The 57,671-nt window shown below is 35.6% G+C and carries 47 protein-coding genes (1 of these 47 running past the window's edge); 11 read left to right on the top strand and 36 right to left on the bottom strand.

The annotated features are described in order from the left end of the window. From B154_RS0109945 to B154_RS33330, 3 genes are all read left to right on the top strand, one after another. A protein-coding gene (locus tag B154_RS0109945) for an Ig-like domain-containing protein (RefSeq protein ID WP_157580638.1) crosses the window boundary here: on the top strand, positions 1-2,802 show its 3' portion. The gene continues 390 nt to the left of window position 1, outside the view; 2,802 of the gene's 3,192 nt are visible here — the last part of the coding sequence; its start codon lies beyond the left edge, outside the window; it ends in the stop codon at positions 2,800-2,802. A 134-nt stretch (positions 2,803-2,936) separates the two neighbouring features. Then, positions 2,937-4,031, top strand: coding sequence for a glycosyltransferase family 1 protein (locus B154_RS0109940; protein WP_018613834.1), 1,095 nt, complete (start codon positions 2,937-2,939; stop codon positions 4,029-4,031). 810 nt (positions 4,032-4,841) lie between these two features. Beyond that, complete coding sequence (locus B154_RS33330; protein ID WP_018613833.1) at positions 4,842-8,609, top strand: Ig-like domain-containing protein; 3,768 nt, start codon at positions 4,842-4,844, stop codon at positions 8,607-8,609. Between the two features lie 333 nt (positions 8,610-8,942). On the opposite strand, the gene B154_RS0109930 is transcribed toward B154_RS33330, so the two are convergent. From B154_RS0109930 to rpmB, 25 genes are all read right to left on the bottom strand, one after another. Beyond that, positions 8,943-10,028, bottom strand: a complete 1,086-nt coding sequence (locus B154_RS0109930) for an NAD-dependent epimerase/dehydratase family protein (RefSeq protein ID WP_018613832.1) — start codon at positions 10,026-10,028, stop codon at positions 8,943-8,945. Beyond that, positions 10,025-10,795 (bottom strand): WecB/TagA/CpsF family glycosyltransferase, encoded by a 771-nt coding sequence (locus B154_RS0109925; protein ID WP_018613831.1) that lies wholly within the window; start codon positions 10,793-10,795, stop codon positions 10,025-10,027. Before B154_RS0109925 ends, B154_RS0109930 begins: the two co-directional genes overlap by 4 nt. Positions 10,796-10,939: 144 nt before the next feature. Further along, entirely contained in the window at positions 10,940-12,052 is a 1,113-nt protein-coding gene (locus tag B154_RS0109920) for a glycosyltransferase family 4 protein (protein ID WP_018613830.1), read from the bottom strand. A gap of 136 nt (positions 12,053-12,188) precedes the next feature. Further along, positions 12,189-13,214 (bottom strand): hypothetical protein, encoded by a 1,026-nt coding sequence (locus B154_RS0109915; protein ID WP_018613829.1) that lies wholly within the window; start codon positions 13,212-13,214, stop codon positions 12,189-12,191. A 10-nt stretch (positions 13,215-13,224) separates the two neighbouring features. Continuing rightward, positions 13,225-14,139: a glycosyltransferase gene (locus tag B154_RS0109910; protein WP_018613828.1), complete on the bottom strand. Its 915-nt coding sequence runs from the start codon at positions 14,137-14,139 to the stop codon at positions 13,225-13,227. Next, positions 14,139-15,371: an O-antigen ligase family protein gene (locus tag B154_RS0109905; protein WP_018613827.1), complete on the bottom strand. Its 1,233-nt coding sequence runs from the start codon at positions 15,369-15,371 to the stop codon at positions 14,139-14,141. Before B154_RS0109905 ends, B154_RS0109910 begins: the two co-directional genes overlap by 1 nt. A 3-nt stretch (positions 15,372-15,374) precedes the next feature. After that, positions 15,375-16,556, bottom strand: a complete 1,182-nt coding sequence (locus tag B154_RS0109900; protein WP_169337655.1) for a glycosyltransferase family 4 protein — start codon at positions 16,554-16,556, stop codon at positions 15,375-15,377. Next, on the bottom strand, positions 16,549-17,199 hold the full coding sequence (locus tag B154_RS0109895; protein ID WP_018613825.1) for a CatB-related O-acetyltransferase: 651 nt from the start codon (positions 17,197-17,199) through the stop codon (positions 16,549-16,551). Before B154_RS0109895 ends, B154_RS0109900 begins: the two co-directional genes overlap by 8 nt. Positions 17,200-17,226: 27 nt before the next feature. Next, the gene (locus tag B154_RS0109890) at positions 17,227-18,375 is read right to left on the bottom strand and encodes a glycosyltransferase family protein (protein ID WP_018613824.1); all 1,149 of its coding nucleotides are present in this window, start codon (positions 18,373-18,375) and stop codon (positions 17,227-17,229) included. A 28-nt stretch (positions 18,376-18,403) separates the two neighbouring features. Continuing rightward, positions 18,404-19,342 (bottom strand): glycosyltransferase family 2 protein, encoded by a 939-nt coding sequence (locus B154_RS0109885; protein WP_018613823.1) that lies wholly within the window; start codon positions 19,340-19,342, stop codon positions 18,404-18,406. Positions 19,343-19,465: 123 nt separating this feature from the next. Continuing rightward, positions 19,466-20,236, bottom strand: coding sequence for a DEAD/DEAH box helicase family protein (locus B154_RS0109880; RefSeq protein ID WP_018613822.1), 771 nt, complete (start codon positions 20,234-20,236; stop codon positions 19,466-19,468). A gap of 41 nt (positions 20,237-20,277) precedes the next feature. After that, the gene (locus B154_RS0109875; protein WP_018613821.1) at positions 20,278-22,068 is read right to left on the bottom strand and encodes an ABC transporter ATP-binding protein; all 1,791 of its coding nucleotides are present in this window, start codon (positions 22,066-22,068) and stop codon (positions 20,278-20,280) included. A 388-nt stretch (positions 22,069-22,456) separates the two neighbouring features. Beyond that, positions 22,457-23,041: a transcription termination/antitermination protein NusG gene (gene nusG / locus B154_RS28180; protein WP_169337654.1), complete on the bottom strand. Its 585-nt coding sequence runs from the start codon at positions 23,039-23,041 to the stop codon at positions 22,457-22,459. 1,044 nt (positions 23,042-24,085) lie between these two features. Next, on the bottom strand, positions 24,086-26,410 hold the full coding sequence (locus B154_RS0109860; RefSeq protein WP_018613818.1) for a choice-of-anchor tandem repeat GloVer-containing protein: 2,325 nt from the start codon (positions 26,408-26,410) through the stop codon (positions 24,086-24,088). A 557-nt stretch (positions 26,411-26,967) separates the two neighbouring features. Further along, entirely contained in the window at positions 26,968-28,980 is a 2,013-nt protein-coding gene (locus B154_RS0109855; RefSeq protein WP_018613817.1) for a glycoside hydrolase family 127 protein, read from the bottom strand. Between the two features lie 40 nt (positions 28,981-29,020). Further along, on the bottom strand, positions 29,021-30,286 hold the full coding sequence (locus B154_RS0109850) for a vanadium-dependent haloperoxidase (RefSeq protein ID WP_245542577.1): 1,266 nt from the start codon (positions 30,284-30,286) through the stop codon (positions 29,021-29,023). A gap of 295 nt (positions 30,287-30,581) precedes the next feature. Then, the gene (gene tmk, locus B154_RS0109845) at positions 30,582-31,223 is read right to left on the bottom strand and encodes a dTMP kinase (RefSeq protein ID WP_018613815.1); all 642 of its coding nucleotides are present in this window, start codon (positions 31,221-31,223) and stop codon (positions 30,582-30,584) included. 148 nt (positions 31,224-31,371) lie between these two features. After that, positions 31,372-33,540, bottom strand: a complete 2,169-nt coding sequence (locus tag B154_RS0109840; protein WP_018613814.1) for a S9 family peptidase — start codon at positions 33,538-33,540, stop codon at positions 31,372-31,374. Positions 33,541-33,756: 216 nt separating this feature from the next. Continuing rightward, complete coding sequence (locus B154_RS0109835) at positions 33,757-34,488, bottom strand: MIP/aquaporin family protein (RefSeq protein WP_018613813.1); 732 nt, start codon at positions 34,486-34,488, stop codon at positions 33,757-33,759. A 346-nt stretch (positions 34,489-34,834) separates the two neighbouring features. Next, positions 34,835-35,596, bottom strand: coding sequence for a triose-phosphate isomerase (gene tpiA, locus B154_RS0109825; RefSeq protein ID WP_026260087.1), 762 nt, complete (start codon positions 35,594-35,596; stop codon positions 34,835-34,837). 25 nt (positions 35,597-35,621) lie between these two features. Next, on the bottom strand, positions 35,622-36,788 hold the full coding sequence (locus B154_RS0109820) for a putative sugar nucleotidyl transferase (RefSeq protein ID WP_018613810.1): 1,167 nt from the start codon (positions 36,786-36,788) through the stop codon (positions 35,622-35,624). Between the two features lie 136 nt (positions 36,789-36,924). After that, complete coding sequence (ftsY, locus tag B154_RS0109815) at positions 36,925-37,890, bottom strand: signal recognition particle-docking protein FtsY (protein ID WP_018613809.1); 966 nt, start codon at positions 37,888-37,890, stop codon at positions 36,925-36,927. Positions 37,891-38,112: 222 nt separating this feature from the next. Next, positions 38,113-38,286, bottom strand: coding sequence for a DUF4295 family protein (locus tag B154_RS31345; RefSeq protein ID WP_018613808.1), 174 nt, complete (start codon positions 38,284-38,286; stop codon positions 38,113-38,115). A gap of 61 nt (positions 38,287-38,347) precedes the next feature. Further along, entirely contained in the window at positions 38,348-38,530 is a 183-nt protein-coding gene (gene rpmG / locus B154_RS0109805) for a 50S ribosomal protein L33 (protein WP_018613807.1), read from the bottom strand. 21 nt (positions 38,531-38,551) lie between these two features. Then, positions 38,552-38,788: a 50S ribosomal protein L28 gene (rpmB, locus tag B154_RS0109800; protein ID WP_018613806.1), complete on the bottom strand. Its 237-nt coding sequence runs from the start codon at positions 38,786-38,788 to the stop codon at positions 38,552-38,554. 300 nt (positions 38,789-39,088) lie between these two features. Between rpmB and rocD the strand changes: the two genes are divergently transcribed. Next, the gene (gene rocD / locus B154_RS0109795) at positions 39,089-40,321 is read left to right on the top strand and encodes an ornithine--oxo-acid transaminase (RefSeq protein ID WP_018613805.1); all 1,233 of its coding nucleotides are present in this window, start codon (positions 39,089-39,091) and stop codon (positions 40,319-40,321) included. A 56-nt stretch (positions 40,322-40,377) separates the two neighbouring features. Further along, the gene (locus B154_RS0109790) at positions 40,378-41,088 is read left to right on the top strand and encodes a VIT1/CCC1 transporter family protein (RefSeq protein WP_018613804.1); all 711 of its coding nucleotides are present in this window, start codon (positions 40,378-40,380) and stop codon (positions 41,086-41,088) included. A 39-nt stretch (positions 41,089-41,127) separates the two neighbouring features. Here the strand turns inward: B154_RS0109790 and B154_RS0109785 are convergent, their stop codons facing one another. The 4 genes from B154_RS0109785 to B154_RS0109770 all read right to left on the bottom strand — a co-directional run bounded on the left by B154_RS0109785 (position 41,128) and on the right by B154_RS0109770 (position 45,470). After that, entirely contained in the window at positions 41,128-42,267 is a 1,140-nt protein-coding gene (locus B154_RS0109785; protein ID WP_018613803.1) for an AI-2E family transporter, read from the bottom strand. A gap of 2 nt (positions 42,268-42,269) precedes the next feature. Then, complete coding sequence (locus B154_RS0109780; protein ID WP_018613802.1) at positions 42,270-42,692, bottom strand: hypothetical protein; 423 nt, start codon at positions 42,690-42,692, stop codon at positions 42,270-42,272. Positions 42,693-43,123: 431 nt separating this feature from the next. Then, positions 43,124-44,965, bottom strand: coding sequence for a T9SS-dependent choice-of-anchor J family protein (locus B154_RS0109775; RefSeq protein ID WP_018613801.1), 1,842 nt, complete (start codon positions 44,963-44,965; stop codon positions 43,124-43,126). Positions 44,966-45,071: 106 nt separating this feature from the next. Beyond that, entirely contained in the window at positions 45,072-45,470 is a 399-nt protein-coding gene (locus B154_RS0109770) for a hypothetical protein (RefSeq protein WP_018613800.1), read from the bottom strand. Positions 45,471-45,700: 230 nt separating this feature from the next. On the opposite strand from B154_RS0109770, the gene B154_RS0109765 reads away from it, so the two are divergent. From B154_RS0109765 to B154_RS0109755, 3 genes are all read left to right on the top strand, one after another. After that, on the top strand, positions 45,701-45,907 hold the full coding sequence (locus B154_RS0109765; RefSeq protein ID WP_018613799.1) for a hypothetical protein: 207 nt from the start codon (positions 45,701-45,703) through the stop codon (positions 45,905-45,907). Between the two features lie 253 nt (positions 45,908-46,160). Next, the gene (locus B154_RS28175; protein WP_018613798.1) at positions 46,161-47,420 is read left to right on the top strand and encodes a DUF418 domain-containing protein; all 1,260 of its coding nucleotides are present in this window, start codon (positions 46,161-46,163) and stop codon (positions 47,418-47,420) included. Positions 47,421-47,595: 175 nt separating this feature from the next. Next, positions 47,596-48,153: a type 1 glutamine amidotransferase domain-containing protein gene (locus B154_RS0109755; RefSeq protein WP_026260086.1), complete on the top strand. Its 558-nt coding sequence runs from the start codon at positions 47,596-47,598 to the stop codon at positions 48,151-48,153. Between the two features lie 97 nt (positions 48,154-48,250). Here B154_RS0109755 and B154_RS0109750 read toward each other — a convergent pair whose 3' ends face one another. Continuing rightward, positions 48,251-48,958 carry an alpha/beta fold hydrolase gene (locus B154_RS0109750; RefSeq protein WP_018613796.1) on the bottom strand — a complete coding sequence of 236 codons (708 nt, stop codon included), beginning with the start codon at positions 48,956-48,958 and terminating at the stop codon, positions 48,251-48,253. Positions 48,959-49,416: 458 nt separating this feature from the next. On the opposite strand from B154_RS0109750, the gene B154_RS0109740 reads away from it, so the two are divergent. After that, on the top strand, positions 49,417-49,848 hold the full coding sequence (locus B154_RS0109740) for a hypothetical protein (RefSeq protein ID WP_018613794.1): 432 nt from the start codon (positions 49,417-49,419) through the stop codon (positions 49,846-49,848). 97 nt (positions 49,849-49,945) lie between these two features. On the opposite strand, the gene B154_RS0109735 is transcribed toward B154_RS0109740, so the two are convergent. Together B154_RS0109735 and B154_RS0109730 are read right to left on the bottom strand one after the other, a co-directional pair. Further along, a complete protein-coding gene (locus B154_RS0109735; protein ID WP_018613793.1) occupies positions 49,946-50,443 on the bottom strand; it encodes a hypothetical protein in 498 nt (165 codons plus the stop codon). Between the two features lie 169 nt (positions 50,444-50,612). Next, a complete protein-coding gene (locus B154_RS0109730; RefSeq protein ID WP_018613792.1) occupies positions 50,613-50,924 on the bottom strand; it encodes a hypothetical protein in 312 nt (103 codons plus the stop codon). 323 nt (positions 50,925-51,247) lie between these two features. Between B154_RS0109730 and B154_RS0109725 the strand changes: the two genes are divergently transcribed. Beyond that, positions 51,248-51,496, top strand: coding sequence for a hypothetical protein (locus tag B154_RS0109725; RefSeq protein ID WP_018613791.1), 249 nt, complete (start codon positions 51,248-51,250; stop codon positions 51,494-51,496). 183 nt (positions 51,497-51,679) lie between these two features. Further along, complete coding sequence (locus B154_RS0109720; RefSeq protein ID WP_018613790.1) at positions 51,680-54,175, top strand: TonB-dependent receptor; 2,496 nt, start codon at positions 51,680-51,682, stop codon at positions 54,173-54,175. A 189-nt stretch (positions 54,176-54,364) separates the two neighbouring features. Here the strand turns inward: B154_RS0109720 and B154_RS33325 are convergent, their stop codons facing one another. The 4 genes from B154_RS33325 to B154_RS0109700 form a co-directional block, all read right to left on the bottom strand. Beyond that, positions 54,365-55,066 carry a CHC2 zinc finger domain-containing protein gene (locus tag B154_RS33325; protein ID WP_018613789.1) on the bottom strand — a complete coding sequence of 234 codons (702 nt, stop codon included), beginning with the start codon at positions 55,064-55,066 and terminating at the stop codon, positions 54,365-54,367. A gap of 163 nt (positions 55,067-55,229) precedes the next feature. After that, entirely contained in the window at positions 55,230-56,477 is a 1,248-nt protein-coding gene (locus B154_RS0109710) for a primase-helicase family protein (protein WP_018613788.1), read from the bottom strand. Positions 56,478-56,518: 41 nt separating this feature from the next. Continuing rightward, positions 56,519-56,677, bottom strand: a complete 159-nt coding sequence (locus B154_RS33815) for a helix-turn-helix domain-containing protein (protein ID WP_425423106.1) — start codon at positions 56,675-56,677, stop codon at positions 56,519-56,521. 604 nt (positions 56,678-57,281) lie between these two features. After that, the coding region (locus B154_RS0109700) for a sensor histidine kinase (protein WP_026260085.1) at positions 57,282-57,671 on the bottom strand (390 nt) is incomplete at its 5' end.

Genomic DNA, 57,671 nt, shown 5'->3' with positions numbered 1-57,671 from the left:
GTTAACGTTGTGCTGCTAAATGATGTTGAAAAAGGCATGGGGAGATATCCTAATGCTGACGCGACAAATAAAGGATATTTAACGTTGGAGTCTCATGGAACTAATACGATCACTGATAATGAATTATCGTCATCTCCAAACTGGACAGGAGCTGAATTGGTTATAAGACCTTGTCACTGGAAGCTGGATAGATATAAAATCAACTCTCATTCCGGACACACTATAAATTATGCTGGAAATGATGCTCAAAATAATTATGGCTATTTTATACAAAATAGTATTAAAACTCTTGATCAGTTAGGAGAGTGGTACTACAATCCATCGACAAAAAAACTGAGCATGTATTTTGGCTCTAATTCTCCATCTTCTTATACTGTAAAAGCATCTGCCCTTGATTATTTAATTTATTCAAAAAGCAGAAGTTATGTTATATTTGATAATTTGACATTTAAGGGAGCAAATCAAGACGGTATTGATATTAATAGCGGCAACAACATTCAAATTAAAAACTGCGATGTTCTTTTTTCAGGAAAAGATGGGGTAAGTCTTTCTAATCATTCTTATTTTACGATTGAAAATTGTACCGTATCAAACTCATATAACAATGGCATTTCGGCCGGTAGTTCAAATCCGCATGCAATTGTTAGAAACAATATTGTGAAAAATTCATACTCTGTTGCCGGAATGGGCCAAAGTGGTGATGGACAGGGTGCCGGAATCAGAATAAATGAAAATGGTCTAGCGGAGTATAACCAGATTACTAATTCAGGCTTTTTGGGGATAGCTATGGGGGGTAATTATTGTGTAGTAAAAAATAATTATATTGATACTTTTTGTTTTGTAAAAGACGATGGTGGTGGAATCTATGCATATAATGCTTCTAACTCTGTTAATAATACCGGTAGAAAAGTAACAGGTAATATTATATTAAATGGTATAGGAGCACACGAAGGTACTAGTGTAACTTTCTCCTCTGCTGACGGTCTTTATTTTGATGGTTTCATAAACGGTGTAGAAATTTCTGGTAATACAATCGCCAACTCTAACCGTGGTATCTATCTTCATAATAATAGAGACATTACTGTAACCAATAATACTTCTTATAATAATGGTTGGGGACAGCTGCATATGAAACATGATGCAAGCGGAGGTTTTAGAAACCAAACTATTACCAATAACATTTTCTTTTCTAAAACTTCTGATCAGCCGGTTACGGCTGTACTAAGCAGATTTGATAATGCTGATATCAAGTCAGCCGGAAATATGGATTATAATTTTTATGCAAGACCTATTAATCCATCTGCGCTGATTAATGCAACTATTTATCTTTATCAATCTAACCAGAAAAAAACCATGGCAGACTTGCCTGTCTGGAAATCCACCTATTCAAAAGATGCTAACTCCAAATTAAGTGAAAAAACATTTAAACAATATCCGGACGATAATATCAAATTTGTATATAATGCAACCAAAGCGGATAAAACTGTTTCTTTAAATACCACTTATGTTGATGCCAGAAACCAAAAGTATTCGAATAGTATAACCTTAAAGCCTTTTACATCTGCGGTTTTAATAAAAGACGGAACAGTAACTACAGGAAATACTGCTCCTAATGTAAGTATTACAAGTCCTGCTACTAATTCAAGTTTTACTGCACCGGCTACAGTTAACATAAGTGCCTCTGCATCTGATAATGATGGAACAGTAAGTAAAGTTGATTTTTATAAAGGTAGTACCCTGATAAAAACAGAGACCAGCGCTCCATATAATTGTTCATTAGGCAATTTACCTGCCGGAACTTATACTTTAACTGCTAAAGCTACGGACAATGATGGCGCAGTTACTACCTCGTCAAGTGTTACAGTGTATGTTGGAAGTTCAACCGGAAATAAAGCGCCAAGTGTAAGTCTTACCAATCCAACAAACAATGCAAGTTATAGCAGTGGATCGACTATAAATATGCTTGCTACAGCAACAGATCCTGATGGCTCTATAAGTAAGGTTGAATTTTACAGCGGAACTAAATTACTACATACTGAGTATAATGGCACCTATAGTTACTCATGGAGTAACGTACCTGCCGGTACTTATACAATTACCGCAAAAGCAACAGACAATAAAGGTCTGACCACGACATCCTCAACTGCCAAGATATATGTAGGAACGTCAACAGGAAATAAAGCCCCTACTGTAAGTCTTTCCAGCCCAACCAATAATGCGAGTTATAAAACCGGCTCAACGATTTATATGCTTGCTAAAGCAACCGATGCCGATGGTAGTATAAGCAAAGTGGAATTTTTTAGCGGAAGTAAACTTCTTCATACAGAGTACAATGGTACATACAGTTACTCCTGGAGTAATGTACCCGGAGGTACTTATACAATTACCGCTAAAGCTACAGACAACAAAGGTCTTAGCACCACATCGTCGAGCGTAAAAATATATGTGACCTCAAGCAGGTCAAATAATAATCAATCTTCCACTACTATAAATAATGATAGCACTGACTTAATTCAAAAGATTGCAGGCAATAATGCTTCTAAAACAATTAATTTTAAATTGTTCCCTAACCCTGCAACTGATGTAATTAATTTAAGTTTTGATGAAATTCAAAGTCAGCAGCAAGCTACATTGACAATTCAAAATATAGGCGGAAGTATATTAAAAAGCTACCCTGTAGTTGTTTCAGGTAAAACTTTGCAAGTTGATATTTCTTCACTAAATACTGGTATGTTTATAATAACCCTTAAAGGTGAAGGCTTTAGCACTAATAAAAGTTTTATTAAAGGCAAAACGAACTAGCAACGGTGTTATAAATGTATAAAGCTAACACTAAAAAAGGGGCATCATTAAGATGCTCCTTTTTAGTGTTAACTAAGGATGGTATTTGATTAAAAAATGTAAATAGGTATTATTCTTATATTTGGAGCTTATTTATGACTGTAAAAAGTGTTTATTTTTATTGTGTGCCTTATACTTCTCCAGATAAGGCCGCCTTTCAACATAGTGCTATTACCTTAGCCGAAGGTTTATCTGCTATTGGGATAAAATGTTATTCCAACATTAATTACTGGAAGTATGAAGGAAATTCTTTTTTATTTCAAACTTCCAAAGATGTTATCCCTGATGATTGTTCTGCCGTAGTTTTAAATAATGGCTGGTTTTCTTACGGTCATGAACTTCCACCAAATTTGTTTAAGAAGAACCGAAAATACTTAACTGTTTACTTAGACCATGCTGATGGAATTAGAACAGAAAGTTTTAAAAAAGAATTTAGAAACTTCGACGTTATATTAAAAGCACATTATAATAGTTTTTGTGTCTATCCGGGTAATATATATCCTACTGTTTTTGGACTATCGAACCGAATCATAGGAGCGTGTGAAGGAGTTGATTCTTTCGAAAGTAGAAATAATAGCATACTATTCAACTTTAGAGTTAAACATTCATTACGGGGAGTAATGGTTAAAGAATTCAGACCACTTATTAGTGAAGTTTTGGATATTGATGAATCTACCAATAAATTTGACGAGAAAGATCTTTTAGCAGAATCTTACGACAAGTTGATGTGGGAGCAGACTGGAAGGAGGCATTATCCTACTTATTATCAAAAGTTGAAATCAGTTAAAGCGTGTGCGTGCTTTGGCGGATATTTTTTATCTCCTTTTCCTAAAAATCAAAGTAGTATTCTTGGTTATCTAGTCTCCAAAACTTTTGAAAAGCTTAATATATCTGTTCCAGGACGAATTAATCAGTGGGACAGTTGGCGTTTTTGGGAAACATTAGCTTCGGGAGCAGTGGCTTTTCATATAGATTTTGAAAAGTATGGAATATGCTTGCCGGAGCAGCCAGGCAATTTTAAACATTATGTAGGAGTAGATCTAGACAATTATAAATCAACTATTGATAGGCTTAAAGATGAGCCCAATATTTTAAAGGAGATATCTACTCAAGGACGACAGTGGGCACTTGAATTTTATTCCCCTACTGCTATTGCCGGCCGTTTTGTAAGATTGGCAGAAAGATTTTGAGGATTATTAATTTGAGTAATATTAATCAAACTTTCCTCTTGGTTTAATTGCTAGTTTAAATAATCTATTTCTGTCAGGTAAATCGGAAATCGCTAAAAGCCTTCGTTTCGTTTACCTTAAGAGATCTCGTCATTGTATATTTAGTGTTAAGGCCCGAATACACCTGTTTTTTCAGAAACTCCCCCTCTACTAAAATCCATACCAATTTTTAGATCTAACGTGTGGAAAAATATTATTATTCGGTACTATTTTTTTATTAATTTAATTTGTCATATATATTTTGTTAACTATAAGGTCCAACGTGTTAATTGACTTCTTTTATTCTCTAAAAAAATTACCAAACTTTTCTCTTAAATTTTAAACAGCAATTTTATTCTTTAATTGGTACAGATTTTGTTTTAGTCGGAGAAGAGATTAAATTAAGTCGTAAATTTTTTAGAATTGTTGAAGTTTATACTCAAGAATTCACTTTGAAGTTTTAATCTACCTGTCTTTTGTAAATTGAATGTTTTAAACCGGCATTTTGCTGGTTTTCTAAATTGTCCACTACAAGAAAGAGTAAGAAACGTCTTCTTGTTACATTCTTATGTACTTACATCTCTAATGACCTTATAACTAGAGTGTTATATATTAAAATGTGGATAACTTTTTCTGCGTTCCTTTTAAACTTATGCGTTTTGGCTTATACCTTCGCTCCGATTGAAAAATGATTGCTCCAGTTTTTTTAATATCCTTTATAAAAATCAGTGTTTGCTTGTATAACAAGAGACAGCGTTTTATTAACTTTTTAAGCACACATTGCAATTTATTATGAGAACACTCTTATTTGTACTATCTCTATGTTTTTTGCAGCATGTTTTTGCTACCAAACATGCTAACGGAAATAACAAACATGCTAACGGTAAAAACAAACATTCAGGCGGGAATAACAAAAAGGCCGGCGGAAACAACAAAAACTCTGGTGGAAACAATAATAATAATCAGGGTGGAAACAATAATGGCAAGCCGGTAACTTATTACTTTTCTAATAATTCCGGAAATGATTTAAGGTCTTCAGATCAGGCACAAAACCCTTCTACGCCTTGGAAAACTTTGAATAAACTCAACTCTATTTTCCCCAGTCTTCACCCTGGTGATGCAGTTTTATTAAAAAGAGGAGAAACTTTTTATGGATCAATTACTGTAAGTCAGTCTGGTACCGCAAAGTCTCCTATTACTATCGGTTCTTATGGTACTGGTAGTAAACCTGTTATAACTTCTTTGGTTACCTTGTCAGGTTGGAAACAAAATCCTTCTTACAAAGGAGTTTATGATTGCAGTCCTAATGCTTTATTAGGTTTGGAAGTGAATATAGTTCTTTTGAATGATGCACTAAAAGCGATGGGACGTTTTCCTAATCTTGACGCTCCTAATAAGGGATATTTAATATTAGAATCGCATGCAGGTAATAAAAAGATTATTGATAGGGAATTAAAATCAAGTCCAAACTGGACGGGAGCGGAATTAGTTTTGCGTCAGGCGCATTGGAAAATAGATAGGTGTAAAATTACCTCTCATTCAGGAACGACCATAAACTACATAGGACAGACTGCGCAAAATGATTATGGATATTTTATTCAGAATAGCATTAAAACTTTAGACCAGTTAGGGGAGTGGTATTACAACCCATCGACTAAGAAGTTAAGCATGTATTTCGGATCAAATTCTCCATCTTCCTATACAGTAAAAGCATCTTCGATTAACAATTTAGTATATTCTATTAAAAAGAGCTACGTAGTTATTGATAACTTGACTTTTAAAGGGGCGAATAAATACGGAATTGATATTAATAGGGGGAATAACATTCAGGTAAAAAATTGCGATGTTCTTTCCTCAGGAATAGATGGAGTAAATGTTGCAGGCCACGCATACTTCAATATTGAAAATTGTACTGTTTCAGATTCTTATAACAATGGTATAGCAGCCGGTCTTTCTAACAATTACGCCGTTGTTAGAAATAATATCGTAAAAAATTCTTATACCGTAGCAGGAATGGGCCAAAGCGGTGAGGGGCAGGGTGCAGGTATCAGAATCAATACTAATGGATTGGTGGAGTACAACGAGGTTATCAATTCTGGGTTCATAGGGATAAATATGAACGGAGATCACGTTACAGTAAAAAACAATTATATTAACACTTTTGCTTTTGTAAAAGACGATGGCGGTGGAATTTATACCTATAATAAATCTAATACTCCAAATTCTGCAAGAAAAATAACAGGGAATATTATACTGAATGGAATAGGAGCTGGGGCGGGTACTAATACACCCAATTCTTCTGCTGACGGTATATATTTGGATGGTTATGTAAACGGCTTAGAAATTTCCAGCAATACAATTGCGAATTCGAACAAGGGCCTTTATCTTCACAACACCCGAGATATTGTTGTAAAGAACAATACTTTATATAATAATGAATGGGGACAGCTTCATATGAAGCATGATGCACATGGAGGCTTCCAAAATCAAACAATTACTAATAATATTTTCTTTTCTAAAACTGAAGATCAGCCGGTTTCTGCCATTCTCAGCAATTTTGATGACAACGACATAAGGAGGATAGGAAAATTAGATGGTAATTATTACGCAAGGCCAATAAATGATCGGGCAATAATTTTTAGCACCATTTTCAAAAATAGCCGGAATGAGACAAGAGCTAACCAGGATCTGGAAGACTGGAAAAAAAAGTATGGAAAAGATGGAACGTCAAGAGTAAGTGCTAAAAAATTAGCGCCGTACAAGGTCAAAAATATTATAGGTCAAAATAAATATTCTTTTGGAAGCTTTAATAGTAGTTCAGACATAAAGGTATTTGGAAATAATTGTAAACTTGTCTGGGATAACTCGAAAGTGCTGGATGGAGGCAATTTAAAAGTGGTGCCTACAAACAAAAGTTCAGCACTTATATTAAATGTAGGAGCTGTTTCTCCTTCTAAAAAATATATTTTAAGATATAGTGTAAAAGGTACCGGAACTATGAGTATAGCGTCATATATCAGAGGTTCTAATTACAAGCCTTTAACATTAAATCAGTATCGCATCATAAGCACAGGTCGCAACAACAACGAAATGATGTTTACTCCTACTGCTGCTGATAACTCAGCGTCGCTTGTCTTTCTGGTAGACGCTAAAAAAACTTATAATATAGACAATATACAGTTTTACGAAGCAGAAGCAGCTATAACAGATCCAAATGATTCTATCAAGTTTGTCATTAATCCAAGTAAAATAGATAAAACGGTTGCATTAGACGGTAATTATGTTGATGCGAAAAATGCCAAATATTCTAATAGTATAACATTGCAGCCTTATACTTCTGCAGTTTTAATAAAAGATGGAGGGTCTCCTCGCCAAAAGACCGGCCCAACGGTAAAAATAAGCACTCCTGTAAATGAGGCTTCTTTTTCCGGACCTTTAACAATTAAAGTTGACGCTATTGCAGTTGAAGGCGACGGTAAAATACAGAAAGTCGAGTTTTATAATGGGGCAACATTATTAGAAACTCAAATGGGTGCTCCCTATACTTTCAATTGGAATAATGTGAAGGCGGGTAGTTACACACTTACCGCTAAGGCAACAGATATTAATGGACTTTCATCTACATCTTCAAAAGTTTACATTACTGTAAACGGGAAAACTAATTCCTCTCCTTCAGTTAAGTTAACTGATCCATATAACAATTCAAAGTTCTTTGGCCCTGCTACAGTAAACGTAACTGCTGAGGCAAGTGATAAAGACGGAACAATAAGTAAAGTTGAATTTTATAATGGTTCACGATTACTATACACTGAACATGCCTATCCATACTCATTCAGATGGAAAAATGTGACCGCGGGTAGATATACACTTACGGCAAAGGCGATAGACAATTCTGGGAAAATCGCAACCTCTGCAGGTGTTTCTTTTACGGTTTTAGCAAAAAAAGATAGTAAACCTCCGGAAGTAAATATCACAGACCCTAATAATAATAGGAAATTTAAAGGACCAACAACAGTACGTTTGGTTGCAAGAGCGAAAGCATATGGGGGAAGGATAAGTAAAGTTGAGTTTTATAACGGAAGAACTTTGTTAAGAACCGAGTACTGGTACCCTTATCGCTATTTTTGGGAGAATGTTCCGGTTGGAAATTATACAATTACTGCTAAAGCCATAGATGACAAAGGAGTTTCCACTACATCTGACGTAGTAAGATTTTCAGTGGAATCGCGAGGTAAATCAGCAAGTAGCAGACCATCTTCAGGAGAAAGTCTAATCGACACAACTGAGGGTGAGCCAAATCCTTTTAACGGGCAGGAGTTGTTGAAATTGAGTCCCAATCCTACCCGTAGTACTTTAAATATCTCGACTGATGGTCTGCCTCAAAACAAAGAATTAACGATATCAATTATAACTGTTTCAGGTGGTGTAATAAAAACGGTACAATCTAATAGTTCAAATCATGTTGCTCAGATAGATGTATCATCTTTAAACAATGGAGTATATATTGTCAAAGTTGTTTGTGAAAATAAAGTTCTGAGTCAACAATTTGTAAAATTGTAAGTGACTATAATAATATAGTCGACCTGGTTACCTTGTTTGAAACATGGCAAAAATCTGATGTAACCTTTACTCGTGATGTTGTAATGCGAGTGCGAATTTTTAAAAGCCCAAAGTATAATCATCTTTGGGCTTTTTTTATGGTAGCTTACCTGGTGTCTCCAGCGATAGCTACTTTCCAGCTGTCATTTTCTGTCGAACTACCCTAAACTTTACTTCTTATAGTTCTACAAAAACAAAAAAGTTTACTGAAGATTAAATTCAGTAAACTTTTTTAAAATCTAACCCAGCCTTAATTAAAGACCAAATAGTAAATTCAATATTCTTATTATTTTATTAACCTGCTACTGCATCTTTAACCGCAGAGCGTTTAGTAAAAGAAGTAAACATTTCCTGTAAAGTTTCTTCTATACCGTATGTATAATTCCAGGAAGGGTAGTGACTTTTGAATTTTGATACATCGCTAATATACCAAATATGATCTCCTATGCGATTATCTTCTGAATACGAATAATCTAGTTTGTTACCCGTAATTTCTTCACAATAATTTATTGCTTCTAGCATCGAACAGTTGGCGAAGCGACCTCCTCCTGCATTATACACCTCTCCACTTTTTGGATTATTATAAAAGTGCCAGAACATGTTTACCAGATCATAACTATGAATGTTATCTCTGACCTGTTTACCCTTGTAACCAAAAATTGTATAGTGCTGATGATTGATAGCACATTTCATCAGGTAAGCAAGGAAGCCATGAAGTTGCGCGCCAGAATGATTAGGACCAGTTAAACAACCTCCCCGAAATACTGCTGTTTTCATTCCAAAATACCGTCCGTATTCCTGAACCATGATATCAGCAGCAACTTTTGAAGCACCAAAAACTGAATGTTTACAATTATCTATGCTCATCGATTCGTCAATCCCTTCTTTATAAAACGGATGCGTTTCTTCGATTTCCCAACGCAATTCTTTTTCGACAAGAGGTAGGAAATTGGGATTATCGCCGTACACTTTGTTTGTAGATGTGAAAACAAAAACGGCCTCTGGGCAATGTAAACGGGTGAGTTCAAGCATATTCACTGTCCCGTTTGCATTTACTGTAAAATCTGTAAGTGGCTCTTTTGCAGCCCAATCGTGACTTGGTTGAGCAGCAGTATGTATAATTAAAGAAATGTCCGTGTTATATTCTTTAAAAATATCACCCAATTTTTCATAATCTCTAATATCTACGTTGTAATGTTTGTAATTCGAGAATTGATTCTGAATTCTTGACACATTCCAGTCAGTTGAAGCAGAGCCTCCAAAAAAGTACGCTCTTAAATTATTATCAATTCCTACGATCAGGTCAAATTTATTTGCGAGAAAGGATACTGATTCACTTCCGATTAAACCACCGGAGCCGGTAATAAGTGCTATTTTCATAAATTGTCAAAATTAATTTTACGAATTCCTAGTTTACATGAAATAAATAAAAAAATAAAATGTGTATTTGTTGTGAGATATCTTTTCCATAATTTATTAGGCTCCTGTACCAAACGATAAAGCCATTCAAAACCTGAATCCTGGATCCATTTAGGAGCGAGAACTATATTGCCCGCTATGAAATCAAACGCGGCCCCTATTGCTAACATGGGAGCATTAATCAATCCTAAATGATTGGCTACCCATTTTTCCTGCCTTGGACATCCTCTTCCCACTAATACTATATCTGCGCCACTTGCATTAATTTTTTGTATATCAGCGATATCCTCTTCAGCAGTTGCTTCTCTAAAACGGTCTGCATGAGTGCCACTAATAATTATTCTTGGATATTTTTGCCTGATTACTTCTATCATTTTCTCTAATGTAGCAGAAGTGCTTCCATATAAATATATTCCTAAAGACTTTTCATTAGCTTTTGCCAATACATGATCAGTTAATATAGGACCAGCGACACGATCTTTGAGTTTTACCTTGTGGAAGTCGTTAAGTGCCCATCTAACAGGCTGCCCATCAGGAACTATCATGTCTAACTTGTTTAGAAGTTGTCTGAAAGGCTTACTTTTAACACTTTCTATTAATCCATGTACAGCTAAAGCAGTAACACCAAAACTTGTATGAGACAAAGCTTTTTCGATAATGAGATTAGAAGCTTCGTCGTAATCGGTAATAGTATAGTTAACCGTAAATAATTGTTTTTTAAAATTCATATTATTTAATAAAATTTGGTGCGTTAAACTTCGAAAAGTAATTTTTTTGCATAGCAAGCAAATAGCATACAAACTTTCATTTTTTTGGTAATATTTTAGAAATTAAACATAATATTCCTAAAAATTTATAAAAATTGCTTATATCTAAGATGGTAATGCCTTTTTTAGAGCATCTGATAAGCAATTTTCGAAATGGTTTAATGTATATTTATTTTGGAAACGCAGTCTTCCTGCCTTCCCCATTTGCAATCTTAATTCCTTGTTTTCAATAAGCAATTCAAGTTTTTCAGCAAGCTCACGTGAATTATTTTGCGGCACTATAAACCCTGTTATTCCGTCAGAAATTATTTCAGCAATTCCTCCTTCATTTGTTGATACTATCGGCAGATTGAATTGCATGGCTTCCAACAGCACTAATGGGAAGCATTCGTTATGATAAAAGGTTGGAAATACAAAAATGTCGGCTGAATTATAAAAGTAAAGCTTTTCATCGTTATATTTTTTTCCATGTGCAAAGATATACTTTGACAGATTATTTTCTGATATTAGTTCGTTGAACATTTCTTCTGTAACACTGGCCCAATCTCCAACAAAATGACATTCAAAGTTCAGGTTCTTTTCTTTTAATAACTTACACGCCTCCAACAATACTAAAACACCTTTTTCAACCACCATATTTGACAGAAACAATAGTTTACACCTATCGTTTGAATCAACGGCCTCTTTTTCAGTCAGAACCTTATTTTCTATTTCAGGAATTCCATTTCCACAAACAAAAATATCTTTTCTGTCTACATACTTTGAAATATCAGTATACAATAATGATGATAAAAGAATACTTTTGGTTGCATTGAATGTAAATTTATAAAGCAAGTTATCTAATGTATTCTGTTGCCTGGTCGAAACTCCCTTATTGTGAAAATGGTATATGATCGTTTTTCTAAATATTTTTAGAATAACGACTATAATGAAATCTTTGTAATATCCAAATCCTTTAGCTGTAAGGGTCATGTAACATAAATCATAATTTACTTTCGATAATGCTCTTATAACTTTTGCTGCCAGTTTACATGTTGAGATTATTTTATTTATCCCACCTTTCCCTACTTCATTAACCGTTGTAGAGGTAGAGAGATTTATATAAGCGGTATCAAAATTCTCATTAATAATATTGCTTCTTTTTATAAATTGTCCTACCATAGCAGCGCCGTGAACAGGAGGGGGAAAATGAAGAATGAAAAGTACTTTAGGTTTCAATTGTTCCGGTATATGAGTATTTTGAATGATAGTATAATAATTAGGTTATTGGAGAACCTATAATTTTTTTAAATAAAATTCTAAAAAAGAAGGGTATGTTTATAGCATACTATTTAAGGGTACCTACGCTAAGATTTTATTTTACTAATTTTTTTACTGTTTTCTTAAGCAAAAAATACACGTACTTATCATACGATATTTTAGGCACTTGAAATACCTTTTTCATATACTTTATAAGCTGTTGCTCGGAGTATATGTGTACGTCAAAATCAATCTTCTTTAAGAAGTAGAACATTTTTTCAAAACCAAATCTTTTTTCGGTAGGAAGATGCCAGATCATATAATTTTCATCCCCTGGTTTTACATTTCTATATGCTGAAAAATCGGTCCACATTCTTTTTATATAGTCATTTGCTTGCCCTCCTTTATACCCGCATTTATAGTACAAATAACTTAGTACATGGGCTTCTTCATGCAAGCGCGGCATATTGTTCCTATGAAAATCTAATAATTTTTCCCAGGTAGGATAAAAAACCGACATTAATTTTTTAATAGATGCTATTGTTGCTCCCAGAAACTCACCTGCATGATAAACAGGAATAACGTCCATTTCGAAACCTTGCAACTTTTCAAAAATAGACTTCATATCACTTCTGCTGTTTCCATTTATTTTATACGTCGAACCATACCAGTCTATGGAGTATGTAATACATTCATTTGTGACAACAGAGGAAAAAAGATTATCGAGGTTTTTTGTGATCAGGCAATCTGAATCAAGTAAAACAAAAGCATCTTCATTGCTAAAGGCAGGGTGATCAGAAATAAACTTAAGAATTGAAAATTCGTAAAACTGATTGCTCCAGGTACCATAATAGCCTTTCGGCGTTTGATACTCAAATGGAGTAGTATAAAATTCTACATTTAATTTTTTGAACAGAATTTTGTAATCAACATTGTTTATCGTGGGAAATTCAGTAACATTTGAAAAAAATACTAACCTCAATGTTGGATTGAACTTTCTTGCGGTATACATAAACACGGCAACGCAACGCCAATAAATTGACTGAACAGAAACATCTGCGGAATTACCTTTTGAAGAAGGGAAGTATGTAGCCTTTTCAGGATCATCTATACATATCCAGGTTGCAAGAACATTTGACATTACTTTTACTTTATCTTTTTATTATTAATGGTGCTATGGTATTAAGGACTTTGTACTTTGCCCTTGTGTACAAAGAAAACTGTACTAGGAAAGCATTCACTATTTTTTTATCGATATACGGATCCCCAAAAATAAAATTCAGCTTTCCGGATTCGTCCAAACTCGTTTCATACCGGTTAAAATAGTCAAATGTGTGGGTAGCTCCATCTCCAAAACCTATGTTTTTTACTTTTGAAACACTAGGGTAAACACTATATAGATTATGCTTAAACTGATGATAACACCATCTTATCGCCCATGAATCCATTTTGCCATCCATCTGTTTTTTCAGCATCGACGACAAATCAGATCCCATTTTATTAAAATCTTTTTGTAGCGTTGAACTTTTTTTAAATTCGTCGTAATCTTTAACTTCCCAATCTACTTTTTCCCATTTCTCTTTCCATGTGCCCCATCCCCAGGAAGAGCCACGTTTTGTAAAATAAATATCTTTTTTATTATCCACTTTTAATTGATAGGAATAACCTGAAATTGAAAAAACCTGCTGATTAGTCTTATAATGCTCCAAGCCTTCATTCATATAAGACAAAAAGTTGGTAGATGTAAGCAAGTCATCTTCTAAAACAATAACCTTTCCATATTTATTTATTACTTGAGTAACCCCTGAGATAATAGAATTAGATAAGCCTTTATTTTTATCGGACTCATATATTTCTATATTTTTAAAACCAGTTATTGTCTTTAAAAACTTTCTAACCTCATTTATTTCAGTTACATCGCTAGAGGTTTTAGCGGCATCAGAGAAAACAAATAGTTCACTCTGCTTTGCTAAATAATTTTGTTGTAATGCTGCTACCGTTCTCGTTAACGTATCTAACCGTTTATAAGCAAACAATAAAATGGGTGCGAGGGTTATATTGCTCATTATTCAGTTGTCATCAAAACCGTTGATGGTCTTGACATTTTTTTCTTTTCATAAATTTTAATTGACATTACGTAAAATATCAAAACCCAGAAATCCTGAGAACTTGATAGGGAAGTGGAGAACATACCGAAAACGATCATTTGCAAGTACAAAATAATTAACCATGTAGACGGATGATTATTTTGTATTAGTTTATAAGATTTAGTCACACTTGCAAAGACTAAGACCATAAAAGGCAAACCTCCAACGATACCCGTTCCCATAAAAATTTCAAGAAAAAAGTTGTGCGGGTAAAGCCCCTTTCCCGCTCCATACGGTACTATATAATAGGCACCGAAAACAGGAGACTTAGCAATAATTCCTATTACATTTGTCCATATCTCTTCTCTTCCACTCGATTCCTTGTTTTCAACCATGCTGGTTAGCCTGACCGCGAGATTACTACCCATTGAAGTAAGTAAATCAAGAATGGGATTTAAAAATATAAATACTAATCCTGCGACGACACAAAGTATAATTATTGCATTTAGACTACCTAACCGCGCCATAAAATAAAAACTCATTACCACTACAAGTACCACTACCGGAGACCTTGACCCGGCCTTTGCAATTGAAATCATGCCGATAGCAAACGTCACTAGAAATAAAAGCCGTAACCAGAGCTTTTTATAACTAATTATTCCAAATAGTGAGATGAGTGACAAAGTACATCCCATTTGACCATAGCCTATAGAATTAACGGTTGAATTAGCATCATATCTTACATTGGTAGTATCTAATGTAAGATTTTCAATAGCAAAAAAATAAGATAGTATTAATCCTATTGTTAAGGTGGCAACGAAAAACCAAAACGATTTTTCCGATGCCAAATCGGGGTAATAACGGAATGACAACATGAGGATTATTATTACAGAAAAACCTGCAAAATCCATTAATCCGGTATTTCCTTTACTAACGGCAAGAGGATCTAAAAAGACGTCGATAAATATATTAACCCCATATATCAGATAAACAATGATGATTAAAGTTTCCCATCGGGAAAAACTGAACAAAATTCTTTTAGTCTTTAAAATAACCCATATTGCCAGTAAAACTTTTACCCCCCAATATCCCAATCTTGCTATCATAGGATCAAAATGCAAGATATCAGGAATAAAAGTAATCAGCAGAAATATTGAAAAGAAGTTAACTGAAAAGTGGAATATTTCCTTATATGTTTTTAATGTGAACATCTTCTAATTTAATAAAATCAATTTGCTAAAATTTGCTGCGCTATACTCCTCCATCAGCATTTTACTGTCGTAGGCATATTTTGATGGATTTGACAACACTTGATTTATTGCTTCTTTTATCGCTGCAGGGTTCAATGGGTCTACGACAATTCCTATCTTGTTCTCTTTAACAATTTTTCCTAACAATCCCTTGTTAGGTGCAATTACATTTTTGTTGTAGCTAATAGCGTGCCCTAACACACTGCTTGCGCTATAAAAATTTCTATAGGGCATCAAAACAAGATCACAGCTTTTAAATAATGGTTCTCTTTCTTCTGCATTTACAAACGTGTCATTGTAACTAATGCTTATTTCGTCTTTATATTTTTCGATATGTGGTATGTATTCATCTCGCATTTCAGTACCAATTTTTCCTGCAATGACTAAATGAACTTTTTTCTTTATTTCGGATGGAAGTAGCCTTAAGGCATCTATTATATTAATTAAATTTTTACGATAATCAATACTTCCAAATACCAGCAAATTTTTGTTATTGTTTTTAATGCCGTATTTGTCAATTATATTCTTAAAATTATCAGAAGCGCCGTTGTTGACATTTTCTATAGGATCTGGTAAGTTGTAAAAAACAGGCTTTATTTTCTTGTTCATTATATTCACAGTATTTTTATCATTGAGAATAAAAATTTTGCGAATGTTTGAGTTTAAAAGCACAGCAAATTTTTGCAGGAGAAAATTTTTAAAAACCTTTTTTATATAAAAAGAAAATCCTCCTTTTATTTCCTCAAAATGTACGTACGGCTGAAATAATATTCCTTTAACCGTTAAATTAAATTTTTTGAATTTTGGAGAAGATACGAGTATTAAGTTGCTATCTATATCCATAAAAATTATTTCCCCTATATTTCCTCGCCTGCTAATTATTTGACTTACTATATTCCATTCCCAAAAACTTTTTGAAATGTAATTTCGAGGGTGTTTGTTTATTTCTATAAATTCAACGGAGTAATTTGACGACGAAATTAATTCACCTAATAATGATCTTAATCGTTCATTCAGTATAAATATATATTTTCCGTGCAGATCAGGTCTTGAATTTATAAATCTCATTAAATGAGCAATGTATTCACTCCGATGTCCTGTAAACCAGGTTTCTAATACAACTGACATCTTGTTGTTATTATCCATTTTCATAATTTTCTAGCAGCTCAATAAATTTATTTACCTCAAAAAAATATTTCTCAACACTTTTCAATACCTTTTCGTCTTTATTCCACCATTCTATTTTTTGTAATTTTTCTATAATTTCCGGTTCGAATCGATATTTAATGATCTTTATTGGTGTGCCTACCGCTATTGCATATGGTGGAATATCTTTGCTTACAACTGCTCCTGCACCTATAATTGCACCATTGCCTATGGTAACACCGTCTAATACGGTAACATTAGCTCCTATAAAAACGTCGTTACCTATAGTTATTTTCTTTCGTTCTTCTATTTTGTCATTTTTACTATACGAAAAACCAGCCTGCATTTGTGTAGAATAAAAAACAGGACTGGTAGAAATTCCATTTATAGGATGAATACCATAGCCACAAAAAAAATTCGGTCCAATAGAACAGAATTTACCTATTTCTGTAAAAGAGACTCTTGAATTTGTTGATACATATGTTCCCAATTTAATGGTGGCATGATGTATTTTATATGGTTTAATAATTTTAGTCTTTTTGTCAATCTCACTTTTATCTGCACTTGCAATAAATCCATCTATATAAATTTTTCCGGTAAAACATGCTTTTATTAATCCGATTACTTTATTTAGGAAATACATTTTAATTCGGTGTTGATAGAATATTATTTATCTTTTTATTTTTTTTAAAAATCTAAATTTTAAAACATTAATAAGTTGTTGGGATGGAACTTCTTTTATATCGTATAAAGTTCTTTTTGCCTCTAACTTATTTTTTTTGAGTTTATTGTTAGCAATAGCTTCAGTATCATAAAGGAATATTTCACAACCAGGAATAGAAAATATTATATTTAACTCGTGTGGCCTTAGTTCTAAGGCAAAAGATTTAACTACTTTAAAGTTTTCAACTTCGCAAGTCAGCCAAAATCTTCTTTTTTCTCTATTCTTTTTTTTTCCATACAAGTCGATACATATCTCGCCATCTTCAATACCAGGAAAAGACGCTATATCATTTCGTTCAAAGAAAACGTCGTACTTGCAGGAGGCAGTGTCAAATGCGGGAAGATCGTAATGTGCTTTTCTTCCTGTTAAAAGAGGTACCTGAAAGTTTGTATTTTCACCTTTCAGATGCACACCCAGATCACTGTGATTAGTAGATAATGAAACGTATGGGTAAACAAAATATTTGTGTTGGTCGAAACAATACCAAATATGGTACTTGAGCCAAGACTTATCAGACCAGCTCCTTACATTATCAGGTAAGTTTTTATCAAATTCATCGTTTTTATGCGCTAGATACCATTCCTTAAATTCGGCCCACATTCTTTTAGACCAAACCTGCCCCCACGACTGAGCATTTTGAGAAAAATATACGTCGTAACCGTTCGCCGCGGGAGTAAAAGATCTTGCAGCTATTGAATTCCACTGAAAAGCATATAAAGATATGCCTGCAATATTTTTGTCTTTATCATACATCTCGAGTGTTTGAAGAGCGTAATCGTAAAAGTATGGAGATACAACTATGTCATCTTCTAAAACTATTACGGCCTCATACAACTCTGACCAATCACCGCAGCTTAGCACATGTGCCTTAAGCCCTAAATTTTTTTTATGTTCAATTATTTTCTTACATCCATGTTCCCAATTAAAACCCTCTGCGATCTTTACTACATCTTTATGAAGCAGGGTGTCTTGATAGTCTATGCTAATAATTAATGTTATGTCAGCGCACGTAAAAGTTGAATTAGATAAAAATGTGAGTAATCTACTTAACGAGGCCGGACGATTATATGTAACAACGACAATAGCTGGTTTCAATGCAATAGAATTTAAAAACAGAGGATGTTTATTTATTAGATTTAAACAGTTTACTAATTTCAGTTATTGTGTGTCTGGTAAAGACTTTAATTAAAAAAATAACCGGAAGGTCTAATGCTGTTTCTTTCATGGTTTTCCTGATATATTCAGGTATGATTCCTTTTTCAAAAAACACCTTAGCAATTGTTGAATATCTCAACATGGTTATATAAATAAACATATCTGCGGCCTGGTTCAGTTCTTTTGTAAGTTTTCCTTCTGATTTTAAATATTCTTTTATTTCTGTACGTAAATGAAGGTTGTTATCGAGAATTTCAACAATTCTCTTATCATTTTTGCTATTCGAAATCGAATTTACATTCATATGTATGATTGTTAAAGGCGTTGGGCAAAAGCTAACGCGAGCATTTTTTTTTAACAATCTGAATAACAAATCATATTCCTGGGAAGAACTTTTACTTTCATTCCATCCACCTACCTCCAGTAAATTCTTTTTCTTCCACAGGTTAGCAGATGTTATACCTAGTTTTGATGTTAAAAGTCCTTTCCAAATATTACTGCTTTCAGCAGAGCGAATACTTGTAACTATTTCTCCTTCAACTACTTTATATACATAACTATCTCCAACTACAATATCTGCATTAGACTTTTCTGCAAGTTTTATCTGGCGTTCTATTTTATCGGGCAGAAGTTCGTCATCTGAATCTAAAAATTGAATCCATTCGCCTTTTGCCTCCAATAATCCTTTATTTCTTGCTGCAGGAGCTCCCTTCTTGTGTTCGTGCAATACTTTAATTATTGATGGATAATTTTTTGAATATTCCTGAAGTATACTTAAAGTATTGTCAGAGGAATTATTGTCGACCAAAATTATCTCATACCCTGATCTCGCTTGTCTCATAGCACTCTCAACAGCCCTTCTTACAAATTTTTCACTATTAAAACAAGGTATGATTATAGAAAACATGAATAAGTTTCTTTATATGCAATATTAATTCTTAAGAAAGCAAAAGTTAGGAAAGAGTTTATTAAGGTTTTATTGTTATTGCCAACAGAGTGAATATTTAAATGCTGACAAATAGAATATTTTTTATAATCTTTCTACAAAATCAATTATTTTGTCAACATTGTTTGCTACTTTATCTGTTGAATCAATTCTTAAAAATGGTATATCCATATCTTCCAGGGCATCGTTGACAATTGCACGAATGTTATGATCTAGGTAAGTTATTTTTTCAAGCTGAGAAATTACTAATGATTTATGCATAGGTATTACTTTTTTCCTTTGCATAAGTCGTTTAGTATTTTCCTTTAAATCTGTTTCAATTGATATCACAGCATTTGGTAAAGGCATTATTTGCAATAAGTTTACAATTTCCTCTTTTTCATTTCCTACATACTCTCTGTTATACAGCCTGGTAGTTAGAAAATGAATCAATCCTTCATCTACAACGGCAATTTTATCACTATTTTGTTCTCTTAAGGTTTGAATTTTTTGTATTACTGTATAGATATATGATATTTTTTGAAATCTTAAATCTAAACCATTAAGGTTTTTTTTTTGAGTGCAATTGATGTTGTTCCAACAGGCATCCATATAATCAGGATATGATGCAATAAATCTTTCACCAGCTTCTATCATTGCAGCCATGTCAACTTTGCGCCGTCCTGTTGCTACCTGCCGTAGAAGATTTGAAATTAAGAAACCCCTTTCTTCTATCATTAATCTTTCTCTTGGGTATAAATAATATCCCGGCACCCAATTATATTTTTTATTCCTCCTTGCTCTTGCTTCCATCTCACGGTAAATGGTAGTTTTGCCAGCGCCAGGGGAACCTGTTATTTCAACAATTTTTGCCATTACATTTTATACAATTAATTGCTTGTTACTTATTTAAGATACTAAAGACCCTGTAAGGACACCATTCGTTTAAATTTTTCAGATTTTTCGAGCATAAAATCAAAATCACCTGAAATCGTTACATTTCCTTTATCTAATAAATAAATGGTATCTACATTTCTTATTGTAGATAAACGATGCGCAATTACAATCATTGTATAATGACCATGTAAATTTTCAATATTTTCTTGTATGATATGTTCTGTTTCGGAGTCCAAGGCCGAAGTCGCTTCGTCTAAGATTAATATCTCCACCTTTTTATACATTTCCCTGGCTATAGATATTCTTTGCTTTTGTCCTCCGGAAATTAATATACCATTATCTCCTAAACGCGTATTTTCTTTGTCCGGTTGATTGCTCACAAACTCCTCTAAAGAAGCCATTTTTATAATTTCCCAAAAACGTTGAACGTTTTCAGCTGTTGGCTCTGCCCAAAAGGTGACATTATTATAAATGTTATCATTAAAAATAACCGAATCTTGTGAAATATAACCGATTTTGCTTCTATAACTGTCAAGGTTATACTGTGTAAGGGGAATATTATCAATCAATACTCTTCCTGAGTCAGGAGAAATAAGCCCTATTATAATATTGGCGAGAGTCGTTTTACCCGACCCGCTTGCTCCAACTAAAGCAATTGTATGGTTTTTGGGAATGGTTATATTTACATTATTTAAAACTTTATTATTACCATAAGATAAGTCCGTATTCATTATACGTAGCTCTTTTTGTATGGTCTCAAACGTTTTAGCGCCCTGAACTTCACACTCCGTGGTCATGACTTCAGAAATATCTGCTACGGTACGCATTGCACCAGTGTTTTGAATGAAACTTTGCCACTGTGTCTGAAGGTTGACTAAAAAGCTAAGAGCCCGGTAAAATAGAATCAAACTAAGAATAATTGACCCCATATTTCCACCCATCCAATTTATTTGTATGTAAATCACAAAGACTACAATAAACAGAATCATTGGCTCTCGCAGGCCAGTAGTAATCGCCCCATAGTAGCCGGTTTTCCTATTAAGGTATTCTGTTTTATTAATTACGTCCTCAAGCTTACGCGAATACTTGCCAAGATAATTTGTTGACTTAAGGTATTTATAATAATTAATTGCCTGTATCATATAAGAGTTGAAGTCATGGCCTCTTTTCGAAATTTCAAAAGAAGCATTTTTCATTGCTTTGTAAATACGCCTGTACAGCAAGTTAGTGAGGCCGGCGCTAACTGCGACCAGTATCGCAAATTGATAATTTGCTAATAAAGCAAGTATTACATAAGTGGCGAGCATAAATAAAGATTGGCTATAGCTTAAATAAAACCTTACAGCCTGCGACATTCTTTGCACTTCAGCAATAAAAATATTCTGTATTTTACCTGCATCCAACTTAATAAATCCCTTATAAGAAAGTTTTTCTAATCCATCTACAAGTTTATGACGGACTCTCTTCATGAAAAATTGAATTACTACTGCCTGGTAATTCTGCTCTAAAAATTTAAAAACACCTTTTATAGAAAATAAAAGCACTAAGATTACCAAAACGGTATTTAAAGTTAAGGGGAAGCCCATTTTTGTAATGGCGTCAGTTACATAATGTAATTGGCCCATAGATTCTTTGGTAGAACCTGCATCTCCTGATACTGCCTTTAACAGAGGCATAAACATAGATAATCCCACTCCATCTAATAATGTAACCAGAATACTTAGGGAAATAGCTATTAGCAGTTTTTTACCAACAATACTATAGTAAAACTTGAAATAGCCGATGAAATTATTTTGAAATTTAAGTTGCATTATTTAAAATTGACGAACGATTTAATTAGTATGAAATATATTTAATTTAAGTATTTTTAAAGCACGAAGATAAATAAGATACATTACATGCGTGATGATTGTATTACTCTTTTTAGTTTTCTGTGTATTTAAGAAATTTATTCCTAACCTTTTGGTTTTAAAAAAGTTTCTTTATTGGCTTTTATACAATTTTACTTAACGCTGAAGAACAACTATTAGTATCAAAAGTTTTAGGAAAACGATTTAGGATTTAAATAATGATATTATAAAATTCTAAATCGCACACATGGCGGGCAATGTTAATGGCGGGTAGTTTCTTCTATTGAGTTAACTTATCTTATCTATATTCGACTTATTATTTATTATTTAGGTGCTAAGATTAATATTCTTATTGCTTCGCCCAATAATTTTTTAAAGAATTATTGAATTCTGAAACTTTATTAAATAATCTATTAAATTTTAAATGTTCTTCGTTTAATACCTCTTTCGGAGATATTATTCTCACATTTGACATCTCCACTTCGGCACTTATTACATAACCTAAAGAGGGAAGGCAAATATTTGCTTTCATATTTTTAATTGTAATTAGCGGAGCGTCCTGTTCTGTATCAGCAATATCGGTTAAACTAACAAGGTCAGGTTTGACTGCCGTTTTTTCTATATTTACATTTGTATACTCATTTAGAAAAAGCTTAATAGCCTTTATTTCTACATTTTTAATACAAACTGGTTTACCCATCCAATACACTAAGTTTACTACTCCGTTTATCTTTTTTAGTTCAGGATGTTGTAATTCCGTAGATTTTACGAACACATAACCCTTAAACAAAGGCGCTTCTTTTGTTTTGTCATTTTTGGTCCATTTGCCTGATACATTGTTGAAAGGAACATAATTTTCGATTTTTTTCCTTGTCAAAATATCTGATACTTTTTTTTCTAAACCGGTTTTAGTATAGACTACGTACCATTTCATGTCCATATTAGTTCGTTTTTGGCTTTAAAAATTTTAGTTTTTTCAAGACAAGCAATGACAGCTCAATTAGATGAGTTGCAATTTTTGTTTAATAGAAAATGGTAATAGTGGGCCTAATATAGAATTTGGATTTCTCTTATACTTAAACTTTTGGAATATTCATAAGTTTAATAGTACGCTAGAAAAAGTGTAAAACACAAAAACATATTCATTAAACTTATAATTCAATTGAGTTTCATAAAATTAATTAAATTATGGGTATTTCAAACCTTTAAATTACAGCTTTTTCATATATCTAGTATCTTTAAACTCTTAATTCTTTTTTTAATATTACTATTTCCAGGATAATTTCAGTTGTGCTTCAAACACCTGGTCTTTTTAATTTCTTTATGCATTTACCAATTACTATACCTAATTTCTCCTCAGTCGATTTTATCCAAATATTTTTCTTTATTGTAAAAAAAATATTCGTTTTCGCCGCGTTGATCTATTTTCTTTTGTATAGTACAATCCGCAAGCTTTTCAAAATCTCACCGCCTAAAATCTTTTGACTTTGGCTCACATGCATGGAACAGTAAAAATTGTAAATGCTTCAAATTATAGATGCGGTTAACATCTTAGAGGATGCACGCTACTTAATTTTCTATTACAATTTTGCCAAAAATCTACAAAAAGAGGGAGAAGTTTTGGATCAATTTAAAACATAACGGTGATTTAATGTATGAGCGGTCGAAGCAGTTGATAGATGTTAACCAAAAGTAATTTAACCTCTTTCTTATAGTTAATGTGGGAGATGAATGAATAAGGCGGCTTTAGACCTTCGCAATTGTAAAAGGCAAAAGTGGCATATGAATTTTCCGGATATTTAATTTCAATTTTGAATCCTGGAGAAATGTTATTTCATCAAGCATTCAGCTTTTAACTGTTGATTTTTTTCTTCCTGTGTGAATTTAAGGTTTGCTTTAATGCCCAATACTAGCCTCAATTCGTGCTAACATAAAACCTGCGAAATGGTCGCCACTTCGCAGGTTTTCTACTTAACAGTTAGTTTTTTATAAATTTCAACGCTTGTTTTACATGTCTCGTTTCAATTTGCAAAACGTAGACTCCTGATCGCAAAAGTTCTACATTTATCTCAAAGTCTGTTTTTGATGGACCGCTATATTTGAAAGTATTATGTACAATACCTTTCATGTCAACTATTCTCATCAAAATAAATTCTGCAGGTTTAGAAAGCGTTACTACAAATTTATTATTTACAGGATTCGGAGTGAGTCTTGCATGAGTACGGTCGAAATCTTCTAAACGTTTAGATACTTTTGCCATCGTTATTGTAGCTTCCGTTACCGTAACAGTTATTTCTTCCTCAGAGTATAAAGCCGTAGAGTCATTATTGGTAGATCTTACTTTAAAGGTGTAGACACCTGGCGCAGAAGATTTCCATGTAAACACTCCGGTAGTTGCATCAATTGCTGCTCCCCCTGGAGCATTTATCAATGAAAAGTGCATCGTCGTACCGGTGCCGTTTGAAGCAATAGCTTTGAAGGTAAGTGTGCTATTTTCTGCAATAGATTTATTACCGATAAGAGTAAGTACAGGGGCGGCTACCGCTGGCTTAATCGAAATATTAATTTTTGCAGGAGCTGAAGCCAAACAACCCAGGCTAACAGAAAACATAAATGAATCTTTGCCTGAAAAATTTGCCTTGGGTGTATACGTCCTGCTGGCCCCAGAGCCAGTTAATGTGCCATTCTTTGGAGGTACTGTAATGCTAAAGTTTAATTTAGATGCTCCTGAGCCAGACAACGTAATAATTTTATTAGTGTTTGCATTGATGGTAATATTTTGAGGTTTTGAAACCAATTTATTAACAACTGTAATAATTAAACTCCCAAAAGGATTGCCGCCGTCTGTTGTTATTTTTAGCTGCCTCAGCACGCGATATACTCCGGTTGAAGTCACTTTGAAGATCGTGCCTGCGTTATTGGTTCCTCCCGCACTTGTAAGGCCATAAAAATTACCATCACTGCCTATAAGAAGATTGCCTTTAGGAGCTGTGCCGTCAGGCGCTGGATTCAACTGTTTCAGCACCTTAAAAGAGCCGGTAGAAGACACCTTGAAAATCGTACCGCCGTTAAAACTGCCGCCACTGCTGGTGGTACCATAAAAGTTGCCATCGCTACTTTCTACAAGACTTCCAGACGGAAGACCTCCATCCGTTGTGCTTACAAATGTGTGTAATGATGTAAATGTGCCTGCCGAGGTTATTTTAAAGATGCGTCCACTGTTTTTTGTAAGGCCATAAAAATTACCGTCTTTGCCTTGTATAAGATTTCCCTCAGGATTACCTCCGTCAGTATTTACAGACAAATGCCGCAAAACTTTAAATGTTCCTGTAAGGCTAATTTTGAAAATTGTACCTGCATTCATTGCTCCTCCAATGCTCGTTACTCCATAAAGGGATCCATCTTTACCCTGTACCAGGCTACCCTGTGGAGAACCTCCGTCAGTAGCACTCTTTAAGTTGCGTAAGACCGTGTAAGCTCCTGATGTTTTTATTCTGAAAATTGTACCATTGCCATTAGTTCCACCTGTAGTTGTCATGCCATACAAATTTCCATCGGTAGCTTGTATAAGGCTGCCTTTTGGAGAGCCTCCATCAATGTTTTTATTAAAAGAATACAATACCGTTGTACTACCGCCGCATATTTTTATGATGTTTCCAGAATTATTTTTACCACCGCTGCTGGTAGTGCCATAATAAGCACTGTCTTTCCCCTTTAAAAAGGTTTCAAAAGGAGCTGTGCCCACTGATGCTGCAAAACTTGTTACAACAGAGAATCCACTCCCTGAACTTTTAATTGTAAAAGCTGTACCCTTACCTTGTGAACCACCAGTAGACGTCAAACCCATAAGAACATCCTGCGCTATTGCTGCATTTGATGCTGTAAAAGATGCAGCCATATGAGGAGAATGTGGAATACACCAATATTTATAAACACCAGGTACCGTTACTTTATAGTCAAAAGTGGTATTAAAGGAATTAATAGGAGAATTCCAGGTAGCTGCACCTGCAGGAAGAGAATTTCCGGGTCCCTGGCTGCCTGGGTCACAGGTGGTGGTGTGACTTCCATCGCCCCATACCCACCGCACCGTATCACCAACCAAAACATTACTAATATTAGAAGGGGTAAACGCAAAATTTGCAACAGTTACTACGTGAATAGTTGCATTAGCCAGTACAGAAAATAATAAGAGGCTAAGTGAAAGCACCACGATTTTGTTCAGAAAAAGATGCTTTTGCAATAGGGACAATAGGGATGAAATAAATGCTGAAGGAACAGTTATTAATTTAAATGAGTATTTCATAAAACAGGTTTTAAGGGTTTTGGTATAGAATTACGGAGTGTGCTTTTATTATTTATTTCTTTTATAAGCCGAATAGTTGTTTTTAACCTTCTATAGAATCTGGGAAAAAAGATTTTTACCTCATAGAGTGCGAATCTTTGCATTTAATAAATCTATTGATAAATAAAAAACATGGTGCTTTACATAATAAAAGAAAATGGACGGTTAGTTATAGTTTGTAATCAAAAGTGTATTATAGGGCAGCACTATTATTTCTGCATTTTGAATCTATGTAACCTATTTCGTTACGGAAGTACTTATTATTCTTTTCAATTATATAAAATTATATAATTGGGGCGCATTTTTTATATAAATTTCTTACTACATTTAAAGGTAAATTAAACGAAGCTTGAGATGCAAGGTTGCCTGTAAACAAACTTTTATTTCAACTGCTAGGTAAAAAGTAGTAGGGCAACTGCTTTAGAAATGAAAAAAGAGTTTCAAAACATTTGAAACTCTTTTTTCATTTCTACTATTTCCACTATTTCTATGAAAATAGATTATTTTAAAATCATATCTCATTTCATGGCAAACAATTCAATATCTTTTATTTTCGAAGGAAACCATACCGTCATTTCACCTTTTCCTCTGTGTGCCCACGCATAATAAGGTATTGCTGTAAACGTTTGTTTTGAAGTGCTGAGGCCGTTTCCATTATCAGTAATTTTTATTGCAGGCACTTCCGCTTTTAATTCCATTACACCGTTTAGCAGGTTTGGCTTAAATTCGGTAGTAAATGAAGTACTCGGAGGTATAATTAAATTGCTTGTTTTGCCATTATTGTCTACCCATTCTGCGCAGTAAATAAGGGGGCCTCTCTGCAATGCTACTTTTCCATTGTCAGCTTTTACTTTTTCATTTGCAACCACGGTTCTTACTTCCATAGGTAAGTTTACCACTACTACATCATTCTTTTTCCAAACTCTGTTTATTACTGCGTAACCCTTTTGCATAGTATATTCTACAGGTTTTCCATTTAAAGTAATGGTGGGTTTTTTATCAGAAACAGTACTGAATGAATACAGGTCAGAAGCAATTGCTTCATTTTGCGCCCAACCGGGAATGCGTATCATAAGGTTAAATGCATCTGAGGTCTTCGGATTAATATTAAAAGTTAGACCGCCATCCCACGGGTAATTATTTTGTTGAATAATCTGAACAGGCTTTTTATTAATAGTGACATCTGTACTGCCATTAATAAAAAGATTTACATAAAAATCTGAACCATTTTGTGCATACACATAGCCAGGAACAGATGGAATAAGCCTTACTACATTGGTGGGGCAGCAGGAACAGGGAAACCACCCCGAACGCTCCGGCTCCATACTGTTGTGAGAAAAACTGTTATGTATTTGCATGGCATTTGTATAAAAGAACGATTTACCATCCATACCTACACCGGATATTAGCCCATTATAAAGGGTTTTCTCCAAAACGTCGATATACTTAGCATCTCCATGCAGGTAAAACATACGTGAGTTAAAATATACATTGGCGATAGCTGCACAAGTTTCATTATAAGCTGTGTTATTGGGCAATTCATAATTGTCGCCAAAACGTTCTCCGTCTGGTACAGCGCCGACTCCCCCCTGCACATATATCTTTTTGCTTACTTCATTGTTCCATATTTTATCTATAGCATTTAGTAATTTTTCATCGCCGGTCAGTGCTGCTACATCTGCCATTGCAGAATATAAATACCCCGCGCGAACCGCATGTCCTATTGCCTCATCCTGTTGGGTTACAGGTATATGATCCTGCCAGTAAGAACCATTTTTCCATGGATCTTTACTTGTCGAGTCATAACCATTAAAATGACCTCTTTCTTCTATGAAGAATTTTGCTGTGTTCAAATATTCTTTCTTGCCTGTTATACGGTAAAGCTTTACCAGTCCCATTTCTATCACTTCGTGTCCGGGTGCAACTTTTAGCTTGTCAGGACCAAAAACAGAGCAGACCAAATCAGCATTTTTTAAGGCAATATTTAATAAATTCTTTTTTCCTGTAGCTAAAAAATGAGCGGCAGCTGCTTCATACAAATGACCTGCATTATAAAGCTCATGGCTCTGTTCACGTTCTTTTGACCACCGAACTTTTCCTGACCAGGCATGGGGATGCTGCGGATCGATTGTACGTGCTGTGTATAAATAGCCATCTGGTTCCTGTGCTTTACCAACTTTTTCGATCAATGTATCAATATACTTTTCTAACTTGGGGTCAGGGTAAAGGCTGAGGGAAAAGGAAGCTCCCTCAATAGTCTTATAGATATCTGTATCATCGAAAGGAAAAATGGTACAAAACTTACCTGTATGCACTGCTGCCATTTCGAAATTTTTAACCCGTCCTGTTGATTCACAGCGCGCAAATGACGCAGGAATGGTAACCAGTTGATTGGTTTTTATTCTTGGAAGCCAAAAATTATCCGTCAGTTTTACTTTGGTGAAAGGAACAGCCTGTATAGGATAATCTGTTTTCTGAGCGAACAAACTGCCAGCTATAAAGAGAGAGAAGGAAAGAATCGTTTTTTTCATACTAAAATTGTTTATAGAATATATCAAATGAACCTGTAATTTATCTTATGGTTAAAGCTGCGTTGTCCTTTATTTTCTCAATTACAAAACCACCAACTTTTCCCCCCTGGCCCAAGCCCTCGTCAACTGCGTCCATAAAGTGAATTCCTCCATAAAATCGGGATACACCTGCCTCCAATGCAGCTTGATTAAACGATTGAAAATGACGTGGCGGGATACCAAACCTAAGTTCAGAACTGTCTGTAAAAGAAAAATTATTTCCAAAAAAGTTCTTTAAGATTTCTGCTGAAGCAGCAGAAATAACCGAATGCCCGCTTAAATATTCTGGAAAAGGTGGTGTCTGCAAAAGAGGTGTCCATCCGTGATCAATATATTTACGTATCGCAGTTTCAGGACGAATCCTGTTACTTCGATACTTCTCGTCCCAGCAACATATGAAAGCATCCATTAAGGTGGCGGCAACTACTGTGTGAATAAAAACTGATTTTTCATAAGAGATGTTTTCTCTTTTGCATGCGTTTCCTGTTATCAGCAACCAGTGTGCACCCGGAGAAATCTTTTTTATACCTATTTGCAAATGCCCGTCTTCTTGTACTGCGAAGGGATTGCAATCCCAAAACGAAGCAATTCTCCTTTGCTCGCCTGTTAGTGTATTTCCCGTCTTGTAGACATCATTCATTAGATTGTAAAATGCAGTGCCCTTGTTTTTATTGAACGCCGTAGGCAGCAAAGGTTTGAATCTCGAAATCGAATCTAATATAAAAGGTCGTATTTTATTAAAGTACGGTTCTACTGCGCTAAAAAAAGCGGGTGGGGTAGGGTACCAGCATCCTTCATCTTGCTTTGGGGTATAACGGGGGTAATCACTGATGTTTCTGTAACCGTCTGCTCTTGCATATTTTAAAATTTCGTTACCTACATACGCTCCATATCTGTTTGAGGCATCTATAACTTCAGCCGGTATTCCTTTAGATAAACAGACTTGTCGCAGGTTGTATTTATTGCTGTCTAATAACTTGCCTGATGGCTGCATTTTGCCTGCAACTTCAAGCATTGCAAAAAGTGAAGCTAATTTATAGTCGAAGTTTTTAATACTGTCAGGTTTATCAATTTTTGGATATTGATTAAATATGTTATACATACTTTTTGCCGCTGGATTATTTTCAGAAATTACTTCGTAACCAGCTAGGTAAGTGTAAGCAAAAAAACGGGCAGCAAGAGGTGGATTAGTTATGTCGTGCAACATTAAGTTACACATACTATTGGTGATGTTTATAATGTCGTCAACATTACTCTCGAACTTCACCTTCTTCTTGTTGCATGAAACAAAAAAGCAGAAGAACAGAAATAATGAAAACAATAAACGACAATATTTCATCTACTTATAAATTTAAAAATCTCGCCTTGTTACTGACGCATTAAGATTAGCTTTTGTTAAAGGAAAAAAAAGACTAAAATTTAAAGATGTAATTAAAGTTGCTGGACTGAACCGTCAAATAATAAAATTATTTCATGGTTAATACATTTTTTGGATATATTATTAATTTTTACTACTGTTCATTTTACTTTAACGCCTTCATCTTTAAAAGCTCCTTTTGGTGTTATGCGTAAGACTTCTCGCGTTTTAATATCTTCTCAATTTCATTCCAAATATTATTTGATACCTCGTCTAAAGAAAGATTGCCATTTGTAATAAAAATGTTTTCTTCAAGCTTCAGTTTGTCAAAGGCCTCAAAGTACTTTTCTCTTACATTCTGAAGATTTTCCAAAGTTTCGTACAATTCTATGATGCTTCTATTATTATTTAGTCTTTCCATGGAAGTTTCCGGAAGTACATCTATAAAAATATTTATATCGGGTCTTAAAATTTCTGCACTCATGGCATTTGCATTTATAACCCAATCCATATTCATATGTGTTCCATGGTAGGCATAAGAAGAAAAGTAATAACGGTCGGTAATTACTGTGTAGCCTTCTTCAATTTTCTTCACTATACCATTTACTTCATTTAAAAGGTGATCTAATCTGTCTGCTACAAACAAACCTGCAATTGTTTTATGATCACAATTAATTCTTCCTTTCATTATGTTCCTGATAATAGAACCAATAGGGCTGTCAGTAGGTTCAAAAGTTGTATAGACTTTATGTCCCATGCTTATTAGCCTTTGAGATAAAAGTTTCGCCTGGGTGCTCTTTCCGCTTCCATCAATGCCTTCCAGTGCTATAAATAAGTTTTCACGCATCTATATTAAATATTACTAATAATTTCTCAAATTTAAATCTAAAGTTACTGTTTTCCTTCCTGGAAGATCTTTCGCTTTTGTTTTCAAAATAATTCCGCCGGGTGGTTTTAAAGAAATTAGAAAGACTTTACCATTTTTATAGGAATAATTATCTTCCTCCGGGCGGGCAATGTTCCTGTAAATATTTGGTAAATGACATTGACAAATGAGATCGTGTGCCTTCTCCCTCACTAATACTGTGCGTACGGTTAGGATAGCTTAACATTTCGAAGTACTTATTATATTTTACCAGTTCGTTCACCAGCATTTCTGTGCCCTGGTAGTGGACATTATCGTCTCCTGTGCCATGTATAACCAACAAATTGCCACGGAGATCTTTGGCGTGTGAAAGGGCAGACGCGTTCACATAATCTGCTAAGTTCTCTTCGCGTAAACCCATATAACGTTCCTCGTAAATATTGTCGTATAGCAACCTGTTGGCAACAGGAGCTATAGCTATGCCAGTTTTGTAAATTTCAGGGTATTGAAACAGCAGATTTAACGTAGTTGAACCGCCCCCGCTCCATCCCCAAACTGCTATGCGACTGGTATCCACAAACTGCCAGTCCATAATTTTTTTTGCTGCCATAGCCTGGTCGCGAATATTAATTATACCTACTTTACGATAAATAGCTTTACGCCATTCAGCTCCTTTAGGTGCAGGAGTGCCACGACCATCGAGGCTAATTTGTATATAGCCATCGGCGGCAATGTCCCCTTCGTATAAACGTGTGCCTGCAATACCTGCCGCATCTTTTACTGTTGTACCTGCCGGCTCTGTATAAACATAAAATAAAACAGGATATTTTTTAGTACTGTCAAAATTTGTTGGTTTTATCATCCATCCGTCCATAGTTACATTATCATCGGTGGTTACCTGGAACATTTCCGGAGCCGGCGTTTGTTCATCACCTTTTGTAGACTTGTCTGTTACCCGGATACTTGAATAACCAGGGAGACTAACCCAATCTGATACAAATTCATTTTTTATATTCGAAAAATTGTGACTGGCATATAAACTTCCCGGTGAAATATTATAAGAATGTGATCCCTGTTGTGCCGATGGTGACACCATTTCTAACTCCTGGTTGCCATTAAGAGCAATTTTGTATAAATATTTCTGAGTGGCATTATTTGGTGAAGCCGTAAAATACACCATGCCGTTCTTTTCATCAATTCCATCCACGCTCATAATATCGTAATTACCCTTTGTAATTTTCGTTTCTTTACCATCGCGGGTAACCCGGTAAATGTGGCGCCAGCCATCTTTTTCAGACACCCATAAAAATTCTTTCCCGTTGTTTATCCATTCCCAACCCGTTGGGTCTTCGCTCCAACGTGCTTTTACATCTATCCACGCTTTGTCGTTTTCTGTGTAAATTGCCTTTGATGAGCCGGTAACCGCATTGCATAAAAAGATTTTTGCCTCATTTTGTTTCCTGTTTAACTGTTCAAGTATTATTTCTGTATTGTTGGCCGCCCATTCCATGCGGGGAATATAATGCTGTTGGGGATCGCCAGGAAGATTGACCCAGGTAGTTTTGCCTGTTGATATATTTACAACACCCGCTTTTGCAGGTGATGGGTTTTGACCCACTTTAGGATACTCGACAGGGATGGTAAAGGAGTAGAGAGAGTCTGTATTGTCTATAAGCAGGAAGTTTTTAATTTTCCTAGCATCTACTTGCCAGTACGCGATATTCCTGCTGTTATTACTCCACCTGAAACCATCTCTGCAACTAAACTCTTCTTCATAAGCCCAATCAAAAGTACCATTGATTAGCCTTGATGTGCCGTCTTTTGTTAAGCGTCGAATTTTATCAGTTGCAAGATCTTCCACATAGACATTATGTTCACTTACATAGGCAGCTTTTGTACCATCGGGTGATATTTTGGCAAACATTAGCGAAGATGCCGGCCTTCCTTTGCCCAGTTGCTTTAATGTGTTAGTCGCTGTATTTAGCACCCAGTAATCGCCTCTTGTATCCCGGCGCCACACCTTTTTGCTATTTGTGAAAATCAATATTTTTTTTTCGTTTCCACTAAATGAAAAACTTCTGACTTTAATTGCTTTGTTTTGTCCTTTAGGAATTAATTTAACTGTGTCAAGTACCACTGTTTTTTGAAACGAGGGGAGCTGATATTGTACAATTGCATTGTTTTCGAGCTCATAATAACTATCCCCATTTTTAGACCATTGAATATCTTCTGAAAATTGACATCTTGCTGAAAATGAAACACAAAAAAGAATAACAGTAAAAAGAGAAAATAACTTCATAAAACACATTTATTACTTATAAGGCGTGAAATTTAGACAATACTATTAAAAATTAGAGAATAAGGAAGTGAAAAGGAAAGAGTTTTCGATAGAATGAATTTTTATAACAACAGTTTTGGAAATGGTAAAATAGGATTGCTGATATTCTTTAATTTGAAAGAATGTCAATAAAAAAGATAGATTACATTATACTCATGTTGATCTTTTATTTAGCTATCAGGATTTTAACAGAGAAAAGACAATTGCCGCTATAGCCGCACCTATAAATGGCCCCATAATGGGTACCCATGCGTACTTCCAGTTGCTGCTGCTCTTTTGTTTTATAGGCAACAACGCATGTATAATGCGCGGACCAAAATCTCTTACCGGATTGATGGCATAACCTGTAGTGCCGCCTAATGAAAGGCCGATCGCCCAAACAAGAAATGCGACGGGTATTGCTCCTAATGAGCCCAGGCCGATAGGAGTTTTTGGATTAGATATTTCAGCACCGGTAAAATAAAAAATAACAAAAACTAACACAAAGGTTCCAACAATCTCACTAAGTAAATTAAATAAGAGGTTTTTAATTGCAGGTGAAGTGCTGAACACGGCAAGCAATGTATCAGGGTCTTCTGTGCATCGAAAATGATCGATATATACAAGCCAAACAAGAAACGAACCCAACATAGCGCCAAGAAACTGCGCTAAAACGTAGCCTCCGACTTTTGCCCAACTAAATTTTCCGACCATAGCAAGGGCAATAGTAACAGCGGGATTAAGATGTGCTCCGCTAAAAGGACCTGCAATTACAACTCCTACAAATACAGCCAATGCCCATCCTGTGGTAATTACCATCCAACCGGCGTTGCTGCCTTTTGTTCCTTTTAATACTACGTTTGCTACTACGCCATTGCCCAGTAAAATAACAAACATTGTCCCAATGAGTTCGGCCGAAAATTCGCTCATAAATGTTTTTTGTATTTAATATATTTTAGAATTAAAACTCTCCGTGAAATTGCGGAAATTCTGTTGTAAAACATTTAGAAATATTAAATTAGAAATCAAATGAACGATTTGGTCCAAATAAAGAAGAAAAAAAGTATTTGGCAGAAGTACCGAAGACGGATAAAACTTCTGCCAAACACTTAAAAGCTCTGTGATTCTGTAAGTAATGGTATTTGGAAATGCGAAAGCTGAACATAGGATTGCCGACAAAGTAATTGGCAGGCAACAGTTACCAATGAAAACCGAAGCTGGTATCAGTAATAATTATTTTTGAACTTTTTTTAAAAAGACAAATAATTAGCACAGGTTATTTCAACGCTTTAATGATCGGAACAAATTCGTCAGCAATCAGAGATGAACCGCCCACAAGACCTCCATCTACATCAGGTTTTCCAAATATGTCTTTAGCATTTGATGCCTTTACGCTGCCACCATATAAAATAGATATGCCGTCAGCAACAGCTTCCCCATATTTACGGCCAATCTGTGTGCGTATATGCGCATGCATCTCCTGGGCCTGGTCACTGCTAGCTGTTTTTCCTGTACCTATTGCCCAAATTGGTTCATAAGCAATAATAACTTTTTGAATTTCCTCAGCAGATAAGCTGAAAAGACTTTCTTCTAATTGCCTGGTCACGAAATCATTTTGTTGATTTACTTCTCTCACAGGTAAAGCCTCACCACAGCAAAAAATAGGAGTAATATTTTCTTCAAGACAAATTTTTACTTTATCGGCAAGAAACTGGTTACTCTCATTGAAGTATTCACGTCTTTCGCTATGACCAATGACGGCGTAATTAACATTGATGCTTTTCAGCATTGTTACAGATAGCTCACCAGTAAATGCTCCTGATTTTTTTGAATATACATTTTGTGCTGCTACAAAAACATTAGAAGTGTTGGCTATTTTTTCGTTTGCCACTGTAAGATAGCATGCTGGTACAGCAAAAATAACTTTCCTGTTTTCTCCTATGTTATCAGTCTGCTTCAAAATATTATCCAAAAGTGTTTGGGCTTCCTGGAGCGTCAGGTTCATTTTCCAGTTTGCTGCTGCAATTTGTGTTCTCATGTTAATAGATGTTTCTGCTGTTATTTTATTTGGTATAATTTTCAAAGATATGTTTCAAAATTTTTGTTTCCGGCTCACGCAGAATTTTATTCTTCATCTTTTTCCAGTTTGAAATATCTTTTACTGCTTTTTCAAATTCGTACTGATTTTGTCCATCGGCTCCCCATGAAAAATCGTTGATAAATTTTGGCGTTAGTCCTTCGCCAAATACATTGCAGCAAACGCCTATTACAGTGCCGGTATTTATAGATGTATTGATCGAAGTTCTGGAATAATCTCCCATTATTACACCGCATTTGATTCCAGCGGGCACATAGCTGTTTTCATAATAATTCCACGCATTTACTTCTCCGCCAGTATTCTTAACATTGCTGTTAGATGTGCCGGCGCCGAGGTTACACCATTCACCAATAACACTGTCTCCGAGGTAACCATCATGAGCTTTGTTGCTGTAACCGCTCATTACACTATTTTTTATTTCGCCGCCGGCTGTACAGTAAGGCCCAATAGTAGTAGCTCCATATATTTTTGAACCCATTTTCAACACAGCACCTTCACCTAAAGAAAAAGGGCCGCGAATGAAACAACCTTCCATTATCGTAGTGTCTTTACCAATATAAATGGGCCCTGAAGATGCATTGAGGTTGGTATAACTAATTTGCGCTCCATCTTCAATAAATATTTGAGAGGATCTGGTTACATGAACTGAATCATTAAGATTGTTAGATATTCTTCCTTTTGTAAGTAATTTAAAATCTAACTGAATCATTTCTTCATTCCATTGAAAAATCTGGTAAGGAAACATCAGGCGTTTAACGGCAGTTACAGAAGAAACTTCATTAAAAAGTGCAGATACTCCGTGTATTGATGGAAATGTATCAATTGAAGCTTTGCCGGCTATAAGCCCGTTTTTATCTCTTATACCTTCACCTTCAGGAAGATTATTTATTCTTTGTATTAATTCGTAAGAGGGGATAATGCATGCATCAATAAAAACATAATCATCTGCTGGTATTGCTTCATAAAGAGGCAGAAGATACTCTTCTGTAAGCACAAAAACCCTGGCACCTGTCATCTTTTCCCATCGTTCTTTAATGGTTAAAATCCCCATTCTTATGTCAGCAACCGCTCGTGTTGTGGTAAGAGGAAATAGTCTTCTCCTGGCTTTTGTGTCGTACAAAATGAAATTCATAATGTAGAAGGCAAAGGTGAAAGGTTTATAAAAGGGTTACGGTGAAAGCGCCTTGGCTATTTCGTCTTTCCTGTCTCCACGGCTTACTCCTAATCATATACAGTCGTTTATTGCAGATTGCGTCTTCTTATTTTGCTCACTCTTCTTTTAACTTAAACAGGCTATCAACAAATTCATTTTTGTCAAAAACAAGTAAGTCTTCCATTTTTTCTCCTACGCCGATAAACTTAACCGGAATTTTAAACTGGTTAGCAATAGCGAGTACAACGCCACCTTTTGCAGTGCCATCCAACTTTGTAATGGCAATAGCAGTAACATCTGTTGCAGCAGTAAATTGTTTGGCTTGTTCAACTGCATTTTGCCCGGTTGAACCATCAAGAACTAACATAACTTCGTGCGGCGCATCAGGAATAACTTTTTGGATAACACGTTTTATTTTTCCAAGCTCGTCCATTAAATGTGCTTTGTTATGTAAGCGGCCTGCAGTATCTATTATCACAACATCGCTTCCTCTTGAGACACCACTTTGTACTGTATCAAAAGCTACAGCGCTGGGGTCGCTACCCATAGGCTGCTTTACAATAGGAACATTTGTTCTTTCACTCCAAATCGTTAACTGGTCAACCGCTGCTGCCCGGAAGGTATCAGCCGCGCCAAGCAAAACTTTCTTACCTGCTTTTGTAAAATTGTATGCAAGTTTACCAATAGTAGTCGTTTTTCCTACACCGTTTACACCCACGACTAATATCACATATGGCTTTTTACCAGATGGAGTGGTAAAATCTTTATAACTATTTTCAGGTGAATCAACCAGTACCTCTCTAATTTCAGCGTGTAAAATACTATTTAATTCACTGGTGTTAACATATTTGTCTCTTGCTACCCTGTCTTCTATACGCTTTATAATTTCAATGGTTGTGTCTAATCCTACATCAGCGGTTATCAATGCTTCTTCCAGGGTATCCAGCACTTCTTCATCTACCGTACTTTTGCCTGCAATTGCTTTTGTTATTTTTGTAAAAAAATTTTCATTCGTTTTTTGCAGGCCCTCATCAAGTGTTTCTTTTTCTTTTTTACCAAAAAGTTTTCCAAAAAAGCTCATACTACGTAAGTTTATATAGTTAATAGCGTAGGTATTTGTTCAATAGATTTACTAATGTACAAGTGTGCGACGCAACAAATGATGAATAAAGGTTTGACAGCCAGTAACCAAAATAGTCTTTTTTTTTAAAATCTAAACGGCTGTAAGTTACATAAGTAAAATACAAAAAGCCATCCTGAAAAAGGACAGCTTCAATTATTTATTAGCGTTTAGGATAAACAACTATTTGGAGGACAAGAAATCTTTAACCTTATCCTTGTGTATAATAGCTTCTTTAAAAGTGTAAGCGCCTGTTTTTGGGCTGCGAACCGCTTTAATTACTTTGCTCCAGTTTTTAGCTTCTGCCGCTGCTTTTTGGTCTTTTGTCTTTATCGCTGTTTTAGCTGCTTTTGCCATCTTAGTATTATTTGAGATTTATCTTTTAACTATTATACGATGCCGCATAATAATCAAAAGCTTACTTAATTTCTTTGTGAACAGTAACTTTCTTCATGATAGGATTGAACTTTTTAAGCTCTAACCTTTCAGGAGTATTTTTTTTATTTTTTTCAGTAATGTAGCGACTTGTGCCGGGCAATCCACTATTCTTATGCTCGGTGCACTCCATTATTACCTGAACTCTGCTACCTTTCTTTGCCATTGTATAATAATTTATCGGTTGTTAGATTTTTGTACCGTTTGCTCTCATTTCTTTAATTACAGCAGACAATCCGTTCTTATTGATAGTACGAATAGCTTCTGAAGAAACTTTTAAAGTTATCCAACGATCTTCTTCTACAAAAAAGAAACGCTTTGTTTGCAAATTTGGTAAAAAACGACGCTTGGTTTTAATGTTTGAATGAGAAACAGTATTACCTGTGATAGGCCTCTTACCGGTTACCTGACATACTCTTGCCATGATTTAATTTTTTCGGACGGCGAAGGTCGGATAAAATATGAGAAAAACAAAATAAATGAATGATTTCTTAACTTATTTCTCAATTTTTACTTTTCCCTTTACGGTAAAATTACTTTATTTTTTGTTGAAATCGATATAAAAAGTTCATCTCTTTTGCGGTTTAGATAGATAGCAGTAAATTGCGACAGTAAATAAGTCTTCATGATATTCTTAGCGCTGAACCTCGATTTTTTAGACCATCACTGTTTCTGATTATTGCTGCTTTGTATACTCTTATTTACTTATCTTAATTAATATTTTATGCTTTCAAATATTAGCGGGTCTGAAACTGCCAGGTTTCTGGACCTTGAAGAAAAATATGGTGCTCATAATTATCATCCTTTACCTGTGGTATTAGATCGGGGTGAAGGAGTTTATGTGTGGGATGTCGAAGGAAAACGTTATTACGATTTTCTTAGCGGGTACTCGGCTGTCAACCAGGGACATTGCCATCCTGCTATTATTGCCGCATTAACAGAGCAGGCACAAAAGCTGACTTTAACCAGCAGGGCCTTTCACAATAATGTGTTAGGCGAATATTCGCAATATATAACAAGGTATTTTGGTTACGACAAAGTTTTGCCAATGAATACGGGAGTTGAAGGCGGTGAAACTGCGATTAAACTTGCCAGGCGGTGGGGCTACGTAAAAAAAGGAATAGCTAATAATAAGGCTAAAATCATTTTTGCTGAACATAATTTTTGGGGAAGAACGCTTGCCGCAATTTCATCTTCTACTGATCCCAGCAGTTATGAGGGCTTTGGACCTTATATGCCTGGATTCGAGGTGGTACCCTACAATAACCTCGCTGCACTTGAAAAAGCTTTCCAGGATGTAAATGTCGCAGCATTTATGGTAGAGCCTATACAGGGAGAGGCTGGGGTGGTACTGCCTGATGATGGCTATTTGAAAGGAATAAGAGAACTGTGCAATGAATATAATGTGCTTTTTATAGCCGATGAAATACAAACAGGTCTTTGCCGTACCGGTAAAACGCTTGCATGCGATCATGAAAATGTAAGGCCAGATATATTAATTCTTGGTAAAGCGTTAAGTGGGGGAGTGTTACCTGTTTCTGCAGTGCTTGCTGATGATGACATCATGTTAAATATTCACCCAGGTGAGCATGGATCTACTTATGGAGGCAATCCTTTGGCATGTAAAGTTGCAATGACAGCTTTGCAGGTTTTAAAAGATGAAAACATGGCGCAAAATGCGGAAGAAATGGGAAACCTTCTGCGTAAAGAATTGGAAAATCTTCAATCACCGGTTATAAAAAGTGTACGCGGTAAAGGTCTTTTAAATGCTATTGTTATTAATCATCCTAATCCTGATGCAGCCTGGGTTCTTTGTCTTGAACTCATGAAAAACGGGATGCTCGCAAAACCTACACACGGCGATAAAATTCGTTTTGCTCCGCCATTAATTATTACTGAAGAACAAGTTATTGACTGTGTAAACATTATAAAACGTTCATTACAAGTACTTAAATAAATAAAAAGCCCTCTTTGACGAGGGTTTTTTATTTTGCATGTCAACAGATATTTATTATGGCTGATACTTTGATACATCATCATGATGAACTTCATTCATCGGGCTCTGATCTTTTAAAAGACATTGTTATAGGCATGAGCGATGGGCTTACAGTGCCTTTTGCGTTAGCTGCGGGTTTAAGCGGGGCTGTTGATAATACAAGTCTGATTGTTATAGCCGGCTTAGCAGAAATTGCTGCGGGTTCGATAGCTATGGGCCTTGGCGGCTATCTCGCAGGCCAGACGGAAATGGATCACTACAAAGCGGAGCTTCGGCGTGAGTATGACGAAGTAGAGCGGGTACCCGAAAGGGAAAAAGAAGAAGTAAGAGAATTTTTCGAAGGTCTTGGCCTAAGCACAGAAGTTCAGGCAAAAGCAGTCGAAGAACTAACAAGAGATAAAGACAACTGGGTAAATTTCATGATGAAGCACGAATTAGGACTTGACAAACCCGATGAAAAACGGGCCAGAAAAAGTGCTTTTAATATTGGTATGTCTTATATTGTCGGGGGTCTTGTACCACTGTTTCCTTACTTTTTTCTGTCGGATGCATTTCAGGGCTTAAAAATATCAGCTGTAATAACGCTTATCTGCCTCTTTATATTTGGTTATTTTAAAAGTAAAATGACGGGTGTACCTGCAATAACAGGGGCATTGAAAGTAATGCTGATTGGAGCAGTAGCGGCTGCGGCTGCCTTTTCTATAGCAAAAATGATCGAAGGAATTTAAAAGAAATGCAGCCGTTTTTTTAAAAGAAGGTAGAGGAGATTACACTTCTGTATCAATATTATCTTCTTTTTCGATTGTTTCCTCAACTTTTCTGTTTTTTAGTCTAAAGACAGGAAAACGCATTGGGCTGTGCTTTGGCCGTTCATCTCCAAATAAAACGCCCCATTGCCTAAGATTGTCTGACCTGTCAAAAACAATTTTCAGGATTGCTATTACGGGTAAAGACAGAAACATTCCTGAAATTCCTGCTACTGCCCCACCTACGATTACCCCGACGATACTCGCAAGTGCATTTATTTTAACTTTTGAACCTACAATACGGGGCATCAAAATATTATTATCTAAGAACTGTACAATTGCAATCGTGATCAGTACCGCATATATTGGCCAGATTTCCTGGGATGACGTTAGAGTAAGTAAAACTCCAACAACATTTCCTATTAAGGCTCCTATGTATGGAATAAGGTTTAGAATAGCAAATATTACCCCAATAAGTAGTGCATGTTTAATTCCTATTATCAGGAGCGAGGCGCCTAAAAGAACAGTAATGTAGGTAATTTGTATTAGCAGTCCAACCAGGTAGCTTTTAATAATTGTTTGCGTTTCACGCATACCGTCTTTAACTTTCTCGTGGCTTTCTCTCGGAAACCATAGAAAAATAAACCTAAGCAGCAGGTTTTTATAAAATAATATAAGAAAAACATAAATAGGTATCAGGCCAACAAATACGAAAACAGACGTGACCGACGTAGCCGCTCCGCCTAATATTCCTCCCGCATAATTGAGCAGTTTTTTACTTTGATCATTTATAAACGCTAGCTGCCTCTCAGTGGAAAAATTCGTTTTGCGATTTATCCATTCGCTCAGTGAATTTAAATGTACAGTAACATTATCTTTAATTACCGGAAAATCGTCTATAAGCGCGCTAATCTGGGTTGAGAAAAACCATATTATTCCGCCTACAATTGCAAGTAATAAAATTAACGAGATTGCGATGGATAATGATTCCGGAAATTTTTTTCGTATAAAAAAACTATATACAGGAAAAATAACAATACTAATTAAAAAAGCCATTACAATAGGAGCAATAATTCCATTTCCTTCAACTATTATAAGCCCGCATGTGTACAATCCGATTAGTTCTATAGACCGTCTTACTGAAACTGGTAATTCTTTCATAGTTATGTTTGCTTAAGTTCTTTAAGCTGATCAGTTAAAAGTTCGTGAAGCGTAGTAGGTAAATCAGGGTAGGAGTCTAGAAGTTCGGAATAGATGCTAATTAAACTATTTTCTGATCTTTTAAAATTGTCTTCTAATAAAGAAGCCTCCATATTATCAATATTGGCAAGTGACTTATTCCAAATCTCGTGATATTCATCTTCATGATTTACTTCAGACTGAACAGCATCGCCAAACTGCGAAAGTTCATTTAAAAGTGATTTTACAAATTTCTGACTTTGTGCTGAAACTAATTTCAATTTGTCTCGCATACTACTTGCAGCATTACTTTTCATCATTCTTTCACTGACCTCTTTACGGGTAGTATCAATAGCGATCAATTTTTGAACTATTTCTACCGGAGATTTTTTTTCTTTTGGTTCCATAATAATCTATAATTAATAAGAAACTGGTGACAATTTGTTTTACAATAGCAGAATATCATTTTGTAAAGATTTCTTCAAGACCTTCTTTTAAAATTTCAAACATTTTCTGAATGAACATTTTACTCGGCTTTTTTGGATTCTACCAATAACCACATTCGTTAATTGTTATTTATATAAATCGTGCCATAGAATAATAGTTAAAAATAGAGAAAGCATTTTCTAATTCCTGAGAAATTTCATCACTCTTTTGTATCAATTATTTAAGCCATTATTACTCCTTAACCGGTCAAAACGTAAAGGTTGCTTGAAATTGAGATTTGGACTTTTGTTTGGGTAATTATAATCTTAATTTTTCAGTAAATAACCAGTAAATAAAAAGAGGCTGTTTGATTTCAAACAGCCTCCTCAAGTAATGCTAAATGTGACTTTGCCTATTGTTTTACAAACTTACTTACTGATGTTTGATTGCCATCAGCAGATACAGCTTTAAGTATGTAACTTCCATAAGGAAGGTTATTGATATTTAAAGAGATATTATTTTCACCAGAAGCGAGTTGTCCCGCTTGTTGCATTACCGGCCTGCCGGCAAGGTCTGTTACTATTATGCTCACTTTTGTTGCAGTCGGTGCAGTTATTATAACGTTTACAAAAGATTTCGCCGGGTTTGGATAGAGATTCGACAAAGCGAAATTATTTATTGCCGATCCTTTTAATAAAACAATATTACCTGTTGTAAACCTGCCATCTTTGTCCACCTGTTTTAATCTGTAATAACTGTTTCCGTTACGTGGTTTTGCATCTCTATACTCATATGTGAGCGGTAAAGAACTATTGCCATTAAAAGCTTTAGAACCGATAAATGCAAGGGTGGTGAAATCTTTGCCATTTGCTGAACTTTGCAATTCAAATCCTTTATTGTTTTGCTCGGTGAGAGTTGTCCACGATAAAACATTTTCATACCCATTATGAACTCCTTTAAAGCTTGTAATGGTTACAGGAAGTGTATTTCCCGATGCAGTTAGAGTAAAAGATCCATCTTTTCCTGCATTGCCATATCCGTATACTCTTACATAATAAATTTGTCCTGCTGTAAGATTTGTAAGTGTAAGCGTTTCCGGTTCTCCATCGAAGCCCTGATCTGCACAGGCTAAACTAGTGAGAGAACCGCAAGTACCTGAATAAACATTAATAACAGCATCAAAAATTAAATCAGGTGTAAGCGTTAAGGTGGTACTACCTGATTGTGGAGCAGTGAATGTAAACCAAACATCGTCATTTGCTTCTCCGGTAGTGCCAAAACAAGATTCTGCAGGCATGCTCTGAGTTGCACTTCTGGTAGAACTTTGAACAGATGACGCGTCGTTAAGGTGAATTGCTCCGGCACAATCATCGTTAGCAGGAGCAGGTGGGGCAGGCTGTGTTGTAAATGAATAAACAGGACATCCCACAGCAGATCCTAAAGCATTTTTTGGAACAATACTCCAATAATAAGTCGTATTATAAGCCAGATCAGATCGGTATGTATTGTTGCCAGGTGAAAAACCTACGCTATCGGGAGAACTGGTTGTGCCTAACTTAAAAATATACTGTGAAGCTGTAGAGGCAGAATCCCAGGTAAAAAGCGCCTGCGGTGCAGAAATATTTGTAGCACCATTAGCAGGACCGGTTAAAACTGCACATGGAGGAACTGCGGTTGGAGTGGCTTCTATTTTAATATTGTCAACTACCAAAGCAACACTGTTAGCATCAGAATAGCAGTTAAACCCAAAATAAAAATTTCCCGAAGCTGTGGGAATATAATTGATCGTTCCTTGTGTCCACGATGTTTCATTAGTTAAGCCTGTACCGCCATTATTGTCCCAAAGCACGGTGTTTTGAGCTTGTATGGTGGCATCGTTTCCGACGGTCACTTTCATTTTTTCAGGAAAATCAGTATTAGCCACCCGGTAATAAAAACTAATGGTATAAGAATAACCATTGGTTAAACTGATAGCAGGAGTAATAGCCCACGCTTTAGCATTGGTTGCATCTGCTTCATACACCATAGATCCATAACCTTCTAATGCAGGATATGACTTGCCCGTGCTATTTACATAAGCCAGGTTTGTGTCGCTGTTGCTGGCCCAGTTATAGCCAAGAGGTTCATTGCCATTGATTAACGTCCAGTCTTGTGGTGGAAAAGTTTCCCCTTCAAAATCTTCATCTAATATAGTTTGAGATTGAGCAAGAGATAATGAGGTTAAAAAAAGGAATAGGAGAAAAATTCTTTTCATAGAGTGGTTTTTTTGACTCGTTAAAATAGCCTTTCGTTAGATAACGATAACTTCTACGAAAAATTGTCTCTTTCAACTTTTTTTGATACCTATCTTTTTGGCGTACTCATTCAGATATTTTATCTTCTACATTTATCTTTGGAAATAGTGTCATTACCATCATAAGAAAAGAAAGAAGGATAATTGCATAAATGCCTGCTCTCTTTTCAGGACATTCCCCCATTTGGCATTGAGTAAACAACAAAAAATTTCGTATTGACCAGGCAAAATTAAATGCAACAACAAACACGTTAATGCCTTTTGACCATACTTTAGGTAGCACAAAAAGAATAATTGAAAAAACAGAAAGAAAAATATGGATGATGGCCGGACTACCAAAGGTCGTCTGACCAGTATTTACACCGTTAATAGTTGCGTGGATTGATTCGATATAAACCCAGGGAACAAAACAAAAAATGATCAATGCAAGTGCGGACGCTGCACCAATATAATTAGAATATTTCATTACTTATAAAGAATGTTATTAAGAAGTGGTTTAAATTGTAAATGTAAAAAGGGCAAAAACTTCTTTTGATTTCATGTCAAATATGCAAATAAAGCAATCAAAATCAACAATCGCTGTTTTGTTTCTTTTTATCACTTATCAGGTATAAAAATTTCACCCAGGTAAATGAAAGATGCGGTTTGATAAAAGGCTGGTATTTTATTAGTAGGATTTAATTAAACATAAAAAATATGAAAAAACTATGTGCACTTTCATTGTTAGCATTTGCATTTGCGTGTAATGAACCCATGCAGGTAACAGGAAAACCTGATGCCCATGCTGCTACAGGCGGTACGTTAGGTTCCTCAAATGCAGAAAATCAACTGCCAAATGAAACCCGTGATACCACTACTCGCGTAGACTCTTCAAGCGCAAAAATAAAAAGGGATACTCTTTGATCGCGAGTGCCAAAGCGAAGTTTTGTAACTCTTTGGATTGAGGTCAACAGCAGTGTATTGAAATGAAAGCATAACGGTAATCTTCTATTTCAAATGAAATTTTAATAATTTTCTTAGTTGGATTACTATGGTGGTTTTCTCATCTTAATTTGAGAAAAATCCATTAAAATTAAAAATACTATTGCTTATACAATTTTTTAACCACTCTTACTATAATGATTGTCGTTGAGGTATTTTATGTGAAGATTTGTATATGCAACCAACCACAACTAACGACAGGCTTGTTACAGTCGATGCCCTTCGGGGTTTCGCACTTCTGGGTATTATGTTAGCCCACTTTATCTATTGGTACACGGCAGGGCCACTTCCCGATGAGGTATATGGAAAATATAAAGACGTCGGTAGCCAGGTCGCTGATATATTTAACAACCTTTTTGTTACAGGAAAGTTTTTTGCTTTCTTTTCCTTTCTTTTTGGTCTTAGTTTCTACCTTCAGATGCGCCGTTTACAACATGACCCTAATACTTTCCTTCGCCGGTATTCGTGGCGCCTCATTTTACTTCTAATAATAGGACTTGCTCATCACGCTTTGTGGATGGGTGATATACTCTCCATATATGCTCCTTTAGGATTTGTTCTTTTAATGCTTAGAAAACTAAACAACAAATGGGTACTGATCACAGGTTTGTTGCTTGCTCTTAATCTTCCCGGTAAGATTATTGGCCTGGTGCAGTTACTTAGTCACACTCAGCAAGGCTTTGGAGATTTTGCCGCAATGGCTACGTCTTATAACGCGTTAATTGATCACGGTAGCCTCATGGATATTCTTAAGTATAACTTAAACCACCTAAGTACGAAGTTCGAATTCCAGGTAAATAGCGGCCGATTATTTATAACGCTTGGCTTTTTTCTTTTAGGAATGTTTGTAGGTCGCAAAAAAATGTTTGAAAATGGCATAGAATCAAAACCTCTTTTTAGAAAAATATTTCGTCGAAGCGCCTTAGTTATGGGTATTGCGCTAGCATGTGGTTTGGGCATGTTTGCCGCAGATGCAATATTAAAATTAGGATGGCAGCAAAGCCCGTATGCCGGCTACATTTTCATGATCTTTTATGATGTTTTTAATGCTGCACTGGTGGTATTTTTTGTCACCGGTCTTACTTTACTAATGTTTACTAAAGGTGGCCGCAAGTTCTTCTTTCCAATGGCACCTGTCGGCAAAATGGCCTTAAGCAGCTATATAACACAAACTATATTCGGTTTAATATTATTTTACGGTGTCGGCTTTCATTTGTACACAAAAACAAGTCCCGGGTTAAACTACCTTATTGCAATCACATTTTTTATGTGCCAGATGATATTTAGTAAATGGTGGCTGCAATATTTTAACTATGGTCCTTTGGAGTGGTTATGGAGATCAGGGACTTTGTTGAAATGGCAGCCCATGCTAAAGCAAAAGAAAGAGACTGCCCCTTTAGCTGCTCCTGCAGAAGATGCTGTTATCATGCAATAGCATAACATTGCATGGTAATCTTTCTCTTTAAATAGCACCATTGTTGAAGTGAGGCATTTATTATACGGTTAATCTTTATGTAATTAAAAATGGATGGCCAATAACCAATAGAAGCGATGCTGGTAAAATATTTGATGCTTTGCCATTGTATTTTTTAATTTTTAAAGATTTAATTATGGCAACGTTATCAGGAAAAAAAATCGCTATTTTAACAGAAAAAGGTTTTGAAGAGGTTGAGCTTACCAGCCCTAAAAAAGCGCTTGAAGAAGCAGGAGCCACCGTTGATATAGTTTCGCCTGAACAAAGTGTAAGGGCTATGAAGGAAAAAGACTGGTCGATAGAACTGCCTGTCGATGTAAATGTAAAAGAGGCAAAACAAGAAGATTATGATGGCTTACTAATTCCTGGAGGAGTAATCAACCCTGACCTGATGCGGATAAATGAAGACTGTGTTAAATTTGTCCGTTCTTTTTTTGAGGCCGGCAAGCCAGTAGCGGCTATCTGTCATGGTCCACAATTGCTTATTGAAGCTGGTGTAGTTTCTGGTAAGACACTTACCTCGTATCCATCCATTAAAACAGATTTAAAAAATGCAGGCGCAAACTGGGTAGACAAGGAGGTTGTGGTTGATAATGGATTAATCACAAGCCGGTCACCAAAAGATCTGCCAGCGTTCAACAAAAAAATAGTAGAGGAATTCAGGGAAGGAGTGCATGCAGGAATGCATGCGTAAATAACGTATGGTTTACATAAAAAAGCCACCTGTGCGGGTGGCTTTTTTATGTAAATTTCTAAAAGTAACTATTAGTAAATTTTTTCTGCTAATTATCTCAAGTCGATGCTTTCTTTCCTTCAATTCCAACAAACGGTACTCCTTCAGCCTTTAAAAAATTGGTGATTGGCTTATAAACTTGTTTAGGGTGAGTAACCAAAGAAAAATGATCTCCTGGAACTTCATGAAAAGTCTGCGAAGGATACTTTACAATATGGTCAGCTTTTGCATGAATTCTAACGTCCGGAGCTACGTTAACCGGTATTTTAACAGGATTAAAGATAACCATTAATTGTTTGGCGACAATTTCCTTATCACCTCTTCTTAACCTTTCGAAAATTTCAATAAATATTTCTTTTGATGGCTTATTCTTATAATGTAGCCAAACAAGAATGCGAAGCGCCACAGTATTAAAACCAATTCCTCTTTTTGCCAACCAATACATTAAATGCCGCTCTAACGGCACCTTTATTATTTTACTGCTGTCCGTCCAGGATGCAACCTGAATGAGCCGGCAACCCACCAGGTGCTTGATATACCATCCGATCCATCCGCCCATTGAATGACCAAGTATGACATCTCCTTCCTTAATTTCAAACTGCTCAACCAAATATTTTGCATACACTAAAGCGTTTAGTCCTTTTTCAGGTAAATGCCCTAACCATTTCCAATTATCAATAAACACTTTTTCCTGCGGAAGGGATGCTTGTATTTTATCGAAAATTGACACCTCTTCACCTAAACCAGGAATGAAGATTATACGCATGAGTTATAATAATTTTTATACTTTATTTTCTTTTAGCCTTACTAACGAAGTTTTTATGATATTACCTGCAAAACAAAAACCTGTATTTTCAGATGCTAACCCAAATTGCTGAAGGGTGATTAGAAAGTAGGACAAAGATAAACAAGAGAACCTGGGCAACAGTTAAGAACTTTAAATCACTCCATCTTTTACCACTCATCCCACTTACAGATATAATTTAGTAAAATCATCCACTATTTCAGGCCTTTTTTACTATTTCAGATAACGCGTTAAAACCTTTATCTGCGTTAAGTTTGAGGGGATTTCAATGAGAAAAATGCCGCCGTTTGTCACAATAACTAAGTCAATAAATGCTTTTGGTCCCAATTCAATTGCACAAGCCTTTTAGGGGTTCTACTTTTGAATTGTCAATCAAATAAAACTGACAATTTTTAAAAAAACAATTAAAAAAATAAAAAATGAAAAAGTTATTCATCTCTGGTTTACTAGCAGTTACCGTTGCACTTAGCAGTTTTGCAGCAGAAGGAAACAAAGTAAGTTATACCGTACTCAATAATTTTCAGTCTGAGTTCAAACATGTATCTGATGTGCAGTGGACTGCCGGCGATAACTATACAAAGGCAACATTTGTATTGAACAATGTAAGAACCGAAGCATTATACAGTGCTAACGGAGATTTAATTGGAACCAACCAGGCGATTACGCTGGATGAATTACCAGTGAATGCAAAAAGAACTTTTGCAAAAAAATATAACGGTTACACAGTAAAAGAAGCCATCCGATTTGAAGGTGCGCAGGAAAGTGCTTATTACATTTCTGCAGAAAACGAAAAAGGTTCTGTTGTCCTTAAAGTGGCTGATAATGGTTCTATATCAACAGTAAAAAATTAAATAAAGCAAGTAGTAGTGATTCAGCCTCCACAAATTGTGGAGGCTTTTTTCTGCAAAAATTTTCGTCTATGAAATAAAGTTTCCTGATGAAAGAAGACTACGCCATTTCTAATTGCAAGGCTTTCTTTTCCTGCTCATTTTCTGTCAGCAAATGTTTGTACGATATCTCGATTTTACTTATTAGCTTTTCTTCCAAAATATTAGCGAAAGTTTCAAAATATACAATCACATCTTCACGAACATTTCGCTTTAACCACCGAAACCCTCCTGGTAATGCATTTAGTACTTCCTTATCTTTGAGGTATTCTATATTGTGAATATCAACCGGGTTTAGACCGATCATTTCCAGTTTTTGTATCACAAGATCTATGGGTGTATTGGTATCTCCGCAATATTCTTCTGCAATCTCTGTCCATTCCCCTAAGCCTGATTGTGCATATTTTAAAATCTCTTCTTTAGTTAAAAATGTTACTGATTGCACCAAATTGCCACAATTACAAGCTCCATGATTGCCCCATGCATAATATGCTCCATTTTTTAGCCTGTTAGCTGTTGTACGCAGTGCATCTATCAGTTCTATACTTGGTTTAGCCATTTTATATTGTTTTTATAAAATTACCTTTTTTAAAATTATACCAACAAATGCCTTTTTTGGTTACATTTTTACTAAATTTTCTTTTGTTCCTACAACTTTTTAAATTTTCATAACTACAATTTCTGATGCAGGATACGCTGTGAAAGATGGAATTTGCTACAGCATAAAATTATTCTTCTTCTATTCCTTCAAACACAAGTGACCTGTCATTTCTATCTAGTTCTTCTTTTAATTGCATTGTATCAGAAGGTAAAGCTTCGTCTGGGGGTACTGTAAAATGCGTTGCCACGGGAAGAAAAGTTTTTAAAAAATCTGCAGACGTATCTTCAAGAGTAGAACGCATTGACCCCTGGTATTCATAATACACTTTTCCTTCTTTTCGGTTTTCTTTTAAAAAAACATAAAGCCTGTCTCCGGCTATATCGATATCTGGTTTTAGCTCATGTACATATTGAAGTCTGCCAAAAATGTCTATCGTCATAAGGTGAATATTTTGATTATTGAGGATGTAATAAAGTTATTCTATTTGTTCTTTTTTGTTTAATATTTATTAATTTTCTATGCCTGCTATTTTAAAAAAAAGAAGCATCTTTTTCAATTTTATTTTTTTCTGTTATGAGTAATCATCTCATCATAACAAAGAGGAACTACCGGAAAATCAAATATCACCATGATGCGAGTATGATAAGAAAAAGATATTTAAGCCTGTCGCTGAAGATAACGCGAGTGGCATACAACACATAGGTTTCTTTTGTCTAAAGGCAACGATTACTTCTTTTATATTTGCGCAACAAAAGTTTTCCTTTGACACTTTATCAATTTAAGTTATTGGCTGAAGACCAACAGATGGACCTTGTATGGAATGAAGCAGTATATGTTGGAGATATACAATTGACTTTCACCAGCATTTTACTTTATCAACTAAATTCTTTTTTTATAGAAATAGCATGTTTTAAACCTAACAATAAATATTTTATAGTTCGGTCTTTTAGTAACATAAACGAGTTGAAACCTTATTTAAACCAGATAGAACTTTCAGAGTTTATGATGTAAAACTTTTCATACTTTCAACTGAGTCTGATATCGCTTCTACAATTGAATAAATGGCTTGAAGTTAAATTTACTTGATTTTTAAGGAGGCATTGTTCCCGAAAAGATGTTGTTGTGAGACTCATAAAATCAACTTTGCTTCAGATTTCCTGAATATTTTTACCACTCTAAAAGGTCTTATTGAATATGCATAGAAAATTTACACTCTCTCTCTTTTTATTGTTTTTAGGTTTTTTAGTTCAGGCACAACAACCATCTGCCGGTGGTAATGCAAAGATTACTGGTAAAGTCATAGACTCTGTGTCGCGTAAGCCTATAGAATATGCTACCGTTACTCTTTACGAAGAGGGTAGTAAGAAAGCTTTTAACGGTGCGACTACAGACAGCACCGGCATGTTTGCAATTGCCAATATATCCACTGTCGGTACTTATAATGTTGTAGCAGAATTTATGGGTTACAAGGCGCATACCCTCCGCAAGTTGGCAGTAATTAAAAAAAATGATGTCGTCGACATTGGTAGCATTGCACTGGTTGCAATTGCAACAACACTGCAGGGGGTAACGGTAACTGCACAGGCACGAGTAATAGAAAATAAGATAGATAAGATGGTGTTTAATGCAGAGAAAGACATCACCTCACAAACCGGGGTGGCTACAGACATACTTAGAAAAGTGCCGCAGGTAACAGTAGGTGTAGATGGAAATGTAGAACTTGCGGGCAATGCCAGTATCAGGTTTTTGATAAATGGCAAACCATCATCGGCTTTTGGAAGCAACATTGCAGACGTATTGCAGGCGATACCCGCCAACCAGATTAAAAGCATAGAAGTAATTACTAACCCGGGGGCAAAATACGATGCGCAGGGGTTAGGTGGTATTATCAACATTATCCTTAAAAAGAGCAATGCACAGGGTATTAACGGAAATCTTTCACTTACAGGTGGTACCCGTACCGAAAACGGTTCTTTTAATTTCAATGCCCGGAAGGGTAAATTTGCAGTAAACGCCTTTGTAAGTGGCAATACCCGTTTACGTGCAAATACTCCTTCTTATTCTGACCGGGTAACTAACGATACCGCAGCCAGTACTAACATTTACTTACACCAGGATGGCCTTTCGCGCATTCATCGGCATGGCTTACAGGCAGGAGCAGGATTTGATTGGAGTTATAATGATAAGAACAGCCTAACGGGTGCAATTTCCTTTAACAGTTTTGGAACCGATGGGAGCGGCTATACCAATCAGTTGCAGGATAGTAAAGATGATGGTGGTAATAGCAGTAATATTTCAAAAATTTCTTCTATAAATAATACAGACAACGCTTTTCGTTTTCATAATATAGATGCTAACCTCAATTATAAACGAACTTTTAATAAAGAAGACAAGGAGCTCGACATCGCACTCAATTCATCACTAGGCAACAGCTACAACAGAACCTCGAGCATGCAGTTTTTGCAGCCAGCTCACCAGCTTTACTATGGTAATAACAGTACAAACCCCGGCAATCAGAACGACAACGAATTACTGATAGACTATACCCAGCCTTTGAAGAAAAATGTAATACTTGGAGTAGGAAGCAAAGCAAATTTTATTGATATTGCCAGCAGCTCTGATGTCCTTACGTATAACAACCCAACCGGCCAGTACCAGCCTAATCCTTTTTTGACCAATAACCTTAACTATCATCAAAAAGTCTATGCACTTTATTCTGAGCTAACCTTTCTTGTAGCGAAATTGTTTGATGCCAAAGTAGGGGGGCGATACGAACGAACTGAAATAGAGGCGTTTTACTCCAATGCACAACAGCAACGAAAAGTGCCCGGGTACAATAGCTTCGTTCCATCAATATACCTGTCGAAGAAATTGGGTGAAAACGGCGGAGCTTTAAGGTTAAGTTACTCAAAGAGAATTGGACGCCCCGACTATGGAGATCTTAATCCATTTGTAAATACCAGCGATCCAAAAAACATCTCTACTGGTAACCCTAACCTGGTACCTGAAAGCAGCAAAAGGTATGAGTTTGCCTATAACAAAGACCTTGGCAAGGCCGGCTCTTTCATGGTGAACCTGTTTTACCGCCTCAATATGAACGATATTCAGCCGTTTGTTACTTACTATCCTGAATATACTGTTGGCGATACAACCTATACCCACGTGGCCGTTTCTACCCGTCAAAATATAGGAACGGAAAAAAATATAGGTTTTAACCTCTTTACAGATCTGCGGTTGGTAAAGAAGATGAGCATACGAACCAACATGTTCTTTTTTCACCGTGATATTATAAATGCAATTGATAAAGGATACAATTCCTCTAGTTTTAATTACAGGTTTAACCTCAACAGCAGCTATCAGTTTACTAACACTCTTTTTGGAGAGTTTTTTGGCAACTTCAATTCTGCCCGCAATGAGGCCCAGGGGAAGTACCCTTCTTTTACTAACTACAGTTTTGCAGTACGGAAGCAATTCTGGAACAAGAACGGAAGCTTGGCCCTCACCGCTACCAATCCATTTAAAGATGTGGTAAACATGCGTACTTCTCTTTATGGTCCAAATTTTATTGTTACTAGCCAGCGTAGTATACCTTTCAGATCTTTTGGATTAAACTTCACGTGGAAGTTTGGCAGGTTGGAGTTCAAGAAAGAAAAGGAGCCCAACGAGAATTCGAACCCGGCTTTAGAGTAGTTATTATTGGTCCACACTAGTTGATTAAAAAAGGGCTAGGGTATTTTATTTAAACTCTACTTTTATTGGAAGAAATATTAGGGACCTTAAATGCGCCGTGTAAAAAGTTATGAGCAACGTTAATGTTTACCTGAGGAAATTCTTTTAAATTAAAGTTACGTTTAAGTTACCATTTTCGATGGTTAAGTCCTATCCCGGAATTAGTAGTTGACAGTTGATCGAACCAAAATTGGTAAATAGACCTCTAATATTTAAAATAGGTTTTAAAAAATAAAGTTGAAGTAGAGTATAGGCAGAAACAAAAAAATGAGTTGTAAATTTTAAATTACTACCACTGGTAGATAATAATATGGAAAATAGAATGGAAGAGATAACTAATTCAGTACTTGAAGTGATATTGGCTAGCGATAAGTATATAACCAGTAATGAAATTGCTGTTCTTTTGAGCATTGCAGAAGATAACGTTATTAAAGAAATTAGTCGGATTCGAGGATAAAGGATAGGATTTGTGAGTGGTTTTGCGGCTATCACTTTTATTTTAGGTTCAAGTGCCTCCTTGGCTTCTTGAGTGTTGATAAGAGGCGGTTGAACCGGTACGTTTCCCGGATGAAAAGAAAAAAAGTTTTCTATCTTTTCAATAAGTTGTTCAAAACTGCATTTATAGTATAGAACTCCAAAATCTATAAAGTTTCCACCTTTCCCTGAACCATGATCAAACCATGCATTTAATTTTCGGTTCACCTTAAAAGAGGCTTCTTTTTCATCTCTTAATGGTGACAAGTACCAGTAGTCATTGTTGGTGATTTTTTGTGGCTGGTAACCTAATTTCTCCAGGTACTCTACAATATCTGTTTGCCTCAATTCCTCGTAGGAAAAAAAATGGGTGGCCATATGCTTGATTTTTTGATGATTTTGATGAAACGCACTCTTACTATTTGATTTTTAATTACTTATCACTTCATCTTTTTTTCATCAGGAGGATAAGAGCTTTCATCAAAGTGTTTTTTCTGATGAAATGTTGATGACGTTTCTGATGATCATAACTTATTTAGCTTCAAATACTTATACTCCTGTCATCAAAATCATCAGAAAAATGAAGGTTTATAACCTCTTTTTGTGACAGCTTATAATACCTTCCCTTGTAGTTGTATTCGTATATACTTCCGTCACTACCGAAGCGGTATTGTGTATAGGAATTTGAGTTTTCAGAAGGAACAAGTTTCCAGGTGTCTTGAAGTACTTTTTTGATGCTGTTGCTGTCATAGCATCTAAAACCCTTTTTCTGCAACCACTCCTGCATATCGGATAAACAGAAGCATAGTTCACATAATTCCTTCTGGTCAACAATGGTTAGCAGGATTTGAGCCATCTCTACTTCGAGTTTGTTTCGGTTGTACTTCTTTAGTCGTTTTAAGGCGCTTGTAGCGATTTGCTCAGGTGTGAACCACATCCGGGTAGCGCATTTTGTAGTAAACGGGCGGTTAAGTAAATAATGAATAAAAACAGGAATTTCAGCTTCCAGCTCAGCCAACAGTTTATTGTTAGGTGCTTGCAATGTAGACAGCCTTCTTATCCAATACCTGATTTCCTTTGCATCAATCATGATAAAGTTGTCTTCATTGTTGGAGCATAGGATGAACTTGCCGAAAAATTCAATTTCCTGCCTGTCCTGGCCCTTGGCTTCTATCTTATAATAACGGGAAGTACTTAGATTTTTGATACGTTCGGAGTCTTCTTTACGGTCAAGGAAAGTTTCATCAACACCAATTATTAGTTTATGTGCCCATTCTGCATTGAAGTTGCTTCTGAAATCCTCATTGCTATTGATGGTCATGTTGGAACCGTAGATAGCTTTTAGAAAATTTAAAAAAGTTGTCTTGCCTGTATTTCGCTCTGTACTTACCAGGCATAGGATAGGAAGTATCTGTACAGGATGCAGCAGTAAAACTTTCAAGTAATCCAAACCCAGATCCAGCTGTTCGCCAAAGATGTGATTTAAAAAAACAAGGGTATGTTTGGGGTAACCCGGACGAGGCTCATGAGGAAAAGGGTAGTACTGGTTATAAAAGTTATCAATTTCCCTTTTGTATTCCAAGTGATTGGGAACAAGGCAAAAACCCTTATAACGCGGAATAGCAGATAAAAAAGCTTTTCCATAGTCCTGCTTAATACATTCTACTGACCATGGCAACAACAACTCTGTAACATCACCTGAAGCTAGTGGTTTTCTTATTTTTCTATAATAGGTTGTACCTATACGTAAGTATTCCTGCTCCTGTTCATTCTCTACAATGCCGTTCATACTTGCTGATTTATTACAATTAAAAAAGTCTTCTGTAGGTATTACAACTTCCGTCGGCTTGTTTTTACATACTCCAGCACTTCTGACCTTTGGAAGTAAACTCTACCGTTTACCTTATGGTTAGGCAAACCTTTCTTCATCCAGTCGTTAAGAGTAACCATGGAGATGCCTAAGAACCGGCCTACATCTTTCCTGCTTATAAGTGGTTACTGCGCCAGATTAGCAGACTTATCATTTTGTGCAACAGATACGCTGAGACTTTCGTTCACCGCTTCCCGGATCCAGCTCTTAATGTCGTTTTCAGTTGGGATAAATAAAGTGTCCATATGTTTTTGTTTTATGGACGTAAATCTGATTAAGAAAACTTAAGAAATCAATGATGGATTGGTAGGGGATTTTTTAGGATTGATTTAGAAGAGGTTAGATTGGCTAAGACGTGTATGTTTGTACTAAAATAAGTAGCGGACAAAGTATTAAGTTGAAGAACTGTAAAGCTCGACTTACTCTATAGGCATCACGACGACATAGATGAGGATTTTGTGGTAGAAGTCTAGTAAAACTCAGTGTTTACTGCCTTTTTTCGTTTTTAGCCTACCAATTTATATCAAGCTTCTTCAAATATTTGTAGTGGTGAGGGTGTGTGAGATGAACATAAATTCAACTGATGATTCAACTTATTATTAGACATTCTTATTCGGCCTTTTCATAATCATGAAAGAACGTTTTCAATGCAAGTGTCATGAAGATCTAGTTTATAAAAGAAGCGCTTTGTTTATTGTATCTTTTTCGATATTTTTCCCTATTCTATCTAATGGGTAGTGAAACGGTAAATGCGGAGAAGTCATGTTCCTGTGTTTGAACTGACAATTCCCCTCCGAGCGCTTTAATAATATCATAACTCAATGATAGTCCCAATCCTGTTCCCTGTCCTGTTGGTTTAGTCGTAAAAAAGGGTTGAAAAATTTTATCAACTACTTTTTGCGGAATGCCTGTTCCGTTGTCTCTTACCCGAATTTGTACTTCTTCACCTGATCTTTTTGTGGTAACTAAAACTAACGGTTCAAACGTTCCATTTAGCTGTTTCTTTTTTTCATTTACCGCATAAAAAGCATTGTTGAATAGGTTTAATAAAATTCTTCCAACATCCTGTGGAACAACCTCTATCTTTCCTATACTTTCATCAAAATGTGTTTC

The sequence above is a fragment of the Segetibacter koreensis DSM 18137 genome (genome assembly GCF_000374045.1).
GTDB classification, from domain to species: domain Bacteria; phylum Bacteroidota; class Bacteroidia; order Chitinophagales; family Chitinophagaceae; genus Segetibacter; species Segetibacter koreensis.
This window is presented reverse-complemented; position numbering and strand designations above follow the sequence as displayed.

Coding starts and splice junctions, on each gene's coding strand:
- B154_RS0109940 (WP_018613834.1), top strand. CDS start 2,937: ATGACTGTAAAAAGTGTTTATTTTTATTGTGTGCCTTATACTTCTCCA.
- B154_RS33330 (WP_018613833.1), top strand. CDS start 4,842: ATGAGAACACTCTTATTTGTACTATCTCTATGTTTTTTGCAGCATGTT.
- B154_RS0109930 (WP_018613832.1), bottom strand. CDS start 10,028: ATGAAAATAGCACTTATTACCGGCTCCGGTGGTTTAATCGGAAGTGAA.
- B154_RS0109925 (WP_018613831.1), bottom strand. CDS start 10,795: ATGAATTTTAAAAAACAATTATTTACGGTTAACTATACTATTACCGAT.
- B154_RS0109915 (WP_018613829.1), bottom strand. CDS start 13,214: ATGTCAAATGTTCTTGCAACCTGGATATGTATAGATGATCCTGAAAAG.
- B154_RS0109910 (WP_018613828.1), bottom strand. CDS start 14,139: ATGAGCAATATAACCCTCGCACCCATTTTATTGTTTGCTTATAAACGG.
- B154_RS0109905 (WP_018613827.1), bottom strand. CDS start 15,371: ATGTTCACATTAAAAACATATAAGGAAATATTCCACTTTTCAGTTAAC.
- B154_RS0109900 (WP_169337655.1), bottom strand. CDS start 16,556: ATGGATAATAACAACAAGATGTCAGTTGTATTAGAAACCTGGTTTACA.
- B154_RS0109895 (WP_018613825.1), bottom strand. CDS start 17,199: ATGTATTTCCTAAATAAAGTAATCGGATTAATAAAAGCATGTTTTACC.
- B154_RS0109885 (WP_018613823.1), bottom strand. CDS start 19,342: ATGTTTTCTATAATCATACCTTGTTTTAATAGTGAAAAATTTGTAAGA.
- B154_RS0109880 (WP_018613822.1), bottom strand. CDS start 20,236: ATGGCAAAAATTGTTGAAATAACAGGTTCCCCTGGCGCTGGCAAAACT.
- B154_RS0109875 (WP_018613821.1), bottom strand. CDS start 22,068: ATGCAACTTAAATTTCAAAATAATTTCATCGGCTATTTCAAGTTTTAC.
- nusG (WP_169337654.1), bottom strand. CDS start 23,041: ATGAAATGGTACGTAGTCTATACTAAAACCGGTTTAGAAAAAAAAGTA.
- B154_RS0109860 (WP_018613818.1), bottom strand. CDS start 26,410: ATGAAATACTCATTTAAATTAATAACTGTTCCTTCAGCATTTATTTCA.
- B154_RS0109855 (WP_018613817.1), bottom strand. CDS start 28,980: ATGAAAAAAACGATTCTTTCCTTCTCTCTCTTTATAGCTGGCAGTTTG.
- tmk (WP_018613815.1), bottom strand. CDS start 31,223: ATGCGTGAAAACTTATTTATAGCACTGGAAGGCATTGATGGAAGCGGA.
- B154_RS0109840 (WP_018613814.1), bottom strand. CDS start 33,540: ATGAAGTTATTTTCTCTTTTTACTGTTATTCTTTTTTGTGTTTCATTT.
- B154_RS0109835 (WP_018613813.1), bottom strand. CDS start 34,488: ATGAGCGAATTTTCGGCCGAACTCATTGGGACAATGTTTGTTATTTTA.
- tpiA (WP_026260087.1), bottom strand. CDS start 35,596: ATGAGAACACAAATTGCAGCAGCAAACTGGAAAATGAACCTGACGCTC.
- B154_RS0109820 (WP_018613810.1), bottom strand. CDS start 36,788: ATGAATTTCATTTTGTACGACACAAAAGCCAGGAGAAGACTATTTCCT.
- ftsY (WP_018613809.1), bottom strand. CDS start 37,890: ATGAGCTTTTTTGGAAAACTTTTTGGTAAAAAAGAAAAAGAAACACTT.
- B154_RS31345 (WP_018613808.1), bottom strand. CDS start 38,286: ATGGCAAAAGCAGCTAAAACAGCGATAAAGACAAAAGACCAAAAAGCA.
- rpmG (WP_018613807.1), bottom strand. CDS start 38,530: ATGGCAAAGAAAGGTAGCAGAGTTCAGGTAATAATGGAGTGCACCGAG.
- rpmB (WP_018613806.1), bottom strand. CDS start 38,788: ATGGCAAGAGTATGTCAGGTAACCGGTAAGAGGCCTATCACAGGTAAT.
- rocD (WP_018613805.1), top strand. CDS start 39,089: ATGCTTTCAAATATTAGCGGGTCTGAAACTGCCAGGTTTCTGGACCTT.
- B154_RS0109790 (WP_018613804.1), top strand. CDS start 40,378: ATGGCTGATACTTTGATACATCATCATGATGAACTTCATTCATCGGGC.
- B154_RS0109785 (WP_018613803.1), bottom strand. CDS start 42,267: ATGAAAGAATTACCAGTTTCAGTAAGACGGTCTATAGAACTAATCGGA.
- B154_RS0109780 (WP_018613802.1), bottom strand. CDS start 42,692: ATGGAACCAAAAGAAAAAAAATCTCCGGTAGAAATAGTTCAAAAATTG.
- B154_RS0109775 (WP_018613801.1), bottom strand. CDS start 44,965: ATGAAAAGAATTTTTCTCCTATTCCTTTTTTTAACCTCATTATCTCTT.
- B154_RS0109770 (WP_018613800.1), bottom strand. CDS start 45,470: ATGAAATATTCTAATTATATTGGTGCAGCGTCCGCACTTGCATTGATC.
- B154_RS0109765 (WP_018613799.1), top strand. CDS start 45,701: ATGAAAAAACTATGTGCACTTTCATTGTTAGCATTTGCATTTGCGTGT.
- B154_RS28175 (WP_018613798.1), top strand. CDS start 46,161: ATGCAACCAACCACAACTAACGACAGGCTTGTTACAGTCGATGCCCTT.
- B154_RS0109755 (WP_026260086.1), top strand. CDS start 47,596: ATGGCAACGTTATCAGGAAAAAAAATCGCTATTTTAACAGAAAAAGGT.
- B154_RS0109750 (WP_018613796.1), bottom strand. CDS start 48,958: ATGCGTATAATCTTCATTCCTGGTTTAGGTGAAGAGGTGTCAATTTTC.
- B154_RS0109740 (WP_018613794.1), top strand. CDS start 49,417: ATGAAAAAGTTATTCATCTCTGGTTTACTAGCAGTTACCGTTGCACTT.
- B154_RS0109735 (WP_018613793.1), bottom strand. CDS start 50,443: ATGGCTAAACCAAGTATAGAACTGATAGATGCACTGCGTACAACAGCT.
- B154_RS0109730 (WP_018613792.1), bottom strand. CDS start 50,924: ATGACGATAGACATTTTTGGCAGACTTCAATATGTACATGAGCTAAAA.
- B154_RS0109720 (WP_018613790.1), top strand. CDS start 51,680: ATGCATAGAAAATTTACACTCTCTCTCTTTTTATTGTTTTTAGGTTTT.
- B154_RS33325 (WP_018613789.1), bottom strand. CDS start 55,066: ATGGCCACCCATTTTTTTTCCTACGAGGAATTGAGGCAAACAGATATT.
- B154_RS0109710 (WP_018613788.1), bottom strand. CDS start 56,477: ATGAACGGCATTGTAGAGAATGAACAGGAGCAGGAATACTTACGTATA.